Raw genomic sequence first — 57,671 nt, forward strand, 5'->3', positions numbered from 1 at the left:
AAATACTTAAAAGAAATTTTATAAATCATGAGAAGAGGAGAATGAAAAATGGGACAAAATTCAGAAAAAATTTTAAAAGTAGGTATTGTAGGTTGCGGAGGTATTGCAAACGGAAAGCATATTCCGAATCTTTCTGCTCAGAAAAACGTAGAGATCGTGGCACTTTGCGATATCATTGAAGAACGCGCTGTAGAATCAGCCAAAAAGATTGGTAATGATGACATTAAAATCTACACGGATTACAAAGAAATGCTGCAGGATGATAGTATTGATGTCGTTCATGTATGTACGCCAAATAAATCCCATTCCTTTATTACCATTGATGCGCTTGAATCAGGAAAGCATGTCATGTGTGAGAAACCGATGGCAAAAACAGCAAAAGAAGCAAGAGCGATGCTGGATGCCTCCAAGCGTACAGGAAAGAAACTTACGATCGGCTACGACAACCGCTATCGTCCTGATTCCTTGACACTCAAAAAAGTTTGCGAAAGAGGAGATCTAGGCGACATTTATTTTGCTAAAGCGCATGCGATTCGCAGACGTGCGGTTCCAACTTGGGGCGTGTTTCTTAACGAAGAAGAGCAAGGCGGCGGACCACTAATCGATATCGGTACACACGCACTCGATCTTACACTTTGGCTCATGGATAATTATAAAGTCAGCAGCGTTAAAGGGAACGTCTATCACAAACTGGGTAACAAAGAAAATGCAGCGAACGCTTTTGGTCCATGGGATCCGAAAGAGTTTACTGTAGAAGACTCTGCGTTCGGATTCATTACGATGGAGAATGGCGCAACGGTTACGCTGGAAGCTAGCTGGGCTCTGAATACATTAGATGTTGGTGAAGCTCAGGCTACTCTTTGCGGTACAGAAGGCGGAGCAGATATGAAGGATGGTCTTCGTATTAATGGAGAGGATCTTGGAAATCTGTATACGAAAACACCTGATCTGAAAACGGGCGGCGTAGCTTATTTCTCTGGTAATTCCGAAAGTCAGGCTGGCAGAGAATGCCGTATGTGGATTGAAAGTATTTTGAATGATACCGATCCTATGGTAAAACCAGAGCAAGCCCTTGTGGTGACTGAAATTCTTGAGGCGATTTACGAATCTGCACGTACAGGGAAAACCGTATATTTTGATGATAAACTTGTAGCTTCCCAAGTCTAATTTTTTTGAGCCAGGGGCAGTAATCAAGGAAAGTAGTTATATATCGAAGAAGCCAAGAATTCACAAACGTAAGTTTGTGGTTCTTGGCTTTTTTTACTATTACAGGTAGTTAGTAACGGAGGTCTAACACCACAAGGGAAAATAAAAATCTTGACTTTTAGATGAGATCATACAGGGGCTTGACAGCCGTGTGATATATTAAAAAAGATAGATTCACGGGAGTAAGAAGAAAAGTAATTAAAAACGGGAGGCTTCTAATGTTTCAGCATAATAATCAAATTTATACAGAAGTAAACTTTAGTACTCAAGATTTAAGATATGGTGAGCTAATAAGTTGTACATTTCATCGTTGTTCGTTTTCTAACGGGTCATTAGAGGAGATCACATCCAGCAACTGCCGTTTCATCGAGTGTGATTTTAGAGGCGCTTTGTTAAATGGTTCCATTCATAAAGAATCAGCCTTTGAAAATTGCAATTTTAATGGAGCAACTCTTTTTGTTTCGAAATTTGAAAATTGTAAAATGACAGGTTCGGATTTTAGTGGCTCCGATATGGATGGGATCACTATAATTGAAGGGGACTGGTCGTATACCAATTTGAGACAAACCCGTTTAGCGAAGCAAGGTTTACGAGGGGTTAAGTTTCATGAAGCAGATTTGTCAGGTGCTAATTTAGAAAAAGCGGATTTAAGAGATTGTGATCTGACGATGGCGGTGCTTTCCAAAGCGAAGATGCAGGGGGCTGATGTAAGAGGGGCAAAAATGGAAGGTGTAGATTTTAAAATGATCAACATTACGGGGATGAGAATGGATACGGATCAAGCTGTGTTGTTTTCGATTTCTCATGGAGCAAAGATAGGTTGATGAAAAAGCATATCGTCAAAAGTGGCCGCGTAAACCGTGGTCTTTTTATTTAGGATATAAGTTACCATGAATACAATACTCGCTTTCATCGTAAAAGTAACCGCCTTCAGTTGAAGGCGGTTGTTCAGCAGTTGTAATCCGGCATTTTACTATTTTTTAGCTAGCAGGTATCGAAATCCCCTTGTCTTTAACAAATCGAACAAATAAAAATCGAACAACCGGTCCCACAATAATGAGTTGCAGAGGTAAAGCAAAAATAAAGTTTTTGAAAACAAGAGAAAAGTACTGTTGGAATATGGATTCCCCAGTAAACCCATTATAGAAAAGGCTTGTTAATAGTCCATAAATCGACATAAAGAATACCATTCCAATTACTATAAAAAGAGCAAGTGAGACAATAACAATTCCTTTCTTCGATTTATCGAATGGTAATGTGAAAACAATTTTTTTTGCCACTGGACCGACAATAAAGTATTCCAATAAAAAAGCAGTGCAGTAACATAAAACAAACTGAGCTAGCAATGTTGGTATCGATATTGTACCAATCATGTCATTTGTATATAGATTATACAATGTCATGAATATGACCATCCCCAAACACATCATCAAGCCAAAAAATATTTCTTCTTTTTTCGTTGTTGGCATTTTCCATCATCCTTTCTGTTTACCTTTGCAATTATATAAATTGAGGAAGCCTCTTCATAAGTGAACATTGTGTGAACAATTAGAAATTGATTCTCCTATGTGATATCTTCCTTTCAACTCTACTGTTCGTTCATTCAACAAACCGGATAGAATTCCGTGGTATAATGAACAACTCGTATAATAAAGCTATGAAGTAAAATAATGTCGTACATATATTCGTTTGTAGGATAACAAAACATTGGTACATTATTGGTTGAGGAAAGGAATGTAATTATGAAGAAAGTCATCGTAATTGGATCGGGAATTCTAGGGGCATCGACGGCATACCAATTAACAAAAATGGGGGCTGAGGTGCTTCTTATAGATCGTAAAGATAGAGGACAGGCTACGGATGCAGCTGCTGGTATGATCTGTCCGTGGTTATCACAAAGGAGAAATCAAGCGTGGTATCGGTTGGCAAAGGCAGGTGCACGTTTTTATCCGGGACTCATTGATGAACTTATAAATGAAGGGGAAACGGAAACAGGTTATGCTAAAGTAGGTGCTCTTAGCATTCATCAAGATTTGGAGAAAGTCACGAAGATGGAGGAAAGGGCAAAGGTACGAAAAAAGGATGCGCCCGAGATCGGTGAAATTAGGCAGCTAGATGAAGAAGAAACGAATAGGTTATTTCCTCTACTGGTCGAAGGTTATCATTCTGTTCATATTAGCGGTGCTGCACGTATTGATGGTCGTGCGCTGCGTGATGCACTTATCCGATCAGCACAGAGAAATGGGGCTATTCTCATAAATGGCGATGCTGTCCTTCAATTTCAGTCGAACCGTGTAACAGGAGTAACGGTTGGTGCAGATCACTTTTCAGCTGACAAGGTCATCGTTTGTGCAGGTGCATGGGCTAATCAGTTGCTGCAGCCTTTAGGAATTCATTTTAAAGTGAGTTATCAAAAAGCACAGATTATGCATTTACAGGTTCATGATCGAGAAGATACGGGCTCCTGGCCCGTCATTATGCCACCTACCGATCAATATTTACTCTCTTTTGATAATCAGAAGATTGTTATAGGAGCGACCCATGAGAATGAGATCAAAGATTACGATACGAGAGTAACTCCAGGGGGAATGCAAGAGATCCTGAATAAAGGCTTAGAATTGTCACCTGGTCTAGCTGACAGCACTTTTCAAGAGGTAAGAGTGGGGTTCCGTCCCTTCACCCCCGGATTTCTTCCGGTGATCGGAGCTGTTCCTGAGTGGGATGGCCTGATCACAGCAAATGGTCTTGGTGCCTCCGGGTTAACGATGGGGCCATTTATAGGAAGCCAGCTGGCAAAGCTTGCACTTGATATGGAATTGGATATCGATATAAATGATTATGATATTCGAAAAGCAATGGATGAAAGCTGATCCATCCTATCCTGAGTCATCACAAAAAAGGTGAATGATATAAAGAAGACCCTCATCAACGAGGGTCTTTGTTTTTGTTGAGTAAAGTTACTGTACGTGATCCCATAATTTTCGGATAAGTTGCTGTAGATGGAGGGATTGTTTAAGCCGATCTCCTACTTCGATGATGCTTCCGTTCGGTTCAGCGTAGGTAATGGCGTAAGGTGGTGGTCCAAGCTCAATAACGACGGGGAATATCCCACTATCATAGGGTACTATTTCTGACCTTGAGATGGCATGTTTCATTGCTATCTCCCACCATTTTAAAAAATGAGGCAACATGGGATGTTGACCCTCTTCTCCAGGATCAATCTGAATCTGCTCTCCATTGGAGATGCGTGTATGAATACTGTAAATATTCGGAAGCAGCTGTTTAAGCCAGTTTTCAGCTTCTTCCGAGATCGTATGCAGCTCACCAGCAACAACATAATGAGAATAATCCATAGTAAGCGGGAGCGATGGCAGAGACTTGAGGAAGCTTGCGGTTCGCATCAAATCCTGTGTAATCGTTCCCCGGTGAGTCTCGACGTAAATCGGGATACCAGCCATAAGCGAAATATCATATATACCACTTAGGAGCTCAATAGCTGAATCTCCAACCAAAAAGGGACACATCACTTGAGCATTAATGTAGGATATACCTCCATATTGTGTAGCCTGGTTCACAAAAGCGCGCATCTCTTCAAGTGAAGACGGATAAGCATTCACACTTAAGGAGAGATCGTAATGTGCAAGGAGTTCCTGCCAAATCATCTTATCTTCTGGCCCGGGGACAAAGGCATTAATTCCGTCAAAGCCTTGTTCCGCAATCCATCTAAACTTTTGTTCTGTTGTTTTTATATACGAATTTGAATCCCCGGTGAGGTTGCCCATTCCCCACCAGGACATCTCCACGTTTAGTTTCTTCATCAAGAATTAATGCGGATAAACATTATCAAATTCAATACCGCAAGGGCCGCCATCCGGGTTTACCTCAAGGTCAATAGCAGTACCATCTGCGCGGAATAAAGGGCGATAATGTTGGCTGATATGAGTAGCAGATGCATTGGCATAATGGCATATGAATGCACGTCTAAATTGATCTTTTGTTTTGTTTCGGTACGAACCATGAATGAGATTGCCGTTAAAAAACAATACATCACCGCGATCCATGATGGCAGGTATGGCGGCTTCATCTTTAGGGGGCTTCACATAGTGTGTAGTAAAGGATTCATTCGAATCAGCAAGCTCAGGACACACGATCTCATATTCACTTGTTTTTGGAACTACGAGCAGTCCTCCGTTCTCCAGCGTAGCAGGGTCAATGGCAGTCCAAGCAGCTATGCAATTTCCAGGTTCGACTTGCAAGTAAAAATTATCTTGATGCAGTGCCTGACCACGGGAACCAGGTGGTTTGTAATAGTACATACTTTGCGCTGCCAATGCTTCTTCTCCATAAAGATCCTCAAGCACGTCAAGCACAGGTTTGTGTAGCATGTAAGCTTTGGCAGTATCATTGAAGCGGTGCGGATGCATGACCCGCGGGTAACGTTTTAAAGGATCGTCCGTAGATGCACTCATATCTGGTTCAAAATAACCGGGGACGACGCTTTTACTGATTTCATTAAAGGTATCGTCAATTCGTTGCAGGTCTTCTTCAGAATATAGGCCTTTTACGATGATATATCCTTCGGTTTGAAATTGGTTCAACTGTTCAAGGGTTAATGTTCTTAATGTTTCATTCATGTGTGATTCATCTCCTTTTAGGATGTAATTAATGGGTTGACATCAGTGTAAAGGAATACATAATGAAGAAGAAGTAGGATTTATGCTATAAACTACACGGATGCTGCTATAGTGTTTAAAATCGGAGGGTGGAGACATGGCGCCTCACATACGAACTGAAGATTATACCGCAACGAATTACGGCAATATTTTAAGTGGACATTTTATCGTGGACGATACCTATGGTCACAGCAGACCACAGGGAATGGGCGATTGGCTTATGGTGTATACACTGGAAGGACAGGGTTATTTCCGTACGCCAAGTGGTCTAAAAGAAATAAATCCAGGTGAGCTGGGGCTTTTGCGTGCTGGTGTGCCCCATGAGTATGGAACTATGCGTGGCCAGCACTGGAGCTTTGTATGGGTACATTTTCATAAACTCATGGAATTGAGCTATCTACCTCATCAAGAGGTGCTCATTGCTGGTGTTCCTGAAGGCTACTCTCAGCACCGGGTTGTGACGGCGTTTGAACATATCCTCTATCATGCAAGAGAGAGATCGGCGTATTGGTACGCGCTATGTGAGAACGCAATTCGTGAAATTATTTTACTGATGGCTCAGCAATTACAAACGAAGCGGGATCCCCGAATAGCCTCGATCCTTCAACAAATATCTCAGTCGATGAACAAAGAAATTCGAATCCAAGATTTGGCTCATAACGTTGGGTTATCTCCTTCTAGACTATCTCATCTTTTCAAGGGAGAAATGGGGGAAGGGATTATCGAGCATGTGAATCGAATGAGAATAAAGCAGGCTGCCTTACTTATGGAACATATGGGGAGAACGGCGACAGAAGCTGCACACGATGTTGGATTTAATAATTACAATCATTTTGCGGACCTGTTTCGTAAGCAACTGGGAGTAAGCCCGAGGTCATATAGAAAAGAGAAAGAAAAAGTGAAATATTTCAGTGATGAGTTCGCCATTAATAAGGAGGATGAAACGTGAACATCATTATGTTTGGAGCTACAGGAAGAGTGGGAACTCAGTTCATCGATACAGCACTGAGAGAGGGTCATTCGGTTAATGCTCTTGTAAGATCACCTGAAAAGCTTGGCGAATGGGCCGGACATCCCTTTGTGACTGTAATTCAGGGAGATGCGACTTCTCAGCTAGACATTCAGCGAGCCCTTTCTTCCGGAGGGGACGTAGTTGTCAGTACACTCGGAACAGGTGGCGGGAATGTGTTATCAACAGCTTTTCCTCTTCTGATTAATGCAATGGGGAAGTTTGGAATGAAACGACTCGTAACTGTAGGTACTGCAGGTATTCTAAATAGCAGGACAAAACCAGGATACCTGCGCTATCAATCGAGTGAGTCAAAGCGCAAGTTAACAAGAGCTGCCGAAGAGCATCATAGGGTGTTTGATCTACTCCAGCAATCGAACCTTGACTGGACACTGGTCTGTCCAACCTATTTGCCAGAAGGAAGTGCGAAGGGGAATTATCGAATTGAGAAAGATTTCTTGCCTGCGGATGGGAGCGAGATATCAACAGGGGATACTGCTTTATTTTTGTATGAACAAATCTTTAGTGACGCTTATATTCACGCTCGTGTAGGTATTACATATTAACATTAACGGTTTCAGAGATGGAAAGACATAAGGTATTAATTCTTAATCAAAAGATGACTAGTGCTTTAAAATTCACGTCCACTAATCGTCTCTTGATTAAAAAATGGCTACAAGTATTTGGGCGTAATTCTATATGACTTCAGTTAAATAAGTTGCAACTATTTTCTCATTTAACGCTGCCCATTCTGAGGAATTAGCTAGAAATGTGTTGATAGGTGGTTCGTGAAAGGCAACTTTTTTAACGATATCAGGATGGTCTTGTAAAGTTTCCATAGCAACGATTGCACCAGAACTACTGCCCAAGATGAATACTGGTTCATCACTAAGATGTTTAGCTAGAGCCGCCACATCACTCGCGTCAGTTTCAAGACGGTAAGAACTATGTGATTTATCTGCATCACTCGGTAATGGCTCTGTTAATACACTGTGTGAATAACCCCGGCGATCATAGGTTACTACCGTATATTTATCTTGCAATAATTTGGCAAGGCCTGCAAAAATGTCTGCAGTTTATTAAAAAGCGCGAATAATGGAATTGCCCCAGAATAAGTGGATTTTTAACATAACTTTGAGGAGAATATCGAACGACTAATTTCCCAATTTCTAATTCAAAGGTATAACCCAAATTCGCAGGTAACCGATGATTTCGTTTGCATAATAGAGAAAAGAAGCCATTCCCTACATTCAGTGGATGGCTTCTTTTTCTTTTGGGTCAGATGAAAATAGTTACATTCCGATTTGCCTTGCTACTCGATCTGCTAGTTCCGGGGATGCATTATACAAATAGCTTAACACGATACTTTGCGTTTCACGGGATATGGCTGAAAGATCCGTAGCTAGATTTTCAACTAGGTGTTCTTTCTGTTTTTGGGAAAGGGAAGCATAAAATTGCCCTGCTTGTGTAAAATCATCCTGCTTGGATAGATCGGATCTCTCCAAATGCCCCTCTACAAACCTTCCGTTTCCACTGGTTACAAGGGAAGCGGGAGTCCAGTTTTGCTGATGGTTAATAGGGATTTTACGAAAATCAGGCCCTATTCGCCTACGTTGTGAATCTGTATAAATATTAGCGCGTCCTTGCAGCATTTTATCATCCGACAATTCGGCACCTTCTAACAGGTTGGAAGGGGAGAATGCTATTTTTTCAACCTGTTCCATATAATCATCAGGATTTCGATTCAATACCATTCGCCCGACCGGCACCAGAGGGTATTGCTTTTCATTCCAAACTTTTGTATCATCCAGCGGATCGAAAGGAAGCTTTTTTTCATCACTAGGTTCCATCAGCTGCACATATAGTCCATATTCAACGGTTTTTCCCATTGCTAGGGTATCATACAGATCCTTACCAGCAATATCAGGATTCTCTCCGGCGAGCTTAGCCGCTTCATTCCGATCGATATATTGATCCCCGGCAAATGGAATCCAGTGGTATTTAATATAGTGACGGACACCCTGGGCATTTCTCCAAACATAGGTGTTCACACTATGACCCCGTATATGGCGCAGGCTTTTTACCGTGCCGATGTCCGAGTAAAGCCAAACAAGAAAATTGGTGGACTCAGGGGCCCTTGCAACAAAGCTCCAGAATCGTTCGGGATCAATCAGGTTATTTTTTGGAGAGGGTAGAAAGGCTTTAATGGATTCCGGAAAACGTATCGCGTCCCGCACCGAAAACACAGGAATATGATTACAAACCAGATCAAATACCCCATTTTCCGTATAAAATTTTGTGGCAAACCCACGCACATTTCGAGAAGTATCCGGAGTGCCTTTTGTGCTTACCGCAAGCGAAAATCTAACAGTGACGGGAACCTGATGCCCAGGAGTTTGTAAAAAGCTTAGTTTCGTATACTCAGACATGGAATGAACGGTCTCAAAGTAACCGAAGGCACCAAAGCCTTTTACGTGCACAGGTCTTTCAATAATTTTAGTATGTACAAATGTCTCCAGTGTTTCGTGCAACATATTATCCTGCTCAAGTAAAGGCCCTCTTTCACCAACGGTTTGCGAATGTAATTCGGCAGGTAGAACACTCGCCCATTTTTGGCTACCAGGGATTGGGTTTCTCTTATTCTGTGCAGAAGATCTTTGCAGCGTCACTCCTTTCGCTTTTATCTCTGACTCAAGTGTAGGATCATTGTTGTTTTTCAGTTCGACATTTTTCTGCAGTTGTTGCTCATTAATCGGAAGATTATTATCTTTCATCATTACCTCCTACATTATAGAAATCAATACCATTAGTTATATATTGTTTATGCGAGTTCGGCGCTGAATATGTCTATACCTCACGAACATGAAGAATCAAAATAGTTTTGCTTACATCAAACTAACAGGATAATAAAAACGTAATTTGACATATAAACCGTCCAGACGGTATAGTAAATCGAGAGGTGATGATAGTGAATCGTAATTCTAAACGTAATCTAATTTTATCGGCAGCTTCCTTAATCGTTAACAAACAAGGGGTAGAGAAGCTTACCCTTGAGGCAGTAGCCAAAGAAGCAGGTATAAGTAAGGGGGGATTACTCCACCATTTTCCGAATAAGGAAGCTTTGCTAAAAGCGATGGTGGAAGAGTTAACCAATGGCTTTGTTGCTGATGTTCAAAATAGGGCGAACGCTGACACGATCGAAAAAGGGAAGTGGAGCCGGGCCTATTTACAATCTACGCTTGGAGATTTAAAGGAAGAGACAAGTACAGCTCTCACTACATCCTTTTTTACAAACAAAGATTTACTTGGAGAACTTCAAAACCAGTATTCCATCTGGCAAAAAAACCTAGAAAATGATGGGATCGATCCGGTAGATGCTTCTATCATCAGATTAGTTGCTGATGGCTTATGGTTTTCTGAATTGTTTGGAATAGGAAAGATAGATGATGAATTACGAGAAAAAATAATCCATAAATTGCAGCTGATGACCAAATAGGAGGTTCCTAAATTTGAATCCATTTTTATTATTGGCGATTGCCATACTAAGTGAAGTATTTGGTAGCTCGATGCTTAAGGTATCCCAAGGATTTAAAAAGTTGTTTCCCTCTATAGGTGTAATCCTTGGAATGAGTGTAGCTTTCTATTGCTTATCTTTGGCTCTTACATCTATACCACTCGGAACGGCTTATGCCATATGGGCGGGCGCAGGTACTGCTTTAACCGCTTTAGTGGGTGTCGTTGTATATAAAGAAAATTTTAACGTCAAAAAAGGATTAGCTTTAGCCCTAATCATTGGCGGCGTAGTGATTTTAAAGCTCTCAACGGATGGTTCTCACTAGCCCTTAAAGTAATGGAGGAATGTTTTGTGAAAAGTTACATTGCTTTAGCAGTTGCGATTATTAGCGAGATATTTGGTACAACCATGCTTAAAATGTCTGAAGGATTTACCAATCTATTTCCTTCCCTCGGTGTCATTATTGGAATGGGATTGGCTTTCTACTGTCTGTCTTTATCTCTTAAATCGATACCACTTGGCATGGCTTATGCAATATGGTCAGGCGTAGGTACAGCATTAACCGCAGTCATTGGTATACTGCTCTGGGATGACCCTTTTAATTGGATTACTATTTTTAGTATAGCCATGATCATTGGAGGGGTCGTTTTGTTAAACTCTTCGAATCGCACTGAAAAAGTAGAGGGAACAGTGCTAACGATCCAAAATTCTAACATCGAATAAGAATACACAAATAAATGAATATATTGGTCTAAAATCTCAGGATGACCCCTACTTAGCAGACAGATTGTTCAGCTGTTTGTTAAGTAGGGGTTTTCCTCAGTTAAAACCACTTATTTAGGCAGGTGCAACTTACTATATATCGAAAAAAACCAGTGTCATTCTGGCCTTTTCTTCCAAATAAAGGGCGTATTGGTCATTAAGAAGTGAAAATAAAAAATTATGGAATATCAGGAATAGAACACAAGGATAGAACGGAAAAATACGATAGAACATCCCTTTACTCAAAAATTTATGGACAACAAGTTGAAATTTATTCAGCCCTCGGGAAACAACACTTCCTATCAAATTGAGTATCATCGCGAAGAAGATCTTGTTTCAAGTTCTTTATTAAGTGGAATGAAGCTTTCTCTATTTCAGCGAATTGCTGTAAAAGTCTTGAAATTAAATCCTACGTATGTACGTTGTATAGGGACCGTTACATTGACAGTCATTGAGAATGGAAAGCAACAGGTATATGAGCAGGAAGGTCTCTGGGAACAGATGTTTTTTGGGAAAAATAAGAGCGCAATAATTCAAGAAAGAACATTGTAGAAATCCTAAGTCTGAGTTCGAGCGAGAATAGAAACTTCTTTCTTTTTTGAGCGAACATTCAGCAACTGATCAAAACTCTCTTTATTTAAAATGTATTAAATAAATTATGGAGTGATTAATATGAAAGTACTTATTGTATTTGACCATCCGTACACAGCGACGGCTTTCGAAAATATTCCTCATCAGAGGAGCTTCTCAGCAGCATTACTGAATTCAGTTACCAAGGGTCTTCTTTCAGCGGGACACGAACTAGACCTTATTGACCTGCACGCAGACGGATTTAATCCTGTGATGTCAGCGGAAGAACTTGCAGCATGGAGACATAAAGAGACACTCGATCCTCTTACAAAAGATTATCAAAGAAGGATGTTCGAAGCGGATCATCTCATTTTTATATTCCCAATTTGGTGGGAATCGATGCCTGCATTAACGAAAGGATTTATAGATAAAGTGTTCGCTAAAGGGATCGTATATGAAGAGCCTAAAACAGGTAGACCTTTTGTAAGCAAGTTAAAGAAGCTTAAGGGTGTTTCGGTATTAACAGTAATGGCTACCCCAGGATTCGTGTATAGATGGATTTTTGGTAACCCAGTTACGAAAATGCTCTTTCGTGGAACATTCCGAAAAATGGGCTTCCATAAGTTGAAGTGGTATAACTACACTAGAATGGCTGATCGTTCGCTGGATGAAAGAACAAAGTATTTAGAAAAAACAGAGAAACGATTTGCGGCCCTTTAGTGTAAGTGGTCTACAACTTGGATGCATGATTTGACGAAGTAAAGATTCGCTTGATACAATGGCCCCATCAAATTGGAAAAGGATGAGGACGATGGTTCGTCGTTTGAAACGGTTTAAGAATGTTGCTACTGTATCAAGCTTCTAAGTAGAAAATGATTGATATTACTTAGAAGCGAGGGAAAAGCATGAAACAACATCGGTTTAATCACTGGTCTGAAATTAAGTACCTTAAGGATATTGTCACTAACCCCATGATTGAGGTAGGTGATTACTCCTACTACTCTGGTTATTACGATAATCATGATTTTGAAGATGGGTGTGTTAGATATCTTTGGGGAGATGACAAATCAAGAAAGTTATTTAACCCTATTAAAGATTATGGTTGGCATGTAGATAAATTGATTATAGGAAATTACGTATGCATTGCAAGTGGTGTAATTATATTAATGGGTGGAAATCACAATCATCATCCTGAATGGATTACTGTGTATCCGTTTGTGGACCAGATTGAAACCTCTTACGAGCCAAAAGGGGATACAATCATTGAAAGTGTTGCCTGGATTGGTATGAATGCAATGATTATGCCTGGTGTGAAAATAGGTGAAGGTGCCATTGTTGCGGCAGGATCGGTTGTCGTTAAAGATGTTCCACCCTATACGATCGTAGGCGGAAATCCTGCTAAAGAGATAAAGAAACGCTTTTCAGACAAAGAAATCGAAAAGTTAAAGGAAATGCGTTGGTTTGATTGGGAACGTGAGAAAATTGAACATGCTAGTCACATCCTATCAAGTTCTTCTATTCATCAATTATATGACTATTATCAAAAGGAAATAAAACCTTAAGATCACCTCATTTAATATATACGATTCAAGTTATTGAACTATAGGAAAACGTTTGTTTAATAAAGATGTGAAGGGCAGCCGTTCATGGAGAGCGGCTGCCTTTTGTTTATCTAATAGGCAGGATTGTTCCATAGTTTCAGTTGAATAAGAAGTGTATACTTAGTCGATTAGGTATTTGTCTGATGAAGTGCTGTGAAGAACAAAGAGATCATTTGAAGCACATTGACAGCGCGTATACAAATGCATACAATCAACAAAAAAAGAAAGTATGTATACAACTGAGACTGAAGATGGGGGACTACTAATGAAAAATGAAGAATTTAAGGAAATGAATAGAGAAGGACATCATCGTGATGAGCGCCACAAAGGAAGAGATGGTTCACAAGAACGGGGCGCAAAAACGTTCCGCAGGGGTAGAGCCATCGCTTTTTTAGATAGAATGAATGTTAAACGCTCAACCATTAAGGATCAGCTAGATAAACCTGAGTTTCAATCGATTCAACCGATTTTAGTTGGTGAATTAAAAGCGTTGGATATGGTAATTGACGAATTTATTCAACTGTTTGAAATACATGAGAATGAAACAACAGATCTACCCAAAACCTAAGATATTGCTACAGACTTGCGAGGTGAAATTTACATGCTGATATCAGAAGTAAGTAAAAAATTCGAGTTATCACAAGATACTCTCCGCTATTACGAACGCATCGGACTTATTCCTCGTGTGAATCGTAATAAAAGTGGAATTAGAGATTATACAGAAGAAGATTGCAGATGGGTTGAACATATCAAATGTATGCGAGGTGTAGGTCTTCCTGTTGAAACGTTAACGGAGTATGTTCAGCTTTACCAACAGGGTGATGAAACAATCGATGCTAGAAAGCAGCTGTTAATTAAACAACGTGAGGAACTCTCAAAGAGAATGAAAGAGATGGAGTCTGTGTTAGGACGCATGGATGACAAAATAGCAAGGTACGATCAGACAATAGTAAAATAACAATAAAAAAACAAACCACAGTGGACTTCATTATCCTTACTGCGGTTTGTTTTTTATTAGTATCTCTCTAGAACAAGATTCGTCTTGATGATTTATTCTTGGTCAGCACAGAGAGGCTCATGGGAGTTTTGTTGATAGTCCTCTAGGAAATCGATGAAACGCCTGCTCGTTGCAGATAGATAACGGTCCTGATTGGTCAGGACATATACCTGCCTTACAGGAATAGATTCTGGAATCGGCCACATTCGCAGCAAGCCTCGATCTACTTCAGATTGAACGGCCATTCGCGAGATAAAAGAAACATGTTCGCCCAGCATGACCGCCTGTTTGATAGCTTCCAGAGAATCTAACTCTAGTTTTGGGGAAGGATGAATACCTTGCTGTTCAAGCCACTGATCGGTTATGCGCCGAGTACTTGATGACTCACCATGTAAGACAAAGGTTGAAGAAGCAATCCATTCCGGGGACCATTCCGCTTGATTGGCACAAGGATGTGAAGGTGAACATATCAGTACGAGTTCGTCAGGGCAGATCGCTTTCGCTTTCAAAGGAGCCTGGTGAAAGGAACCGGTCGAAATGATACCGATATCAATCTCATGCGATTGCAGCATCCCAGTAATGACCGGGGCTGTTTTAACGGACAACGAAATGTGGATACGAGGATAGGCTTTGGTAAAAGCATCAATAACTGCAGGCAGGATATACGTAGCTGGTACATAACTCGCCCCGATGGATAATGTTCCTTGTCTCAGTGTATCGAACTCATTTACCACCCGCTGTGCTTCGGACGCCAGTGCATTTATTTTGGAAGCATAATGAAGCAAGGCAAACCCCGCATCGGTGAGAATAATTTTACCCATACGTGCATCGAACAATTTCACTCCAAAATCGCGTTCAAGATTTTTCATGTGAAAAGTGACTGTGGGCTGTTTTAGCCCAAGCAGATCAGCAACTGTAGTGATTTTATTATGCTTGTCCAGCAGTTCCACAATCTTAAGTTTTAATAAATTGAGATTCATCATCATAAATCCTCCCGCTTCTTTATTTCACTCGTCCTCTATATAGATTAAATCTATGAAGGTTAACGCTGTTCATTGAAAAAATTAATTTTCATTTTACAAAAGCATAATACTGGCTTTCATTCCCACAGGTAGACTGTTCTATGTAAGGACGTGCATGCAACATGACGTACGAATCAAATGCTGAAAAAGGAAGGGAATACATCGGATGGATTTGAACATTCGCGGCCTAGGGAAAAGCTTTGGTGAAAGTATTGCACTCCACAAGACCGATCTGAGTATAAGACAGGGGAAATTTACAACATTGCTTGGACCATCAGGTTGCGGCAAGACAACACTGCTACGCATGATCGCAGGTTTGGAGCGGCCGGATACAGGAGAAATTAGCTTTGGAGAAGATATCCTGTTCAGCCAGAAGAAAGAAGTTCCACCTCACAAGCGCGGATTCGGCATGGTGTTTCAAGACTTTGCGCTATGGCCGCATATGACTGTATTTGAGAATGTGGCATTTGGGATCAGAGCTGCTGGACGAAAGGATGGGATTCGAGAAAAGGTCATGGAGGCACTGGACAAGGTTAAGCTATCGGGTATGGAAGAACGTTATCCACACCAGTTATCTGGGGGGCAACAGCAGCGCGTTGCATTCGCAAGAGCGGTGGCTATAAGACCTCGACTCGTGCTGTTTGATGAACCTCTCAGTGCACTCGATGCTGTACTGCGTGATGAAATGCGCCTCGAGATGATGTATCTAGTGCGAGAAATGGGATTAACCGCTCTTTATGTAACACACGATCAGATCGAAGCCATGTCCATGTCGGACGAAGTGATTGTTATGCATAGCGGTAAGGTACTCCAGATCGGAACACCGGAGAACATTTACAATCTACCCAATCACCCATTCGTGGCTCGTTTTATTGGAAAATCTAACTGGTTAGCTGGCGGAGTATCAATGTTCAGACCCGAACATATCGTGTTCAGTCCGGGAGGGCAGGAGTCCCAGGAGTCTTATTCCTACAGTGCCATAGTTACACAAGTCAGCTATGTTGGAGATCGCTATGAGGTGAGGTTACATACGGACGAGGTTCGTGAGCATTGGCTCGCTTATTATCCTGAGCGATTACGCGAAGGTACGAAAGTAACCGTCTACGTACCGAAACAACACCTTCATCAGGTTGGAGAGAGCTTGAAAGACTAATTTACAAACAAACCAAGGGGGATTTGAAGATGATCATTACGAAACACAATTCATGGAAAAAGGGAGCTTCTCTTGTTCTGACATTGACACTTGGAGTTGCTCTAGCTGGATGTGGAAGCGGCCAAGGGAAGGTCGATACCGCTGCAGCAGGTGGGGGGAATCAAACGGTTGCGACTTCGGACAATACACTTACCGTGTATACAGCAGGTCCAGAAGGGCTCGCAAACAAGCTCATCGAGGAATTCCAATCTCAATCCGGCATTAAAATAGAAATGTTCCAGGGAACTACGGGTAAGATTCTGGCCCGTATGGAAGCAGAAAAGTCCAATCCGGTAGCGGATGTCGTTATTTTAGCCTCGCTTCCTTCAGCCCAAGGTCTAAAGAACGAAGGGTTAACACTCCCTTATCCGGAAGCTCAAAATGCAGACAAACTGAATAAGGATTGGTCTGATCCAGAAGGTAACTACTTTAGCACCAGTGCATCGGCACTTGGTATTGCCTATAATACAAATTTGGTGACCACACCACCAACATCATGGAGCGACCTCATGAAACCAGAATATAAAGACCAAATCAACATTCCCGATCCAACACTGTCCGGTTCAGCACTTGACTTTATTACAGGTTACCTTAGTGATAAAGGCGAAGGCGGTTGGTCTTTATTCGAACAATATAAGGACAATGGTGTAGCCATGGCGGGAGCTAATCAGGAAGCACTTGATCCTGTCATTACTGGCGCTAAGAGCATGGTTGCTGGAGCAGTAGATTACATGACTTACAAAGCGAAGGAGAAAGGTGAACCGATCGATATTATCTACCCTGAAGAAGGTACAGTTATCAGTCCAAGGCCAGCAGCAATTCTTAAATCTACTAAGCATGAAGAGAACGCAAAGGCGTTCATCGATTACCTGCTTTCGGACTCGGCACAGAAATTAGTTTCTGATGCTGCACTGCTTCCAGGACGTACGGATATTAAAGCAGAAAATCGTGCTAATCTGGATGAGATCCCGCTGCTCAAGACGGACTGGAATTGGATGGGCGAGCAAGGGGCAGACGTAGCCGATCAATTTACGAAGCTGTTTAAATAAGATGAATCATTTCTTTTCTCAGCGTCAATTCAAAATCTGGTCAATGGCACTCGCCCTTCTGGTCCTAATTCTTCTCATTGTGGTGCCATTGGCTGAAATCTTCATCCAAAGCGTTTATCGAGAGGGTCAGTTGCAGTGGTCTGCCCCCTTTAAAACGCTGGCAGATTCCGGCATCGTGAGAGTACTTTCATCCTCTATGTTGCTGGGGGTATGTGTAGTTCTGGGAACAACTGTGTTAGCATTGCCCCTTGCTTGGGTGATGGTGAGATCACGACTTGGACGCTGGCAGTGGCTAGAAATTGTGTTCCTTATCCCTTTCATGACACCACCTTACATCGGTTCGATGGGCTGGATTCTGTTCATGCAAAAAAACGGTTATCTGCAGCAGTTAGCACCTAGTCTCTCTGGAGTGGGTGAAGCATTTTTTTCCTTTGGCGGGATGGTTGCGATCATGAGTCTGCATCTTTATCCGTTCTTGTATTTGCTGCTACGAGGAGCGTTAGAACGAATTGGTGGAAACTTGGAAGAAGCGGGTGCAGTTATGGGGGCATCCTTTACCTACCGTTTTCGCCGGATTGTTGCTCCACTTTTACTGTCAGCCTTTGGTATGGGAGCGATGCTCGTATTTGTCAAAACGATAGCAGAATTCGGAACACCGGTCACGTTCGGAAAACGCATCGGTTATGAAGTGATGACGTCAGAAATTCATAAGTACATCTCCAGTTGGCCAATTGATTTTGGTAAAGCAACAACGTTATCTTCCGTACTTCTAACTGCCTGTCTATTGGTATGGTACGCCCAGTCTCTGTTGAATCGTAAATATACATATGGACTGGTCGGCGGGAAGGGAGTGCGTCGTTCTACGATAAGTAGCAACAGGTGGTTACACTGGATAGGGGGGATTTATGTTATCCTTCTTCTCATCTTATCGATAGGCATTCCTTACTTCTCCATTGTGGCAGCCTCTACGATGAAGCTGCGCGGAGTTGGACTCGCATGGAATAATTTTACGCTTGATTACTACAAGGAGCTGCTGAGCTTACATTCACCCAGCATGAAGGCGCTGATGAATAGCTTATGGCTGTCTTTAACTGCTTCCACCATTGCTGTACTGCTCGGCACCTGGTTTGCGCTAGTTATCCAGAAGTCCCGAACCCGATTGCAGCGAATGACCGACTTATTTAGTCTTTTGCCGAACACTGTACCTGGGATTGTACTGGTTGTAGGTCTTATCCTATTATGGAATTCTCCATGGATGCCGATCCCGCTCTATAACACTTATGGGATGGTCATACTCACCTACGTAGTATTGTTCATTCCTTATACGGTACAGTATGTCAAAAGCGCTTTTACCCAAATTGACCCTTCCCTGTTTCAAGCTGGACAAGTGTTTGGCGGGAAACCGGTATACATTTTTATCCGAGTACTTCTTCCGCTTATCATGCCGGGAATGTTGGCCGGATGGATGATGACATTTACGATTTCCTCTCGTGAACTTGTCGGTTCCCTGCTGATCTTGCCACCATCTGTCAAAACTTCAGCCACATATATTTATGCCCAATTTGAACAGGGACAAGTTTCACTCGGCATGGCAATGGCTGTTGTTTCCGTTGGGCTGACAACTCTTCTACTCATATTACTGGAAGTTGTGGGATCAAGAAGGAAGTGGGACTCACAATGATCAATTTAAATGTATGGGGCGGGGCAGGAGAGCATGGACGTTCCTGCTACGTACTTACAGGAGAAAAGCATCAAATCATGCTTGACTGTGGAATCAAAAAGGAGGGTACGGGTCAGTATCCATTGTTTGATCCTAATATCATTCCGGGGCTAACGGCGGTATTCCTATCGCATGCGCATGAAGATCATTCCATGGCGCTACCCTTGCTATACAAACATGGTTATTCAGGAGAGATCTGGACAACAAAACCTACCGCTTCTCAGCTCAGTCTATATTTCTCCAATTGGAAGAGGTATGTAGCAAGTAAAGGCGGGGATCTTCCCTATGATGAAATCCACATTTCAGCCATGCGTTTCCGTTTCCTGGAGGACGAAATAAAAGCAGGGGATTGGCTCGAACTTGAAAAAGGACTTCAAATTCAATGGGGGCGAAGCGGTCATATGATCGGTTCTGTATGGATGAAATTCCAGATGGAAGACCGCCACCTTTTTTTCTCAGGAGACTTCAGTCGCGAATCCCTTCTTTTAGATATAGATCCTCCCAGAGAGACTTTACCTGTTGAAATAGCTGAGAATGGCAGGCATAGACGAAAGACATCTTTATCCATCATAGATAACGCGTATGGCATGAATGGGGAATCGCAGGATCAAAAATTGATCCTACTTCGCGAGTTTGTGTTAAATGTCCTGGGCAGAGGTGGCCATGTATTGTTGCCGGTTCCCGCATTTGGCCGTGGTCAGGAACTTTTGATCTGGGCATTACGTGTATTTCCAGAACAAAAAATACTGGCCGAACAAGAAATTTGGGATGGTCTCCTTCAGATGACAGCGTGGCAAGATTGGCTCAGGCCAAAAGCAATTCGTCAGATTGCATCGGCCCTTCATTCCTCGCAAGTTTATGTCCCGGGAAATGAGGAAGACAGACGTTCCCTATTGAGGGAGAAGGAAGCATTGATCATTTTTACGACGGATGGAATGATGGAGTCGCCTCGTGCAAGGTGGTATGCTAGACGTCTTGCAGAGTCGAGAAACCACGCAATTATTGTTACGGGTCATGCTAGTGAAGGAACTTATGCCCAGAGGCTACTTAAAGGAGAGACTGAGGATTCGGGGTCCGAAGTGGTACAAATGGGATTCAAAATTCATCAGGGGCTTCACGACGTAAGGCAAATGATGAATGAGGTTCCAAGCTGCAAAACGGTTCTGGTTCATGCACCAAAATCTGAAACGGACCGTGTGATTGCTAACTTGGCTCTTGATGGGTATGAAGGAGTGTATTCGCTTGAACCAGGAGCAGTCTTTCGTATATAAAATACATGAAGTAAATCAACCCCACTTTATCAAGTCAACAGCATAGTATCATAAGAAGTCGCCCTATTGGCGACTTTTTTTGTACTGTCGCACGGTGCTTGGTTCGTTTGATTATTTTTTTCGTACACAAATGTTCACTTTATCCAATACTTCATAGCTATATGGAGCTATATCAAATCAATAGAGTGAAAACGTATAATGAATTCAAAAAAAAGGAAATGGACTGGGGTTAAATATAAGTCGAATTCAAAAATAGGGAGGTAACATGAAGACACGATTTCAAATGAAGAACGAGTACCGCATGTATGGGGCTTGGATTGTATCTATGGCAGCTACGTTAGGAAGTCTTTATTTTAGTGAGATTAAAGGATACGATCCATGCGATTTATGCTGGTTTCAACGTATCTTTATGTATCCTTTAACGATTGTACTTGCGATAGCTTGCTACCACAAAGACTATACTGTTACTCGATATGTGCTTCCGCTTTCTATCATTGGGGGATCTATTTCACTATTTCATATTTTATATCAACAATTTCATTCGTGGTTTGCTGATCAGTCTATCGTTGCTTGCGGACCAACTCCATGTACAACAAACTATTTTGCATGGTTTGGCTTTATTACGATACCTGTGTTGGCACTTACAGCTTTTACACTGATCACTGTTCTTTTATTGAAACTTCCTAAAGATAAGGTTACTAGTGAAAATTAATTTTTGAAATACCGACGGAATTCAAAAAAATCTGCCTTCTCTTTTATAGTATAATGATTACTTCAATATGCAATGTGAAAAGGGAAAGAGGGAACGGATTGCCTACTATACTGGTTGCAGACGACGATGCGAACATTCGCGAACTCGTCTGTTTATTTCTTCGCAACGACGGATTTGTAACAGCCGAAGCCGCAGACGGTAAGGAAGCACTTGCCGTCTACGCTTCACAGCATGTCGATCTTGTCGTGCTCGATATTATGATGCCGATTATGGACGGTTGGACATTGTGCAAAGAACTCCGACGAGCCAATCCTGATCTTCCGCTACTTCTGCTGACTGCAAGGGGTGAAACATGGGAGAAGGTGAAAGGATTCGAACTTGGAACAGATGATTATTTAACGAAGCCATTCGATCCATTGGAGTTAACCGTTCGAGTTAGGGCACTATTGAAACGATATCGGATTGGCTCCACACAGACGGTCCGGTTTGGCAACGTCATTCTTGATCGGCAAACGTATAAGGTGACGAGAGGGGCAGATTCGCTAACGTTGCCGCTCAAGGAGTTTGAATTACTATATAAGCTCGCAAGTACACCTGGGCAAGTCTATACGCGCGAGCAATTGATTGATCAAATTTGGGGGATCGATTACGCAGGTGATGAGCGAACGATAGATGTTCATATTAAGCGCCTGCGTGAACGCTTTGCGGATACTCCTGATTTTCGTATCGAAACCGTTCGTGGTCTTGGCTACCGGCTAGAGGTACAGTAATGATCAGATCCTTATACATACGAGTTGTACTGACCTTTCTGGTCTCCGTAATTGGGGGCACGATCATTGCTTTTTTTGTGGCAACTTGGATATATGAAGATCAATTGAATGAAAACTTGCAAGTTACTTTACTGGATTTTGGACAGGATATTGTTCAGATTTACGAGACCTTTCCTTTCGCTGAAGCGGAATCGTACGTAAGGGAGATGAAACAGCTCAATTCCTATCATATTCGAATTTACGAAGAGACGGGTCAGTTCCGTTCTTATGGATCACTTAAAGGAAAGGATCCCTCCGTTGTGACGATGGAACAAGTGAAGAAAGTACTGGGCGGGGAAATTTCTCAAACGAGAACGAATGGTATTGATCCAATCGTCTTAGGTCTCCCAATGCAAACGGAAAAGGGAGCGAAAGCGATGTTTGTAGAGGCGGTCGCGCCTTCTTCCTCCACATTTTTAATCAAGTGGATTATTAATTTTTTGACCTATTCGTTGATAGCGGGAAGTTTACTAATTCTCGTTGCTGCCATGTTTCTAATAAGACCGATCAAAAAGCTGACACAAGCGACCAGGCGAATAGCAGCTGGAGATTTTAACGTTAAACTGAATATTAAACAAAAGGGTGAACTCGGTACTTTGGCTCGCAGCTTCGAAGACATGATGTACGATCTCCAGCAACTTGAGCAGATGCGAAGAGACTTTGTAACCAATGTGTCGCACGAAGTTCAGTCGCCACTCACCTCGATATCCGGTTATGCAATGGCGCTCAAGCAAGTTAACCTCTCAGATCACGACCGAAGCCGCTATCTTGATATTATCATCGCCGAAGCGAAACGGATGTCCAAAATGAGCGATAGCCTGCTACAGCTGAGTTTGCTTGAATCGCAATCACAGCATCTACGAATCGTCACTTTCAGCCTTGATGAACAGATCAGAAGGGTTATCGTGGCGCTCCAGCCGCTATGGTCGCCTCGCAACATCCATTTCGACCTTAATTTGAGAGCAGTTATGCTATCGGCTGATCCTGACCAGCTGAATCAAGTATGGACCAATATCATTAGCAATAGCATTAAATTTTCCGAGGATGGCGGCTCTATTAACATTAGCATCAAACAAGATATTAACAACGTGACTATCCAGATATCGGATACGGGGATTGGTATTTCACTTGAGGATCAAAAGCGTATATTTGAGCGTTTTTTTAAGGTAGATCGTTCCCATAGTCGTAAGTATGACGGTAGCGGGATGGGACTCGCCATTGTGAAACAGATTGTATCGCTTCATCAAGGTGAGATCCGGGTGGAAAGTGAACTGGGCCGAGGGACAAGCATTATTGTTACCTTGCCGAATGTAATGGATATAGCGTAATTCGATTCCTACAGTATCAGTCCGAATTCCGATTACGAAGAACGGTTCTGATATTCTTTAGGCTACGACATCATCTGCAAGCTATTTTGCATGTGAAGTCGTAGCATTTTTTGTTAGTTCATGCTCCGTTCATATTAACGTCATAGGGAGTACATCTTTATCCTATAAGCTCTTTATAGCGGTCCATATGGCCCAACATACAGATGACGACAGGAGAAGATACGAGTGAAACTAAACGAAGAGGTACAGAAAATGAGGATAGGTAAACCGTTTATCTTTATACTTAAAGCAATAGGGGTATTCGTTGCCGCCGTAGCGGTTTTTCTAGTGATTGTTTTTATTGTTCATATGATCAGCAACAAATTAGAACAACAAAAAATACAATCCTATGGTCAGTTCGTACAGGTGGATGGAAAAAACATGAATGTTCTGATTGAAGGATCAGGCGAAGAAACCGTCGTACTACTGCCAGGTTACGGAACAGCAGCACCAGCACTTGATTTTAAGCCATTAATACAAGAGCTATCCCCATATTACAAAGTAGTTGTAGTAGAGCCTTTTGGTTATGGATTAAGTGATGTTACCGATAAAGAACGAAGCACAGCAAATATCGTTAGTGAAATTCATGAAGCTCTGCAGAGCCTTAACATTGATCGATATATTCTCATGGGTCACTCCATTGCGGGCATTTACGGACTAGATTATGTGAATAAATATGAAAACGAAGTGAGTGCATTTGTCGGGATCGATACCAGTGTTCCTACACAAGGCAATATGGATGTGGAGTTTCCGATAAAAACGCTCAAACTTCTCAAAAATTCAGGTATAGCCAGATTGGTAGTAAAACTAAGTGGTGATCCCTATGCTGGATTACCATATGATGATGACACAAAAGAACAAATGAGAATGCTTTCTCTCAAAAATATGTATAATTCCAGCACAGCAAATGAAATGGAAAATTTTTATACGAATTTTAAAGCAGCCGAAAATTTAACATTCCCTAAAAATCTTCCGCTTATATTGTTTATAGAAGCGAATAATACAGATGTTGAAGGATGGATCCCCCTGCATGAAGAACAAGTGAAAAATTCTTTACATGGTAAAGTGATAAGACTTGATGGGGAACATTATTTACATCATACCAAGTCAAAAGAAATCGTGGAGAACGTTAGGGGGGTTATGGAAGAAATAAAATAAGGAAAAAACCGCCCTTAGGGACGGTTTTTTCCTTATTTTATGGTGACAATGCATAAAACAGGTGGACCTTGGAACCAATCGCATTACAATTCGTATGAATGTCTAGATTAATAGGAGGCGATTATTAATGAATGAAAAAGGTTGTATTAAATGTGGAAGTAGAGACGCGGAGACCAAAGAAGTAGCGATGACGGGTACAGGGCTATCAAAAATGTTTGATATTCAGAATAATCAATTCGTTGTCGTATACTGCAAAAATTGCGGGTATTCCGAATTTTACAATAAAAATGCTTCAAGAGCTTCCAATATTATTGACTTCTTTTTCGGTGGGTAAAGTAGATCCTATTTAGGATGGCGGATTGCTCATCTATGTACGAATGAAATCGGTACCCATAGACTGGACACTTTGAAAAGGTGTTTAGGATGTGGGTGCTTTTTATTAGATATAAGATCATCTGAAGGAAAAACATCAAGAGTTACAAGGCAATCATGAAACATTATTTAAGAGTAGAAAAGGGGAGAATTGCGGTATCTTGGCTTGACAATCTGTTCATAGATAAGTAATTATTAAAAATTAAAGTATCCCTGTTTATTTAAGACTTCCATGAGATACATACAATAATGAACTGGCTGGTGTGAAAAATGAAAATAATAGCGCTTGAAGAACACTTTACAAATCCTGCACTCAATGCAGATATTCAAAAACAGGTTCAAAAATTGTCTCCTCATTTCTATGAGGCTTTTGGCAACAATGGACTTGTTGGCTCTCCCAACCCAGAAGAATTGATGGACTTGGGAGACATTCGCATCGCAAATATGGATGCAAATAAGATTGACATTCAGTGCCTGTCTTATTCTGCTCCCGGTGCCCAAATCCTTCCTCCAGCAGAGGCAATCTCGTTTGCAAGAGAGGCAAACGATTATTTAGCAGATTCCATTAAAGCACATCCTGATCGTTTTGTTGGATTTGCTATGTTACCGACTTCTGCACCTGAACAGGCAGCAATTGAATTAGAGCGTGCCGTTCAGCAGCTGAATTTCAAAGGATTTATGATTAATGGACGTACAGATGATCTGTTTCTCGATCACGTGAAATTCCGTCCTATACTGGAGGCAGCATCTGCTTTAGATGTCCCTCTCTTTTTGCATCCATCATTAATATCTAAGGGAATACAAGAATCTTATTACGGTGGTTTTGATCCGGTTCTCAGTACTCGTTTTGCAACGGCTGGTTTTGGGTGGCATGCAGAAACAGGCATTCATGCAATGCGTATGATTCTAGGAGGTATTTTCGATGAATACCCTAATTTACAAATTATTCTTGGTCATTGGGGAGAAATGATTCCTCCCTTCTTAGAACGACTAGACTTAACTATGTCTGGAGCGGCTAAGCATTTACAGCGTAGTGTATCAGAGTATTTTACGAATCATATGTATGTGACACCTAGCGGGATGTGGAGTCTTCCACAGCTGAAGATGAACATGGATATTATGGGAGCAGACCGAATCATGTATTCGGTAGACTACCCGTTCATTAAAAATGAAGAAGCAAGGGCCTTTTTAGAAAATGCCCCAATAAGTGATTTGGATAAAGAGAAGATAGCTTATTCCAATGCGAAACAATTGTTGAAACTGTAAGAATCATTGAGTTGCAATCATCCCCTCGTGGTAGACAACGTAAAACAGACATCTGAGAAGATGCACTAGAACGTTGTTGATCGGAGGGGGTATTTTTTATGAAAAATGAAGTCTAGCTTTTTAAATTTAAAATTTATTTTTTACTATGGGAGGCAGCAAAAACCCTGATTTAGGCATCGTTTTGCGCTTTCCGAAGGCCTTGTGTATGAACTTCACTCTTGTTTACCTGTTTAAAAAGTTTATTATTATCAGATAATAGTAGATATTTTATTCTATTAATATTTATAATAGACTTTGTATGGTTATAATTGACACTGAAAAGTTGTGTTCCTGCGTGGCGCCTTGCTTTTAGTGACATCAAAGCAAGAGTGCATACTCTTTTTTTGCAAATATAGAGGAAAAGGAAGGTTATAATGAGCAACATACAGAAAAAAACAGACGTTTTATTAATTGGTGCCGGAGTTATGAGCGCCACATTGGGATCAATACTGAAAGAGTTAGCACCTGATTGGGAAATTAAAGTGTTTGAGAAACTTTCGAAACCCGGAGAAGAAAGCTCTAATGAATGGAATAATGCCGGTACGGGCCATGCTGCGCTGTGCGAGCTTAACTATACCTCCGAGAAATCAGACGGATCTATAGATATTAGCAAAGCTACGACGATTAATGAACATTTTCAGCTGTCACGACAGTTTTGGTCTTATCTTGTAAAAAGCAATTTGATTCGTAATCCGCAGGACTTTATCATGCCAATACCACATATGAGTTTGGTACAAGGGGAAAAAAATGTAACGTTTTTGAAAAAGCGATTTGAAGCGCTGTCAAAAAACCCTCTTTTTCAAGGGATGGAATATTCTGATCGTCCTGAAAAACTAAAGGAATGGATTCCACTTATTATGGAAGGGCGTACATCCAAAGAACCGATTGCAGCTACAAAAATTGACTCTGGAACGGACGTTAACTTTGGTGCTTTAACGCGCATGCTGTTTGATCATTTGAAGAGTCAAAACGTCGAGATCAATTACAATCATAGTGTTAAGAACTTGAAACGTACTAGTGATGGCTCGTGGGAAGTGAAAGTGCACAATATGAATAGCGGTAAGGTCGAAAACCATACTGCAAAATTCGTCTTTATCGGCGGCGGGGGAGGAAGTCTTCCTTTACTACAAAAAACCGGTATTCCTGAGTCAAAACATATCGGAGGTTTCCCAGTAAGCGGTTTGTTTATGGTATGTAACAATCCGGAAGTGGTAGCGCAGCATCACGCAAAAGTATATGGAAAAGCGAAGGTGGGGGCTCCTCCGATGTCTGTTCCGCATCTGGATACAAGGTATATCGATAACAAAAAAACACTATTGTTTGGACCATTTGCGGGCTTCTCACCAAAGTTCCTCAAAACGGGCTCGAATTTTGATCTGTTAGGTTCCGTTAAACCTAATAATCTCTTTACGATGCTTGCAGCAGGTGTAAAAGAAATGTCTCTTACAAAATACCTGATTCAGCAAGTGATGTTATCCAATGAAAAACGCTTGGAAGAATTACGCGAGTTTATTCCAAACGCGAAAAGCGGGGATTGGGACATTGTCGTAGCTGGACAACGTGTGCAAGTGATCAAAGACACGGATGCGGGTAAAGGAACACTTCAGTTTGGTACGGAAGTGGTTACTGCGGCTGATGGATCGATCGCTGCATTGCTAGGTGCTTCTCCAGGTGCTTCTACTGCGGTTCACGTAATGCTTGAGATTTTAGAAAAATGTTATCCACAACATATGGAAGAGTGGAAACCGAAAATAAAAGAAATGATTCCTTCTTATGGTGTGTCACTTATGGAAAACGCAGAGCTTTTCGAAGAAATTCACAATTCTACAGCGCAGACACTTGGACTGAATCAAAGGGACCGATCCACCATAAATTCTTGGGATGCAAAAACGAAGCATGGGTAGAGAGTGAAAAGGAAAGATAGAATAAAACAGAACCTTTGGTCTATCTTAGGATTAAAGGTTCTTTTCCTTTCATTTAACATTTGCAGTAAGATCCTTCCTTACATATTGCGAATCTATGGAATCATAGAAAAACAAGATAGCCACCGATTGGTGACTATCTTGTTTTTTTAAAGATTATCTGCTTGTTATTATTAATGTTGTTAACTATAGACACGTACTGGCAGAGTAGATAACATTTGACCTGCTGCAGATGGCATTAAGCTATCTTCAAGACGAAAACCTGGAACGGGTTCAATTCGAGAAAATTTATCCATAAATAAGCCGATACCGATATTTGCTTCCAGCCTAGCAAGCGGAGCCCCTAAGCAAAAATGAGGTCCATTCCCAAATGTTAAATGCTGTTTATTGTTGGGACGGTGAATATCGAGTGTGAATGGATTTTCAAATACGGCTTCATCCATATTCGCAGCACTCATCCACGTGACAACGACATCGCCTTTCTTTAAGTCAACGCCTAATAATTGATTATCCTGTTTGACGGTCCGATCCATTTTAGCAATATGAAACCGATAACGAAGCATTTCTTCTACCGTATTCGGTAGTAGTTTACGATTAGCTTGTACTTCCCCGTAAATTTGATCGTTATCATATAGGAAAGAATAGAACGTATTCGCTAACAGATGACTCGTCGTTTCAATACCGGCGCCCAAGATAAACATCGTGGTTCTCACGATCTCATCATCGGATAAGCGATCACCATCTACTTCAGCTTGAATCAAGTCAGAAATGATATCATCTGATAGATTGGCTCTTTTTTGCAAAATATGAGGGTAGAGATAGTTATAGTATTCTTTCGCAGCATTACGTTTCAAAGCTTGTACATTTTCTATATTTTCTTTGGGAAGCGGAAGGAACAGATCATATACCCATTGTTGAAATAATTGTCTATCTTCTGAAGGAACCCCAAGCAAGTCAGCTATCACAATCGTGGGTAATGCACTGGTAAAATCTTTAACGACATCGATGACCTCCGCTTCTTCAATCTCATCCAAAAGCTTAGTAACGATCTCATGAATTCGTGGTTCCCATAATTTCAAACTGCGAGGAGTAAAAGCAGCAGAGAGCAAGGAGCGGCTTTTTCTGTGATCAGGAGGATCGGACATCAAATTTATTTTGCCCATATGTTGTCCCTCATCGTTATCAGCACCTACGCTGATGGTCGTACGCATTCTAACACTGGAGAAATGTTCATAGTCACTGAGGACTCTTTTTACATCGTTATAGCGGAATACATTCCAGGTGTTCGTTGCCTTATTATAGCTTACAGGTTCATCTTGAAGTTTCTGTTTGTACCACGCATAGGGATTAAATTCGTCGGACGGTGATTGAAACTGAGTAATTTCCTCTAAAGAGATAATTTCATTATTCATTTCTTTCCTCCCAACTGCTAAGATGAATTAGTGTTAACTTAACACGTGTTATTTTAACATATATAAATAGTGAGATAATACATCCATATGTCCTAAGTCGAAAGGACCCTGACAAGCATTTTTTGTCGATCGATGATTGAAGTAATTCGAAGTCGTGGTAAGCTTACAATACATTTGCTAAAAGGAAATATGAATATAAACGAGAGGTAAGAATGCATGTACATAGAACTGCTTATCTTGATACAAATCGAAATGTCACCTAAATATGGATATGAAATCAAGAAAGAAATACAAAAAGATTTAGGTTACTTAACCGATGTAAATCACAATATGTTATACCCCACTTTACGGAGATTCACAGAACATGGATTGATTACGAAAAAAATAAATGCACAAGATGGCAAGCCTAATCAGTATGTTTATGAAATAACAGAAGTAGGAAAAAGAAAAATTGCGGATCTCATTAACGATTTTTCAGAGAAAGACGCAAAGCATCAAATTGACTTCTTGATCAGAGTGTCTCTGTTTGGGCGTATCTCTCAAGAAAATCAACTTCGAATATTAAATATGAGAAAAAAAGACTTAGAAGCGCTTTTGAAAGATCTGAAAATACGGGAAGATGAGAGCGTAGACGATTTGTATAGGAACGAAGTTCTTCGAATCTCAATATCTCAGGTAAATGGAGAAATCTTGTGGATCAATGAATTGATTCAAAAAGTAGTTTTGTAGGAAAATTAACGTAAGATTGCGTAAATTGGTCCTAAGAATAGATAACATAGGGCCGAAAAATGGGGCTATAGGTTATAAAGGATGAAAAGGAACATAAAAGTTGTATGCTTCTTATTGAAATATTTACTTTCTCATGCTTATAATAGATCGATAAAATTAGAAAAAGGTGTCTATAAATGAGCATATTAAATGTTGAAAAATTAAGTCATGGTTTTGGCGATCGTGCCATCTTTAAGGATGTTTCGTTTCGACTTCTAAAAGGGGAACATATCGGATTAATCGGGGCCAACGGTGAAGGTAAATCTACGTTCATGAACATTGTGACGAATAAGCTACAACCCGATGAAGGAAAAGTTGAATGGTCCAAAAGGGTACGTGTAGGTTATCTGGACCAGCATGCTGTTTTGACCAAAGGAATGACGATCCAAGATGTACTTCGGAGCGCGTTTCAATATTTATTTGACCTCGAGAATGAAATGAATGAAATGTATAACAAAATGGGAGAAGTATCTCCCGAAGAGCTGGAGAAGCTGCTTGAAGAAGTAGGTACGATTCAAGATACGCTGACAAACCAAGATTTTTACATGATTGATGCAAAAGTCCAGGAGACAGCTCGTGGTCTGGGTATTACAGACATTGGACTTGACCGTGACGTTAATGACCTTAGCGGTGGACAACGTACGAAAATTTTGCTGGCCAAGTTGTTATTGGAAAAACCGGACATTCTCCTGCTTGATGAACCTACCAACTATTTGGATGAACAGCATATTGAATGGCTTAAGCGTTACCTTCAAGAATATGAAAATGCGTTTATACTGATCTCTCACGATATTCCGTTCCTGAACAGTGTAATCAATCTGATTTATCATATGGAAAATCAAAAGCTGACCCGGTATGTCGGTGATTATGACCAGTTCCAGCAGGTTTATGAGATGAGGAAGCAGCAACTGGAATCTGCATATAACAGGCAGCAGCAGGAAATCGCAGACTTGAAGGATTTTGTTGCCCGTAACAAAGCTAGCGTGGCTACTCGAAATATGGCCATGTCCAGACAAAAGAAACTCGATAAGATGGACGTTATTGAGCTATCGAAAGAAAAACCGAAGCCACAGTTTAGTTTTAAGGATGCCAAAACTTCTGGGAAATTAATTTTCGAAACGAAGGATTTGGTTATCGGATATGACAGCCCGTTATCAAGACCCCTTGACCTGAAGATGGAACGAGGACAAAAGGTTGCCCTTGTTGGTGCGAACGGAATTGGTAAAACGACGTTACTGCGCAGTATTTTAGGCGAGATTCCGGCTTTATCTGGATCTGTGGAACTTGGATACAACTTAGAGATTGGTTATTTCGAGCAAGAAATGAAAGAAGGCAATTACAATACGTGTATTGAGGAAATATGGCAAACCTTCCCTTCCTTGAGTCAGTTTGAGGTTCGTGCTGCATTGGCTAAATGCGGACTTACTACGAAGCACATCGAGAGCAAAATTGCTGTACTGAGTGGGGGAGAAAAAGCGAAAGTTCGTTTGTGTAAACTTATTAACAGCGAAACCAATCTACTCGTGCTGGACGAGCCGACGAACCATTTGGATGTAGATGCAAAAGATGAACTGAAGCGTGCCCTAAAAGCGTACAAAGGCAGCATTCTTATGATTTCTCACGAACCTGAGTTTTACAACGATATTGCAACAGATATTTGGAATTGCGAATCTTGGACGACAAAAGTATTTTAATTGAGACCGCCGCTTGGCGGAACTATAAGATATCAAGCGTTTATTTCTTTAGAATATGAAAATGAAATTACCTAGAAAAGTCGCAGTTTTTGCGGCTTTTTTTCTTTTTGAACAAGGATATTACTTTAATTAGTAATGGAATCTGTTTCAATGATTATTGACATCACAATGTATTATAGTTATTATAGATAATCAAAGTCTACAATTGTAAAACACGAATAATAATAAAATGGTAGAGGAATCAAAAGGAGACAGACCAATGAGTAATGAACTTTCGGCAAACCCTTTAAATAATGAAGTAGCTACCAACCCGCTTGATTATTTCAATAATCCAAAAGACGAGGTATTTTCTTTACTGCAGCCCCAGCCAGATGAGCAAATTCTCGATGTAGGTTGCGGGAATGGTGGATTCATGGCCCGGATTGCAGCAGCTAAAGCGATCCCCACAGGTATCGATCTGTCGGAAGACATGGTAAGAAGAGCTAAAGAGAAGTACCCTGAACTGAACATTCAGGTGGAAGACATTTGTCATTACCGCACAGAGATCCGTTATGATGCCGTGTTTTCCCATGCAGTTCTGCATTGGATTAAAGATGCTCCGGCTGTAGCAGAATCGATCTGGCTTGCACTTCGTAATGGAGGACGATTCGTTGCTGAATTCGCCGGAAGTGGCAACGTTGCCTCATTGACTACTGCTATTGAGGAGGAACTGGAAGCACGTGGTTATGCTTCTGCGGGACGGAGTCCATGGTATTTACCTACCATCGGCGAATATGCAAGCCTGCTGGAGAAGACGGGTTTTCGGGTCATATTGACTCAACATTTTGATAGACCCTCTCCATTAAAACGAGATGTCGGTATACGGGTTTGGTTGGAGAGTTTCGCCGATTATTTCTTCTTCGACGTGACCACTGCAGAGAAAGAGTCGATTTATCAAGCCATCGAGGCAAAACTGAAGCCTAAGCTTTATCATGATGGTCAGTGGTTCATCGATACTAGCCGATTGAGGGTAGTTGCCATCAAAGAACCCGTGAAAGGATAGTTATTTCTGGTTTATAAACAAAACCCCTTCCTAAGCTAGGAGGGGGTTTTGTTTGTTTTCAGCTCAATCATTTCTTTTAAATATGCATCTAATGTAACGGATCAGTCCGGGCGCTCGTTACTCATCCAGCTATCTACATGCAATTCACCAGTATAGGACTCTCGTTCTGAAATTTCTTTGAATTTACTCTCTGCTTCTTCAATCGTATTATATCCACCAATGACACCAATGAACTTGCCGTTAGCTGTTTTAATAAAGGAAAGATCATCTTCAAGATAAATCTCTTCGAGGATAGCGAGAGACTCTCCCTGCTCCATTTCTTCCGAACGAATATAGAAGACCTCCCGTGGTGTAACAGCTTGGCCATCTGAAGTAAGTTTTAATTCAATATATCCAGGGTCTTTAAATTCAGTTACGGAATGTTTCGCGCCTTCCTTCAGTTCAACGACGAAACGCATGGCCGAGTCATCCAGAATTATATTTTGATAAACATCCTTCACAAGAGGTAAGGCAAGCAAATCTTTTTCCATCTTGTCATAATTAAAATTGCGGATCCCATTGAATGTAAAGATTAGGCGGTTTGGTGCATCCCTGTGGTCCACGGTATAAGCAGGTACAGTAGCAACGGACTCACCTTCTTGGCCAAAATGAATATTAAGTTTATTTTCTACAGCCTCGGTTTCAACACGAATTCCGTCAGTACGCTCTCCGCCTTCGCCGAATTGAAAAACCTGAACAATGCTCCCCACAATCGGTAATTTTGACAGGGCGACCGCGACGCTAGGAATGTTCACTGCGATGAGAAAAGCAATGCATGCCGCAATCATCGAAGTGTAGCGTTTCATTCGAAGGGAGCTCTTATGAGCAGCGGCTCTTTTCTGTGATTGTTTGATAACTTCTTCAAGTTGGTTTGGGATTTCAATGTTATCGTAGCGATCTTTACCCATCATACGTTTTCAACCTCTCCCTCTATCAAATACGATTTCAATTTTTTGATAATACGGTAAAACCTTGTCTTTACTGTATTCTCAGATAAAGAAAGCACATCGGCCATTTCCCTAAAGGGTAGATTCACAAAATATTTCAAGATGATATAGGTTTTTTCTTCAGGTACCAATCGGTCCAGCGCATCATATAGATCCATTTTATCTTCCAGCGTCACTGCTTTCTCAGCAGCCACAAAATCTTGAGACTGATCCTCTAGATAGGTAATCCGTTTGTTGCGCCGAATATGATCAATAGAAGAATTAATGACGATTCGTGACATCCAGGTATCAAAATATTGAATCGACTGCATCTTTCCATAAGCAAGATAACCTTTGTAGACTGCTTCGGATACGATATCTAATGCTTCCTGTTCGTTTTTTACATAGCAGTAGGCGACCCGATATAATTTCTCTCTAATGATTTCTATCTTTTCACTAAACTGCTGTTCTTTCGAGTTTACATTTTTCAGTCTAATCACCCCTTGCGAAAGCTAATATCAATGTCATGCTCGTATTCCAAGTCTGGATCCAGTTAAGTACTTGTGTTCGCTTGACTAATAGTTAGACTGATGAAGCCAAGAAATAGTTTTACGATATTAAAAATCTATTTTCATTTTGTTCAATTCGTAATGCTATTATATCTGAGGGGGAAGTCGATTTTTTTGGGATACTTTTTTTCGTGTTGAAGTTTTCGAATAGATTAATTGTAAAGTGTTCTACGGGATCTACAGCAGTATGCTATATGGGCAGGATAATCCAAGTGACATCTAGAATAAATACCAAAATAATCCATTCATGGAGGGTTGTTGCTTATATGTTTAATCGAGAATGGTTAACGAGGGAGGGCAGTGATAATCGTCCAATCATATTATCATTTTAGGAGGGAACCATATGTATCAATATCAAGCGCTCAGCAGTACGAAAGGGTACTTAAAAATACTCATTTCTGTTTTTCTTGCCATTGTTATATTGGGGATATCGGCAGTGCCAGTATTTGCAGCAACTCCTGAGAAAACATTGAACGCTTCAGCTACCCTCGCCTATAATCTTAAAGATCTTAATCACAACGTGGCTGTTCAGAAGGCTTACATTGCAGATAAGTATGTTTACGTAACTCAGCGGTCTGGAGGAACCTGTTATCTTTCAAGATTGCTCATAAACGGAAGTGATGCGACGTACGTTGATGAAATGACCATCACTAATACGGGACACTGCCAAACACTAGATATGTATACTTACAATGGTATAAATTATTTTTATTTTAGCTCAAAAGCAGATCCTTCAACCTCTTATTATTGGTCGCTTCAAGTTGCTAGACTACAGTATTCAGCTGGGACAACGGTTGACTATACGGATCTTCATCGGTTTACCTATATGAATTATGCCAATAAGACCGGTACAAGATTAGGTGAAACCTACCGTGTTGATGCCGGCGGCAACAGTACTCATACTGTTTTCAGGGTACAGACTGCAGAAGGAACGGTAACTTGGTCTATTTATGACACAGTTAAATTAAATAAGTTACTTGATAACAACGAACAAGTGCGAATGGACGATGCGGCAGCAGTAAGCGCGTGCGTTAGCAGCTTTACGCAGTCGGGCAATGCTATCGTCCGTCCAAACGGATCCTTTCAGGGAGCAGATATGCTGGCTAATACAGAAATATATACATCAGGCGGTGCCGATGGTGAAACTCCCCAGATTGCAATGATGTCAAATACAGGAGCGTTCAAAACTTTAGTGAAAATTACGAATGTAGGGAACCGTGAAATTGAAGGAGTACAGACAAAAAACGGTAACGTTTATTTCACTATAGTTACGGACCCAGTAAATAAAAAAAATACACAAAAAATTTATTATGTTCCTGATCATATCTTTTAACGGATAAACAAATAGGACAACCAAGTGGCGTAAAAGAGTCGCAAGTATAGCGACTCTTTTGTTTTAATAGCTGAAATGCTTCATCATCAAAACGAACTAGATACTCTACTCATATGTCAATAAAAAAATGTAAGCGCTATAATATGGTTGATCGATGATAGGAGCAGTTTGATTTTTGCTTAAGGAGCGGAGTCATGAGAAAGAGTAAAACGTTTTATAACATATTCATTCCAATTCTCATCTTAAGTATTGGACTCGTTATGGGCCTCGGAAGTTATATCTATTTCTCTACGATTCGCTCTGTAGCCGATCGCGTTGGAGAGAGTCATCAAAGCTTGATAACACAAATACGAAACACCTTGGAACAGAAAATTCAAACCATTGAATATGCGTTCAATACTTACAGCACAACGAAGTCTTTTCAAGAAATCATTAACAACCCACTAACAGAACGCGATTTTGAAATTTATCGGGAGCTAAATACTCAACTGAATTATATAGCCACAATGGGGCTGGATGGCGTAGAGTATTCCCTGATTAGCCTGAATCAGAATTGGAAAATTTCCAAAGGTTCACTGACGCGTGTTTCAGAAGAAGAAAGTAACGAACTTTATGAACAATATATCGAAAAAGCAAGCAAGGGCTTGTACTGGATAAAGACGGATGACGGTATCCGGTTTGTGCATACGCTCCCCGTGTCTTCAAAAGACAAAAAAGCAATCGCTCTGTCGGATATTTCCCTCCATACATTAAACCAAACATTGCAGACGAAGCCTGATCTACCCGTCTATATTTTGAACAAAGAGGGTGAAGTACTCTATACAGCCGAAACGGAAAAAGCGAAGTTAACTGAACAGCAGATCCAAAAAATTAGCGAGCAGGCCATGCATGAACCGTTGAAGGGTAAAATCAAACTTGAAGGTGATGTGGGAGGGTCTGTTCTCGCTTTATTTGCAAAGTCTGACTATAACAACTGGACCTATGTCACGTTGCTGGACGAGGAGGAAGTAAGCGAAGCCTTAACGACTACACGGGTGGGTCTGATCATCATGGGGATTGTTATTATGGTTCTGATGATCGTCTTGGCATATGTACTTTCTATCTATTTGACCCGTCCATTTCGAAAAATACAAAGCAGTCTTTCTAAGAATCCCGTACTGATCCCCAAAGATGAAGTGGACTTTATCATTAGTTCGATTGATTCGATCGTATCTGAGAAAGAAAGTTTACAGCATCTGATCGAGATTGAGAAGCCGAAGCTAGAAACCCAATTTGTGCTCAATTTGCTCCAAAACCGTGTGACCCAGGAAGAGGCAGAAAAGAGCTTGTCTCAGTTCGGATATCCAATTACGCATAACACAGTCTTCGTTACAATGCTGATCCAGTTGGACATCTATGGTAACGTGCAGTTGTCTGACAAGGATGTGTTACTGTTTGCTGTGAATAACATGGTCCAGGAAATCGTCCCCGAGTCTGGACGGATGCTTCCTGTTGTGCTCAATGAACGGACTCAGGCAACCGTGCTTCTTTTTGAGAAGGAGACCGACCCTGGCATGCGAGACAAGATTCTGAATTATGCGAAGACGATTATCAAATCTACTAGAGAATTTTTGAAATTCTCCGTAAGCATAGGCATCAGTATGTCCTACAATGATGTGCTGAACAGCAGAGAGGCCTGTGAGATGAGTCTGGAAGCGTTGTATCAGCGATTAAATTTAGGTAAGGAATCCATCATTTTTTATGACGACATTTCACGTGGTGTAACTGGACCCATGTTGTTGCATTACCCGACAGAGCTTGAGTCGCGGCTGTTTGATGCCATTCGTCTGGGTGATGAAGAAGGAGTTTCGAATTCGCTGTATCCACTACTAGCAGATATGATGAAGCATAGCAAAAATCCAATGAACCTCGAAGTGACGCTGATTCGATTTGTTAACAATCTGATCCAACTTCAGCAACTCATAGGAACCGAAGTATTGTTAACTCAAGAAAATGCTAACTTGTATCATCGTCTCCTTGATATACGGAATCCCGAAGAGATTGAACGTATCCTTGTTTATGATGTCATCTATCCGATGGTCAAAAGCATGAAAGAGAAGACGAATCAACAATTTCGTTCGATAGCTCATAAAATCGCAACCATCGTCCGAACTGAATATGACCAGGATTTGTCGCTCGAGTTGATCAGTGAACGGCTGCATTACTCTCCAAATTACTTGAGCAGTATTTTCAGGAAGGAGTACGGAACTACTTTCAGCGAGTATGTGATGAACTACCGATTGGAAGTTGCCAGAAATTGGCTGGTGGATACTGATATGACGATTAAGGACATCGCTGAGCGCCTGCGTTATCAAAATTCCCAAAACTTCATTCGCTCGTTTCGAAAGAAGGAACATATTACGCCTGGAGCGTATCGTAAGATGAAATTGGAACAATAAAAAAGTTCTAGCCGCGCATTCAAATGCGCAGAGCTAGAACTTTTTTGCTATCCGCATCTCTCTTCAGCGATCTTTATCGCTTGTTACCCTTTTACGGCCCCTAACAGGGCGCCCTTAGTAAAATATTTCTGTACGAAAGGGTAAGCGATCAGCATCGGAACCGTCGCTACCACAATTACTGCCATTTTAATCGTCTGTGCAGGCGGGATAATATCAACGGAAGAGTTATCGCCTTCCATTCCGCTTGAAACGATGACGATTTGGCGAAGCAATACTTGAAGCGGCCATTTTTCGGAATCATTAAGGTAAAGAACGGCATTCATATAGGTGTTCCAGTAATGGACCCCGTAGAACAAGGAGAGTGTGGCAATGGAAGGAAGGGCAAGTGGAAGCATGATTTTCCACAGAATGAGGAAATCGTTGGCTCCATCGATCTTGGCTGATTCTTCAAGACTTTCCGGGAGAGCTTGAAAAAAGTTTCTCATAATAATTAGATTAAAAGCGTTGATCACTGTCGGTATGATTAAGGACCAATAGGAATCGATCAATCCGACCATTTTTACGACGAGGAAGGTTGGAATCATCCCACCGCTGAACAGCATCGAGAACACAACAAGGAAATTAATGATATTTCGTCCGAACAAATATTTACGAGATAAACCATAAGCCATTAAAGCTGTCAGTACCATACTCACGAAGGTTCCTACTAGTGTAGTACCAATAGATACACCGAGTCCTTTGAAGATGGTGGGTGTCGAGAAGATATAGCGGTAAGCATCAAGTGAAAAGGTGGTTGGAAACAGAACGAATTTTTTAGAAACAATTTCCGCAGTGGAAGCGAAGGAGCTGGCAACGACATTAACGAATGGTAGAAGGCACGCAAGCGAAAACAATAATAGAATCATGTAATTTACAATATTAAATATTTTGCTACCTAGTGATTGATGGACGAGACTCGATTTTGACATATTAGGTATGATCCTCCTCGTATAATAGGTTTCTCTTCAACTTTATCAAGTGACGAAAATTCCGTATATAATCATGTCCTACGGTATGGTTCAGGAAGGAGATCACCAGAGTGTGGGTTGGTGAAAAGGAGATAATCCTGATCTCAAAAAATAATCATTAGCTACAGTTAGCCGTATTTACGAAAGGTTACGGACCTGATGATAACTAATGATTATATACGTCATATGGATTTATCGATATGCTTGGCTTCGAACACAATGCTAACTGATCGAGGAGGTCAACAGCCAGTGAAGGAAACGAATTCTTCAGCTATTCAGGTACAAAGCAGAACGCAGAAGAGACATGAAATATTTCATCAATTAAAAAGCGTAAGCAAAAACAAACTATTATATTTGATGATACTCCCCGGGTTTGTTTACTTCGTTATTTTTAAGTATTTTCCAATGGGCGGTTTGATTATTTCCTTTCAGGAATATCAGCCTTATCTCGGCATCCAAGGGAGCCCCTGGGTTGGGTTCAAACATTTTGCCCGCATGTTCACCGAACCCACGTTTGCGATGCTTCTAAGTAATACGCTCATTCTATTTGCACTCGAGATCGTTCTTTTTTTTCCAATCCCGATCATTCTCGCGCTGATGCTGAACGAAGTAAGGCATAAATTGTTCAAAAATTCGATTCAAACGATGATTTACATCCCTCACTTCATGTCTTGGGTTATTATTGTTTCGATCACATACGTTTTCCTAAACGTGGATGGTGGCGTAATTAATGAAATTATCGCTGCCCTAGGAGGCCAAAAAATCAGCTTCTTAACTTCAACAGAGTGGCTTCGCACGATGTACATCCTGCAAATTATTTGGAAAGAAGCTGGCTGGTCGACCATTATTTATTTGGCAGCGATAACCGTTGTGGATACACAGCTTTATGAGGCATCTGAGATGGATGGAGCTAGCCGATTTCGGAAAATTTGGCACGTGACATTGCCTGCGATTCGCCCCGTGATCATTACTTTGCTGATTCTCAAAATCGGAAATACACTCGAACTTGGCTTTGAACATATGTACTTACTACTGAACTCTCTCAACCGAGAGGTCGGTGAAATTTTCGATACTTACATCTATACGGCTGGGTTAAAGAACGGACAGCTCAGTTTCAGTACCACGGTGGGTCTGTTTAAGGGGCTAGTCGGATTAATCTTGGTCATGATAGCCAATAGGCTCGCCAAGAAATTCGGTGAAGACGGAGTCTATTAAACAATAGGATTACAGTATTACTTTTCGAATTCTAACTTCCGCTATAGCGGATGAGGAAGATAAAAAAGCTTGATGAAAATTCATTGATAAAGGGGAAGTATACATGAAACGTGAATTCGTAAAATTGATAGCGCTTACGATCTGCGGTAGCCTGCTGCTCAGTGCATGCGGCGGAATAAAATCAAGCTCAGAAGAATCAGGTACTTCCGGAAGACCTTCGATCAGCTGGTTGAACATTCTTCATACCGCTTCGCCTCCGACGGAGACCGTACTGAAAAAGATTGAGGATGCGACGGATGTGAACCTCAAGTTCTCCTGGATTCCAGATGCGTCGAAAGAAGAACGCTTGAATACTTCCCTTGCCTCAGACACCCTTGCAGACATCGTATCCATTACCATAATGGACAACTCTACAGTTCGTAACGCTTTGAAAGGTGGAGTGTTCTGGGACGTAGCTCCTTACCTAGATGAATTTCCAAATCTAGCAGCCATTAATCAGGATATGCGGAACTCAGCATCCATCGAAGGCAAGTTATATGGCGTACCCCTACAGAAGCAAGTTGCAAGAAACGGGGCCGTTATCCGCAAAGATTGGCTTGATAAATTGGGGCTTTCTGTACCAAAAACGACGGATGAATTAATGGCTGTAGCTAAAGCGTTTACAGATGAAGATCCCGACGGGAACGGTGTAAAAGATACGACTGGATTTGTGGATCGAAGTGACCTTGTATACGGTGCATTTAAGACGCTAAGCTCCTATTTCGGAACGCCGAATGTCTGGAGTGTCAGCGAAGATGGTCATGTTTCGCCTGAATTCGAGTCAGAAGGTTACATCAAAACGATGGACTTTATGAAGGAACTCTATAATAAAGGTTATATCAATCAGGAATTTGCCGTTACGGCAAAGACAGACCAGCAGCAAAATTTTGCACAAGGTAAAGCGGGCATTTACATTGGGGCTCTTTTCGATAGTAAGAATCTATTGAATTTGGCCAAAGGTATTCAGGACGACATGGACCTTGTCATGGTCAATGACATTACGTCTACAGGGAATGAAAGCGACAGAGCCATATGGTCAGCATCCAATGGTATCGGAGGATTACTCGCCTTCCCGAAATCAGAGGTGAAGGATGAAGCGGAACTAAAGCAAGTGCTGAAATTTGTAAATGACTTGATGTCCGAAGAAGTATATACACTGCTGACCTTTGGAATTGAAGGAGTTCATTATGAGGTTGATCAGAACAAAGCGGTAACGATAATGAATACAGATCTATGGAAGCAGGAAGTACAGCCGTTTGCCTCATCCCGTCCGAAAGAGTTTGGATATGATATCCATGATGCAGACCCTCTTAAAAAGGAATCTGATCGACTGATCCAAGAAAACGAGAAATACGCTGTGCTCAATCCAATGTACTCACTGGAATCGCCTACGTTTTCATCTCAAGGTTCTGAACTCCAGAAAACGATTACGGACGCAACGTACAAGTATATTCTCGGCAAAATCGATTTAAACGGTTTCCAGCAAGCTGTTCAGAGCTGGAGAAAAGCAGGTGGCGACAAAATCATTGCCGAGTACCAAGCCGCTTACAACGAGGTCCATAGTAAGTGAGGTGAAATCATTGTGTCATAGAGTCTGTCACCGTTTCGTCAGAAGCTTATCTGCTAGCGGAACGGTTTAAGACAAAACAGGGAGGTTGAAGATCAAGATGATATGCACGACATGGGCGGAACGAGTTGCATCATCCATAATGGAGCGTACGCCGAAACTATATGAAGTCAATGGCTATAATGGGAAATGGTCTTATGATTATGGCGTAGTATTGAAAGGGTTCGAGTGTTTATGGAAGAACACGAAAGACGAACGATATCTTCAGTACATACGCCAAAATATGGATCACTTTATTCGGGAGGATGGCTCGATCTTGGGCTACAGCCAAGAAGAGTATAATATCGATCATATAAATAACGGCAAATTACTATTTGTCCTGCACAAGGAAACCAGCAAAGAGAAGTATAGGAAGGCTGCTACCTTACTTCGAGAACAGCTGAGTTCTCATCCGCGTACATCGGAAGGGGCATTTTGGCACAAACAAATTTATCCTTTTCAGATTTGGCTGGATGGACTTTATATGGGAGCTCCTTTTTATTTGGAGTATTTACTTACTTTTGAGCAGGAGAATGACTTGGATGACGTTACGAAGCAATTCATCCTGTGTGAACGACATACGAAGGACGAAAAGACGGGGCTACTCTACCATGCATGGGATGAAAAGCGCGTGCAGCCGTGGTGTGATCGAAAAACGGGGCAATCGCCGAACTTCTGGGGCAGATCGATCGGCTGGTTCGTGATGGCGCTCGTGGATGTTCTAGAAATCCTGCCAGAAGATCACCCTGATTTCAGAGAGTTAACGCGCATTCTATACGACACATTGGCCGCACTGCGTAACTTTCAGGATGCGGATAGCGGTGCATGGTACCAGGTCGTTAATAGGGGAGATCAAAAAGGAAATTATTTAGAATCATCCGCCTCCAGCATGATCGTATATGCTATTGCAAAGGGCATCCGACTTGGCCTGCTAAGCTCTAACTGGATAGGCACGCTGGACCGTGCCTACGCCGGCTTAATCTCGGAATTCGTGCTAGAGACGAAGAACGGGTGGGTGAATCTGAATAAAACTTGTCAGGTGGCAGGTTTAGGCGGGCAAGAACAGCGCGATGGAACGTATGCCTATTATATCAGCGAGCCGATTATTACGAATGATCAGAAGGGACTTGGCGCTTTTTTGCTTGCTATCACGGAATATGAGTTTTTGGAGCGAGAGCTGCAATAATTACGCTGATTAAGGAGACGTGATCGCGATGTCGTTTTTTAATATTCTTGATTACGGAGCAAGAAAGAATGAGCCCATCCTTTCCACAGATGCAATTGCAGCCGCGATAACCGCAGCTTCAGAAGCTGGGGGAGGTACGGTATACGTACCTTCAGGTCGTTTTTTTTCTGGAGCTATTATATTGAAAAGTAATATTGAACTACATATCAGTCCTGGCGCCATTCTTTCTTTCAGTGATAAACCGGAGGATTATCCGATTGTCATTTCTCGCTGGGAAGGTGTCAAGCAAGAGGTGCACACCTCATGCATTTTCGGCATAGATCTGGAGAATGTCTCCTTAACTGGATCTGGAAAGCTGGAGGGGAACGGGCAGACATGGTGGGATAAGCAAAGAAATTGTCCTGAGGAACTTGCCTACCCCCGCCCTAAGCTTGTCAGTTTTGACAACTGCCGCAAGGTGACACTAAGAGACGTTACGATGAATAATTCTCCAAGCTGGACAGTACATCCGGTCCGTTGCCAAGACATTACAATCGATAATCTTTCTATTTTCAATCCCGCTGACTCCCCCAACACGGATGGGATAAATCCGGAATCCTGTACGAATGTTCGCATAAGCAATTGCCAAATTGACGTTGGCGATGATTGCATTGCCATTAAAGCAGGCACGGAAGATACGGAAGTACGAGTTCCTTGCGAAAATGTTACGATTACCAATTGCACGATGGTTCATGGACATGGAGGGGTTGTAATTGGCAGCGAGATGAGCGGAGGCGTCCGGAATATTGTCATTACGAACTGCGTGTTCAAGCAAACCGACCGTGGTATACGCTTTAAATCCAGACGTGGTCGTGGAGGGTTCGTTGAGGATATCCGAATCAGTAATATCGTCATGGAAGACGTCATTTGCCCGTTTATTTTGAACCTCTATTATTTCTGCGGGCCGAAAGGCAAAGACAGATACGTATGGGATAAGAATCCATACCCTGTAACAGAGGAAACACCATGCTTTCGCCGTATTCACTTTGCGAACATTACCGCCCGAAGAGTTCATGCGGCTGCTGGGTTCATATATGGACTGGCTGAGGAGTATGTTTCGGAAATCACTTTCGACCATATTGACATTTCCATGGCGGAAGATGCTACACCAGGTCAACCTGCCATGATGGCTGGGATACCGGATATGAATAATCGCGGCTTTTTCATCGGGAACGCAAGAGATATTCGATTCAGGAATGTAACGGTGGAGAACCATGAAGGTCCGGCTTTTCATGTTGAGAATGGAGAGAGGGTCACTCTGGAAAACTGCGAGTCTCGGAATACAAAACAACCGGAACAACTACTGGAACAGGTAACCGTTAAACCTGCGGAGGAAGGACCTTGACCTTAGAAGGAGAGTTGATTGGTGTAGGATAGAACACAGCCTCTATTATTAGGAGATGCCTGTAGTCTGAATCGTTAACCGCGAACATTGGAACTAGAATAGAGTCTGAAGGAGTTTAATTGTAATTCATAAAAGCAGCACCGTTTGGTGATCCCTTCAAGACAACGTAAAAAAGACATCACGTAAGATGTGCTTAAAACGTTGTTTATTGGAGGGATTTTTCTATGGGAAAAGGGCCACTCCCTATCTGTTTACCTGCGTATGAAAAAGCAGTAGCTGTAAGCTAGTAATTTAGGAGAATGAATGATTATATGGAAATTGCTTAACAAACAGGTTCGAAATGCTTATAATGGTCAAAGTCTTGTCTTTTATTCAATACATACATGCTTGAGCATACATCCAATTAATGGAACAAGCCATGGCTTGAGTGGAAGCTAAATTTTTAAGAAAAGGTGTTTGATACGCATGATGCATAATCCAACTGGAAAAGAGCGCCTTGGCTTAGCCCTTCTTCTAAGCTTGCTCGGTATTTTGGGACCGTTTAATATCGATATGTACCTTCCTAGCTTTCCCGACATCGCTGAAGATATGGGAGCTAGAGCTTCCCTCGTCCAGCTGAGTCTGACTTCCTGCTTGATCGGTCTCGCCTTGGGTCAGGTGATCGTTGGTCCGATCAGTGATGCGCGCGGCCGTAAAATTCCGCTCATCATCTCTCTCAGCCTGTTTGCGTTGTCGTCATTGCTCTGTGCGATTTCACCGAATATAACGATGCTTGTGGTCGCGAGATTTCTACAAGGTTTTACGGCTGCTGCCGGACTTGTTATTTCTCGCGCTGTTGTGCGAGATGTGTTCAGTGGAAGAGAGCTGACGAAGTTTTTTGCTTTATTATCGGTCATCAATGCGGTTGCTCCGATGGTTGCACCGATGTCAGGCGGTGCAATACTATTACTTCCGTCCGCTAACTGGCAATCTATCTTTTATTTTCTAAGTTTGTTCGGTTTAATAATTGTACTGATCATTGCTCTGCGGCTTAAGGAATCACTTCCTCCAGAGAAGCGGATGCCTAGTTCGCTAGGACATTCCGTCAAGACAATGGGCGCATTGTTCAAAGATCGGACTTTCATCGGATACGCCTTGACTGTTGGGTTCATTCATGGCGGAAGTTTTGCATATGTCTCTGGAACCCCTTTCGTTTATCAGGGGATTTATGGAGTATCTCCGCAAGTATTCAGCATATTATTCGGCATCAACGGAATCGCCATCATATTCGGAAGTTTTCTCATCGGCCGCTTTGGTGGAATCGTTCCTGAACGGACTCTACTGCGGATCGGAGTATGGATTGCTGTAATATCCACGTTCCTGCTCTTGATTATGACGGCGATCCGTGGACCCTTGTTCCTTGTTGTTATCTGTATCTTTATTTATATGATTACGATCGGTATCGTCGCTACGAGCACGTTCACCCTAGCAATGGAGCATCAGGGGCATCGTGCAGGGAGTGCAAGCGCAGTGCTTGGATTGGTGCCGCTGCTTCTAGGCTCAGCAGTATCGCCTCTCGTCAGCATTGACGAGACGACGGCAGTTCCGATGGGGGCTATCTTGTTCATCACATCCTGTCTAGGAGCAATCGTCTTCACGAAGCTGACGGGAACCAAAGAAACAGGAAACCTTCAGACGCCTAGTTAAAGCTAGGAATACGAAATATGCTTGTAAAAAGTCGCCGTTCGGCGGCTTTTTTTGCATTAATGAAGTAGTATCAAGCAGGTCAATGAAATAGTTCATAGAAAAATTACTTAACAATGAACACGATATTGTCGATATATACTTGTTAGTAGTAATATCACACACAGGAGGAACAATATGGGCTACTCAAATTTAGGAAAACAATTTATTGGTGGGGTATGGAGAGATGGCAAGAGCGAGAAGCAAATGCCTAACATCAATCCATATAATGATGAGGTTATCACTACGTTTCAAATCGCCAGCGTTGCTGACATAGATGATGCTTATCAGGCTGCCTACAAAGCAAAGCTCGAATGGGACAAGGTTAACCCCTACAAGAAACGCGATATCCTTGAGAAAGCTGTTACATATATTGAAGCAAATGAAGAAGAGATCACGTCCATAATTGTTCAAGAACTGGGTGGAACGCATCTTAAAGCAGCATTTGAGATCGGTCTTGTGAAAAATATGATCAAAGAAGCCGCTACGTTTCCTCTTAGAATGGAGGGTAAAATTTTACCTTCTACGGAGGATGGAAAAGAGAACCGGTTGTACCGGATTCCAGCAGGCGTAGTTGGGGTTATCAGTCCGTTTAACTTCCCCTTCTTCTTGTCAATGAAGTCAGTAGCTCCAGCACTGGGTGCTGGTAATGGTGTAGTACTGAAACCGCATGAGGATTCTCCCATTACAGGTGGAACGCTGATCGGTAAGATTTTCGAAGAAGCGGGTATCCCAAAGGGCTTACTGAATGTTGTAGTAACTGATATTAAAGAGATTGGTGATGCGTTCGTGGAGCATCCGATTCCAAGAATCATTTCCTTCACGGGTTCGACGAAGGTCGGAAGCTACATTGGCCAACTGGCGGTTAAGAACTATAAAAAACCGCTACTGGAACTTGGCGGTAATAGTGCGTTTATCGTTTTGGAAGATGCAGATATCGACTATGCGGTACAAGCTGCAACATTCAGCAGATTCACGCATCAAGGTCAAATTTGTATGTCAGCGAACCGAATTCTTGTACAAAAGACGATTTATCAGGAGTTTGTAGATAAATACAAAGAGAAGATTTCGACCCTTACAACAGGCGATCCAAGTGATCCTCAAACCATCATCGGACCAGTTATTAATGACCGTCAGGCAGAAACACTGAGAGAATTGATTGCAAAAGGGATTGAGCAAGGTGCAGTTCCCCTGGTGCATGGAAACATTAAAGGGAGAATGGTAGAACCGACCGTTCTCATTGATGTTAAGCCGGATATGGTTGTAGCACAAGAAGAGTTGTTTGGTCCGGTTGTGTGTATCATGCCGTTCGAAACAGAAGAGGAAGGAATCGATATCGCTAACGACACTCGTTTTGGACTTAGTGGTGCAATTCATACCTCCAATCTTGAGCGTGGTGTAGAAATGGCGAAGAAAGTCCAAACAGGTATGATCCATGTGAACGATGTTACGATTAATGATGAGCCAATCGTAGCTTTTGGAGGAGAAAAGCAGTCTGGGTTGGGGCGTTTGAATGGGGAATGGAGCCTGGATGAATTCACCACGATGAAGTGGATCTCGGTTAATTACGGACAACGGAAGTTCCCTTACTAAGGGCGTTAGGAGATCGTATGAATAATGTGACTGATGTTCAAACACAGCATGAGTTGATCAGAATGTTTGTGAAGGTAGCCCCTCTGCTGCAAAGTCTATCGAATGATGATATCACCATTGGTATTTATAATACGGAAAAGTTAATTGTCAACTTTCCGGGCAAAACGTTCTCGCTAAATGTTAGCCCGGGGGACCCGCTTATGGAGGGGGATATTGTGACAAATGCGATTCGGAACAATACAGCTTTATCCGCGGTGGTTCCGAAAGAGCTGTTCGGTTTTCCACTTGCTGCTCGTGCGATCCCGCTGCACGATGAGCAAGGCAACGTTATTGGCGGAGTGGGTATGGGCACTAGTCTCGAAAAAGCGAGCAGACTTTTTGAGATGGCCGAGAGCTTCTCTGCTATCGTAGAGCAGACAACGGCATCCATTGAAGACATCAGTCAATCAATTTCTTACCTTACCGAGCGAGTGACCGACGTAACAATCCAAATGAAGGATGTTAGCTCCAGTGCTCAGCAGATTGGGAAAATCTCCACGGTGGTTAAGGAGATTTCCGATCAAAGTAACATGTTAGGGCTAAATGCTGCGATCGAAGCGGCAAGAGCAGGGGAAGCAGGTAGAGGATTCTCCGTCGTTGCTGATGAGATTCGAAAGCTTGCGACGAGTTCTAAAGAGAATGTGGACCAAATCAATGGTATCACCAAAAACATTCAAGAATTATTGATGAAATTAAATGATGCTTTTTCTGATATCCACTCTCTAACCGATACTCAATCAGGGACGATTAAGGAATTCTCTGCAACGATTCAGGAGATCAGTATTAAAGCAGAAGAATTAGCTCAGGTTGCTGAAGAAACACTGTATTCAAAAGATAACGAGCATTAATAAACCAGAACGGAGAAGAAATACATTGAACATGTATTTCTTCTTTTTTTAGATTCATCATCTTTTATCTAGGATTCATTTGTTAGAATAGTAACAGGAATAACTTTAGTGCAATAACATTTTATACGAATGGTGTGATCAAAATTGATTTTTGAAGAAGTGACATTTAAAACTCATAAGTTAAATGAACTGAAATCTTTTTATGTTCAGACTCTAGGTTTAGCATTATTAAAAGAACAGGAAGGTTCGTTTACAGTAGCAGTTGGTGAAACGAACCTTACATTTATTCGAACAGAGGATAAGGATGACCGACCATCTTACCATTTTGCCTTCAACATTAATGAAAGTAAATTCAAATTAGCCAAAGAGTATGTATCAAAACGGGTAACCTTATTGCAAGAAGATTCCCAGGATGAGTTTGAATTTACAGATTGGAACGCACATGCATTTTATTTTTATGATCCGTCTGGAAACATAGTGGAGTATATTGCACGCCACAGTATAAAAAGTATTTCTTCAGATGAATTTACTAATAAAGACATTCTTTGTGTAAGTGAAGTTGGATTACCTGTGTTGGACGTTGCAAACGTAGCCTCGCTCTTACAATCAGAGGTGAATCTTCCTTTATGGAGGGGAGATGGCGCTTCATTTCAACCTATTGGTGACGAACATGGGCTATTTATTGTAGTAGAACTCGAGCGGAAATGGCTTCCTACAAATGATAAAGCTAGAATTTTCCCAATCACGGCGAAAATGAAAGATAACACGAAACCATTCTCAGTCCCGCATTTGCCTTATCAAATCTATATCTAATTTGACTTAGAGTTAACTCCAAGGAGTAATATAAATTTGAAGGTAAACAAACTGCTTTAGAAAGTGAGGACTCTTCAAATGGAATATGTGAAACTTGGAAATACCGGCTTAGATGTATCCCGGCTTTGTCTAGGGTGTATGGGTTTTGGTGTTGCAGAACGGTGGATTCATCCATGGGTACTTAATGAAGAACGCAGTCGTCCTATTATTAAAAAAGCGCTGGAGCTCGGTATTAATTTTTTTGATACGGCAAATGTATATTCAGACGGAACTAGTGAAGAAATTGTCGGAAGGGCTTTAAAAGATTACGCGAATCGTGATGAGATTGTCCTCGCGACGAAGGTACATTTCCGTATGCATCAAGGTCCAAATGGTGCTGGACTATCCAGAAAGGCAATTATGAGTGAAATTGATAAGAGTCTTATGAGACTAGGGACCGATTATGTGGATCTGTATCAAATTCATCGCTGGGATTATGAAACTCCTATTGAAGAAACGATGGAAGCATTGCATGATGTGGTGAAGGCTGGTAAGGCAAGGTACATTGGTGCTTCTGCTATGTATGCATGGCAATTTCAAAAAGCGTTACATACAGCGGAGAAAAATGGCTGGACCCGATTTATATCGATGCAGAATCATCTAAACCTTATATACCGTGAAGAAGAAAGGGAGATGCTTCCTCTTTGTAAAGAAGAAAAAATAGGTGTGATTCCCTATAGCCCGCTCGCATCAGGCAGATTGACGCGTGATTGGTCCGAAACGACAGAACGTTCCGAAACCGACCAAGTGCAGAAATCGAAATACGATGCAACTGCGAATGCGGATCGATTGGTTGTGGAGCAGGTTGCAGCCATTGCAGAAAAAAGAGGCGTCCCACGCGTTCAAGTCGCACTTGCCTGGTTACTACAGAAAGAACCAGTAACAGCTCCTATTATTGGTGCAACGAAGATTTCACATCTTGAAAATGCGGTAGATGCTCTATCAATTACGCTGACACCTGAAGAGATATTATTACTAGAAGAGCCTTATGTGCCTCATTCAATTGTCGGATATGAGTAAATTGCTATCGATGTAGACCACATCCATTAATATAGAAAAATGCATCGAATCCTTTGATCCGATGCATTTTTTTTACAATTTATGATACGTTTCGTTGTCAACTGGTTCTAGCCAATCCGTTTCACCTGGTGTCATTGCTAGGTGTACAAACCAACTGTCTTTTGTTGCGCCATGCCAATGTTTTACATGAGGTGGAATGTTCACAACATCTCCTGTTTTGAGTAATTGAGCAGTTTTTCCTTCTTCTTGATACCAGCCCTCACCGCCAGTGACTAATAAAACTTGTCCAGCTTTGTGAGAATGCCAATGATTGCGAGCTCCTGGAGCAAAAGTTACATTCCCGATGGGTGCATTCAGAGGTTTCGAATCTGTAAACACCATTTGTAAAAAAGCATCTCCGATAAAATTCGCTTCCACTTTTTGGCCTAATGGAAAGATAGTACTGTTGCTTAAATTTTCATTTGCCATCATTCAATACCTGCTTTCTTATTCATTTTTATAGATTTCTTTTGCGATGTTAAATGCTGACCAAGCTTTTGGCCAACCTACATAGAATGAAAGATGAGTGATGATTTCCGCAATTTCCTCTTGTGTTATTCCATTTCCCTTTGCTTTTTGAAGATGCGGAGTTAGTTGTTCAAAGTTCCCACCTGAGATGAGTGCAGATACAGTGATCATACTGCGATCGCGAGCAGATAACTCCTTCTCTCTTGACCAAATCTCACCGAATAAGACGTCATCGTTCAGTTCTGCAAATTTTGGAGCGAATTCTCCTAACAAGTTTCTTCCTGCTGTCTGTTTTTCTGCCATATGAGTTATTTCCTCCATCCTATATTGGTATGTTCATGAGTGAATATACTACTTAAAGTAAACTTTAAGTCAAGAAAGAAAACAAAAAATAATGATCTTATTCATGTGATATGATGGAGCACATTATTTACTTTATTAGATCAATAGCATTCGCTTAAACTAAACATTAAGTATATGATTTGTGTAGAAATAGATATGAAACGAGGGATAATTCATGACATATTCAATTGGAGAATTTGCAAACATCGTCGGTGTGACAACAAGTACACTCAGATACTATGAAATGGAAGGGCTACTTGCACCTCGTCGAAATGAAAATAATATACGTGAATATACTGACCAAGATATCGGCTGGATTCAATTTTTATTACATTTAAAAGCTTCAGGCATGTCGATCACAGAGCTAAAACAATATACCGATTGGCGTGCTATGGGTGATGATACGATGATAGAAAGGCTTGAATTACTTGAAGAGCGGAAGCGTCTCGTCGATCAAGAAATTCAAGCGTTACAACAAAGCCAGGAAATTTTGAATCGGAAGATTGTATTCTACAAAGATCAATTGAAGGGGGATCAATACGAATTTGTTCTATATCCAAACGAAAAGGAGAGTAATGCAGAGTAATAACAGGTTACGCTGTTAAAGTAACAACTGCTCTTTGCTAGACGAGGAGCGGTTGTTTTATTATTGTAGTTATACTTAGAGAGGAATCTACTTCATCTAAACTAAGGGCTTCTTCGCTGAGTATTGAAATCTATGCTATGATCGTAAATGAAAGGAGGGGGATTTTATGCGTAAAAAGAAAACTTGGATAATCCTTTTTTCTTGTTTAGTTGTGCTTTTCGTAGGAGGAAAATGGGTTTATAATACAGTGATTCATACGGCTGCAAATCAAATATCAGCTGAACTTGCTAAACCAGAAGTAGAACAAGCACTTAATCAACTAAAAGAACAATATGCATCAAGCGATTCCAATACAAAACCAGCGGAGTCCTCGAATAAAGAGGATAAAAACGATGCTGTGTTTAAGAGTCAAGATGATGCTTTAAAATTTGTCATCAGTCGGGTATCCGTTTCCGATATTAAAGATGTCAAGGAAATTACATCTGAAGGGCTGACCGAAGAAAACAAAGAGAAACTACAAAAAATGGCCCTTGAAAATTTTACAACTGAAGAAATTGAAGCATTACTTCAAGCGTTACAATAAGATGAGGTACTGATGTTATTGTTGTAGGTATAAAATAAAACAGCGGCAGATTGGACTAGTTCGTAACGTCCTAATTTGCCGCTGTTTCTATAAGAGGGTCTATAATTACTTTTTTCAGAAGGGAGAATAACTATATGAGAGTTACTAACAAAATGATTGATAAGCAATTAAGGATTAGAGGTAGACTTATTGATTTACTGATGAAATCTCCTAATGAAGACAAGTGGCTTCAATCCATGCAAAAAATGAAAAAGAGATCGGATAAATCAGCGGGAAAAAACATCGATGGGTTACAGTGCAGTGAAGTCTGGATACCACGCAAAAGTGATGGTTCAAAAATACGTATACGAATCTACAAACCGCTACGTCCCATAGAAAATGCACCTGCTGTACTCTGGATTCATGGTGGAGGATATGCGATGGGTAACCCAGAGCAATTTGGGGAAACGTATAAAAAATTAATTCAAGCAAGTAACTGCGTAGTCGTTGCTCCTGATTATCGGTTATCAATCGAAGCTCCTTATCCAGCAGCTTTAGATGATTGTTACGACTCACTCTTATGGATGAAAAGAGAAGCAGCACAACTGGGTGTCAGAGACGATCAACTCATGGTAGGTGGTGAAAGTGCTGGAGGAGGACTAGCTGCTGCACTTACTCTTTACGCAAGAGATAAAGGTGAGGTGAACATTGCATTTCAAATGCCACTGTACCCAATGATTGATGACAGGTCTATTACAGAGTCGGCAAAAGAAAATAACGCTCCGATTTGGAACGCTGATTATAATAAATGGGCATGGAAATTGTATCTAGGAAACCTTTATGGCAAAACGGTACCTTCCTATGCTGCCGCCGCCAGAGCTACCGACTATAGTAATCTTCCTCCTACTGTTACTTTTGTTGGTGATGTAGAACCTTTCAGAGATGAAACTATTCAGTATGTAGATAATTTAAGAAGAGCTGGAGTACATGTTGATTTCGAACTTTATAAAGGTTGTTTTCATGGTTTTGACATCATCAATCCTAACGCGGAAGTAAGTAAGAAGGCTGTATCCTTTTTTATAGATTCATTCAAATATGCAGTAGAACATTATTTTGCTGAGCAGAACAAGAAATCGTGAGAAGGAAAAAACACTTACTAATGTCTCATGTATGTAAAATGACAAGTATCTCAGTATACAAGTCGCTACTTTAAGCGGCTTTTTTATTTTGTTATTTTCAAGGACTTCTATTTAAAAATCTAATCACTAATTACTGAAAAAATGATTGTAGAAAGAACAATGGTTAGGATGGTTCCAGAAGCACTCAAATTGATAGAAATTCTTTTAAGGGAAATCATTTTCTTACTGAGAAAAAACATAGTTAAACCAACAATACATATAACCACTCCTATACAAAATAAAGTGGAAATTGGAATATGGACAAAGTACTTACATAAGCAATATATTGCTATAGCTACTACTACCCCTGCAATGACATCCAACATTCTATGTAGAATTTAATTAGACCTCCTTCAAAATAATAGAGAATGGATTAAAGACTTCTTTTACTACTCTGATAAATAACCCGCAGCCTGATACTCAAGTTATTCTAAGAAATGAGATGCAAGTATTGTCTGAAGATAATGGAAGGTATAGAGTATATCCTGCTTTTCCTTTCCATGAAGAGAGACGTTTTGAAATTTACACAGTTGAAATTGAAAAAGAAGGGAAGTTAAGTTCTCATTCCCATAGAGAGGGAACCGAGGAATTTATTTCTGTTTTTGATGGAGAACTAACGATTTGGATCAATGAATGTGAATATAAATTAAAAGAAGGGGATTCAATCAGATTTAAGGCGGATAAACCACACACCTATTATAATTCTGGGGAAACTTTAACACGTTTAAGTATGACCATATATTATCCAGTTTAGAGGTACGATCCGATGAAGTAACTCTCGTTTCGAATCCCTCTTTATCTGGAGATTTGAACTATGGTAATAACCGGTATCGTTGAGCTAATCTGCTTCATGCATTCGACGTAGAAAACTGAATCATCTGCTATAATAGAGAAAAACCTGATAGAAATGGTGTAGATGATGAAAATAGAACTAGGGGAACATCAAATAGAATTTCATGTACAGTATGGCCCACGCAAAAAGCTCTCGATCCATATTCATCCTTCGGGACTGGTTACAGTGAAGGCACCGAATTATACAAGTGATGATGTGGTGATGAATATAGTTAGGCAGCATGGGAGTACGATTTTGAAGCAATTACAAGCAATAGAGGCAGCTCGGACGGCTCCGAAGGTCAGAGAATACGTAAATGAAGGAAAGTTCCTTCATCTAGGAAAATATTATTCGCTGCATGAGTTAATTGAGACTAATGGTCTAACGGAAGAGGAGCTTCAACGCGATCTGAAAAAGTTTTATTTTGCAAGCTGTAAGAAAGTGATTGGTGAACGTATCAAAATCTATCAGAAGATGCTGAAAGTTACGCCGAAATCTTTCATAATTGAGGAGTCTCGAACCAAGTGGGGGAGCTGCAGCTCTGCCAAACATCTTACATTTAATTACCGTCTAGCGATGGCGCCTCTCGAGGTCATTGACTACGTGGTTATTCATGAACTTTGTCATCTCTTGCATATGAATCATGATCGATCCTTTTGGCGGCGTGTTGGAAGCGTAATGAAGGATTACAAAGAGAAAGAAGCGTACCTCGCGAGGTATGGGCAAGACATGACATTGTAAAAACGCTAAAAGAACTGAAATCTAAAGATCTTGGTTCTTTTTATTTTAAAGAAATTTATCGAGTACGAAAAACTTTGATAGGAATTGGAGATGAATAATATGACCTTATTCTACTATATTGCTGCAGCGCATGAGCTTCCGACAGGTTCATTTGGTCAAAATAAAACAGTTATGACACTTCAGGATTACATAACTAATGTGAATCCTTCTGCCAAGGATCAACATTTCATGCAAGTACTTCTGGAGAAATACCCAAATGGGGATAAGTTAATGGAGATTTATGAGACTGAAGAAGATGCTGCTGGCCTTTATATAACGGGTCCCATTACCAGCGAAGATTACTCTCATGTTTTCCGACATCCATTGGTATATCAAGTGAACTCTGAGGGCGGTGGCTTTGTGATCAATGACGAAATGAAACAGTCTCATCCCATCTCCTATTTGACCAGCAAAAAGTGTTTAGAGGAGCTATTCAAATACTTACATCAAAATATGGTGGATGGTGAAAGTATAGAGCTATACTCATGCTGGGCCACCGGTACAAAGCGGTTTAACGGTTCTCCTAAAAAAGAATTAAGTCTGACGATTAATCTATCCTCATTTAGATTGGAAAAAGGGTTTGAGTGGAAAGAAAACCAATATATAAGGGTGGATAAATTATTATGATGTTGAAAATTGGGGAGGAACTATGTCTATATATGATGTTATAGAAGATCGGATATATAACTGGGGATGTAAAAATGATGAAGTACTCGCCATCTATATAGTGGGGTCAAGAGCGAGAGAAAATAAACCATTTGACGAGTACTCTGATTTGGATGTTGTAGTTTTTTCAACCAATCCAGACTACTATCTTCAAGATAGTAAATGGTTACCAGAAATTGGTACAGTGTGGATAGACTTTACCTTTCAAACCGTGCATGGTGACCCTGAGAAACTCGTTCTTTTTGAACAAGGAGCACAAGTCGATTTTCTCTTTCAACATATTTCTTGCTTAGAACATTCAATGAACTCAGGACAAATTCCGTTAGGTTTTCAACGTGGTGTCAAAATTTTACTAGATAAAACAGAAAATGGACAAAGATTAGTACCCCAAACTAAAGTGGCTCCAGAGAACATGCCCATAACAGCAGAGAACTATTTGCAGACTAATAAAATGTATTGTTTTGCTTGTTTATACGTAGGAAAGCAAATTTTACGAGATGAATTTTGGGTAGCTAATCAGAGAGATAAAGATTGTAAACAGATGCTTTTACAAATGATAGAATGGCATGCAAAAGCTCTGAATGGAGAAACTCATGATACTTGGCATGCAGGCAGATTTATTAGAGAATGGGCAGAAAAATCTGCTATTGAAGAATTAAAGGATTCTTTTATAGGATTTGATCAGGAAAGTAACTGGAAAGCTTTAATCTCTTCGATTGAATTATTCAGTCGGTTATCCTATCAAGTCGCAAGTACATATCATTACGCTTTTCCAGCCGAGTTATTTTCTAAAATTCAAATGTGGTTGAATGAACATCAATTGATTAAGGATTAGGGACTTGAAAGTACTATGATGATTTTATAAAGGAGGATTAAAACCTCTTCTATAGAACCAAACTAGATGACGGCAGTTGATCAGAACGATCGGCTGCTTTTGGACGCATTCGTCTAACAAGGATGGCTGCTGTTTTGGAACAAAGAGCCGAACGAGTTGCGGACATATTTGATATGGTTCTGGATGCATTAAATGTAGGAAGGGTCGATGAATTATTTACAAAACTGAAGGATTTGAGGTGAAGTCATGAGCACATCTATATACTTAAATCATTATGGTGTAAGGCTGCTTGGCAAAAACCAGGATGTTCCATACGATGGAGCATACTTTTTCACAAATCGAAGAGGCGTGGCCAAAACTGCAATGATCATGCCGCCGGACCGTCCAATGAAGTGGATTTCAAAGTACGGCAGCGTGACA

The 57,671-nt window shown here is 41.1% G+C and carries 57 protein-coding genes and 1 pseudogene (2 of these 58 running past the window's edge); 46 read left to right on the forward strand and 12 right to left on the reverse strand.

What is annotated here, in order from left to right; genetic code table 11:
- The 3 genes from KFT32_RS05630 to KFT32_RS05640 form a co-directional block, all read left to right on the forward strand.
- Nucleotides 1-24 carry the end of a sugar phosphate isomerase/epimerase family protein gene (locus KFT32_RS05630; RefSeq protein WP_211746154.1) on the forward strand. 723 nt of this gene lie to the left of the window's left edge, so only the last 24 of its 747 coding nucleotides appear in the window; its start codon lies beyond the left edge, outside the window; its stop codon occupies nucleotides 22-24.
- 24 nt (nucleotides 25-48) lie between these two features.
- On the forward strand, nucleotides 49-1,167 hold the full coding sequence (locus KFT32_RS05635; RefSeq protein ID WP_211746155.1) for a Gfo/Idh/MocA family protein: 1,119 nt from the start codon (nucleotides 49-51) through the stop codon (nucleotides 1,165-1,167).
- 257 nt (nucleotides 1,168-1,424) lie between these two features.
- The gene (locus KFT32_RS05640; RefSeq protein WP_211746156.1) at nucleotides 1,425-2,030 is read left to right on the forward strand and encodes a pentapeptide repeat-containing protein; all 606 of its coding nucleotides are present in this window, start codon (nucleotides 1,425-1,427) and stop codon (nucleotides 2,028-2,030) included.
- Between the two features lie 156 nt (nucleotides 2,031-2,186).
- Here the strand turns inward: KFT32_RS05640 and KFT32_RS05645 are convergent, their stop codons facing one another.
- Nucleotides 2,187-2,675 (reverse strand): DUF2798 domain-containing protein, encoded by a 489-nt coding sequence (locus KFT32_RS05645; RefSeq protein ID WP_211746157.1) that lies wholly within the window; start codon nucleotides 2,673-2,675, stop codon nucleotides 2,187-2,189.
- Between the two features lie 273 nt (nucleotides 2,676-2,948).
- On the opposite strand from KFT32_RS05645, the gene KFT32_RS05650 reads away from it, so the two are divergent.
- The gene (locus tag KFT32_RS05650; protein WP_211746158.1) at nucleotides 2,949-4,076 is read left to right on the forward strand and encodes an NAD(P)/FAD-dependent oxidoreductase; all 1,128 of its coding nucleotides are present in this window, start codon (nucleotides 2,949-2,951) and stop codon (nucleotides 4,074-4,076) included.
- 87 nt (nucleotides 4,077-4,163) lie between these two features.
- On the opposite strand, the gene KFT32_RS05655 is transcribed toward KFT32_RS05650, so the two are convergent.
- Nucleotides 4,164-5,003 carry a sugar phosphate isomerase/epimerase family protein gene (locus KFT32_RS05655; RefSeq protein WP_211746284.1) on the reverse strand — a complete coding sequence of 280 codons (840 nt, stop codon included), beginning with the start codon at nucleotides 5,001-5,003 and terminating at the stop codon, nucleotides 4,164-4,166.
- A gap of 27 nt (nucleotides 5,004-5,030) precedes the next feature.
- Nucleotides 5,031-5,840 (reverse strand): phytanoyl-CoA dioxygenase family protein, encoded by an 810-nt coding sequence (locus KFT32_RS05660; RefSeq protein ID WP_211746159.1) that lies wholly within the window; start codon nucleotides 5,838-5,840, stop codon nucleotides 5,031-5,033.
- A gap of 136 nt (nucleotides 5,841-5,976) precedes the next feature.
- Here KFT32_RS05660 and KFT32_RS05665 point away from each other — a divergent pair, with 136 nt between their 5' ends.
- Nucleotides 5,977-6,828 (forward strand): helix-turn-helix domain-containing protein, encoded by an 852-nt coding sequence (locus KFT32_RS05665; protein WP_211746160.1) that lies wholly within the window; start codon nucleotides 5,977-5,979, stop codon nucleotides 6,826-6,828.
- The gene (locus KFT32_RS05670) at nucleotides 6,825-7,454 is read left to right on the forward strand and encodes an NAD(P)-dependent oxidoreductase (protein WP_211746161.1); all 630 of its coding nucleotides are present in this window, start codon (nucleotides 6,825-6,827) and stop codon (nucleotides 7,452-7,454) included. Before KFT32_RS05665 ends, KFT32_RS05670 begins: the two co-directional genes overlap by 4 nt.
- Before the next feature lie 129 nt (nucleotides 7,455-7,583).
- Here KFT32_RS05670 and KFT32_RS05675 read toward each other — a convergent pair whose 3' ends face one another.
- Nucleotides 7,584-7,955, reverse strand: a complete 372-nt coding sequence (locus KFT32_RS05675; RefSeq protein WP_211746285.1) for an alpha/beta fold hydrolase — start codon at nucleotides 7,953-7,955, stop codon at nucleotides 7,584-7,586.
- Between the two features lie 225 nt (nucleotides 7,956-8,180).
- Entirely contained in the window at nucleotides 8,181-9,665 is a 1,485-nt protein-coding gene (locus KFT32_RS05680) for a catalase (RefSeq protein WP_249435687.1), read from the reverse strand.
- Nucleotides 9,666-9,850: 185 nt separating this feature from the next.
- Here KFT32_RS05680 and KFT32_RS05685 point away from each other — a divergent pair, with 185 nt between their 5' ends.
- The 7 genes from KFT32_RS05685 to KFT32_RS05715 all read left to right on the forward strand — a co-directional run bounded on the left by KFT32_RS05685 (nucleotide 9,851) and on the right by KFT32_RS05715 (nucleotide 14,293).
- Nucleotides 9,851-10,384 (forward strand): TetR/AcrR family transcriptional regulator, encoded by a 534-nt coding sequence (locus KFT32_RS05685; protein WP_211746162.1) that lies wholly within the window; start codon nucleotides 9,851-9,853, stop codon nucleotides 10,382-10,384.
- A gap of 13 nt (nucleotides 10,385-10,397) precedes the next feature.
- Nucleotides 10,398-10,727 carry a DMT family transporter gene (locus tag KFT32_RS05690; RefSeq protein WP_211746163.1) on the forward strand — a complete coding sequence of 110 codons (330 nt, stop codon included), beginning with the start codon at nucleotides 10,398-10,400 and terminating at the stop codon, nucleotides 10,725-10,727.
- A gap of 26 nt (nucleotides 10,728-10,753) precedes the next feature.
- Entirely contained in the window at nucleotides 10,754-11,125 is a 372-nt protein-coding gene (locus KFT32_RS05695; RefSeq protein WP_349304864.1) for a DMT family transporter, read from the forward strand.
- Nucleotides 11,126-11,836: 711 nt separating this feature from the next.
- On the forward strand, nucleotides 11,837-12,454 hold the full coding sequence (locus KFT32_RS05700) for an NAD(P)H-dependent oxidoreductase (RefSeq protein WP_211746165.1): 618 nt from the start codon (nucleotides 11,837-11,839) through the stop codon (nucleotides 12,452-12,454).
- 185 nt (nucleotides 12,455-12,639) lie between these two features.
- Nucleotides 12,640-13,296, forward strand: coding sequence for a CatB-related O-acetyltransferase (locus KFT32_RS05705; protein WP_211746166.1), 657 nt, complete (start codon nucleotides 12,640-12,642; stop codon nucleotides 13,294-13,296).
- A gap of 328 nt (nucleotides 13,297-13,624) precedes the next feature.
- Nucleotides 13,625-13,903 carry a hypothetical protein gene (locus tag KFT32_RS05710; protein ID WP_481856309.1) on the forward strand — a complete coding sequence of 93 codons (279 nt, stop codon included), beginning with the start codon at nucleotides 13,625-13,627 and terminating at the stop codon, nucleotides 13,901-13,903.
- Between the two features lie 33 nt (nucleotides 13,904-13,936).
- The gene (locus KFT32_RS05715; RefSeq protein ID WP_211746168.1) at nucleotides 13,937-14,293 is read left to right on the forward strand and encodes a MerR family transcriptional regulator; all 357 of its coding nucleotides are present in this window, start codon (nucleotides 13,937-13,939) and stop codon (nucleotides 14,291-14,293) included.
- Between the two features lie 92 nt (nucleotides 14,294-14,385).
- Here KFT32_RS05715 and KFT32_RS05720 read toward each other — a convergent pair whose 3' ends face one another.
- Nucleotides 14,386-15,312 (reverse strand): LysR family transcriptional regulator, encoded by a 927-nt coding sequence (locus KFT32_RS05720; RefSeq protein WP_211746287.1) that lies wholly within the window; start codon nucleotides 15,310-15,312, stop codon nucleotides 14,386-14,388.
- Between the two features lie 208 nt (nucleotides 15,313-15,520).
- Here KFT32_RS05720 and KFT32_RS05725 point away from each other — a divergent pair, with 208 nt between their 5' ends.
- The 11 genes from KFT32_RS05725 (at nucleotide 15,521) to KFT32_RS05775 (ending at nucleotide 28,213) form a co-directional block, all read left to right on the forward strand.
- Nucleotides 15,521-16,507 (forward strand): ABC transporter ATP-binding protein, encoded by a 987-nt coding sequence (locus tag KFT32_RS05725; RefSeq protein WP_211746169.1) that lies wholly within the window; start codon nucleotides 15,521-15,523, stop codon nucleotides 16,505-16,507.
- A 29-nt stretch (nucleotides 16,508-16,536) separates the two neighbouring features.
- The gene (locus tag KFT32_RS05730) at nucleotides 16,537-17,595 is read left to right on the forward strand and encodes an ABC transporter substrate-binding protein (RefSeq protein ID WP_211746170.1); all 1,059 of its coding nucleotides are present in this window, start codon (nucleotides 16,537-16,539) and stop codon (nucleotides 17,593-17,595) included.
- Between the two features lies 1 nt (nucleotide 17,596).
- Nucleotides 17,597-19,276 carry an ABC transporter permease gene (locus tag KFT32_RS05735; RefSeq protein ID WP_211746171.1) on the forward strand — a complete coding sequence of 560 codons (1,680 nt, stop codon included), beginning with the start codon at nucleotides 17,597-17,599 and terminating at the stop codon, nucleotides 19,274-19,276.
- Nucleotides 19,273-20,586 (forward strand): MBL fold metallo-hydrolase, encoded by a 1,314-nt coding sequence (locus KFT32_RS05740; RefSeq protein ID WP_211746172.1) that lies wholly within the window; start codon nucleotides 19,273-19,275, stop codon nucleotides 20,584-20,586. The genes KFT32_RS05735 and KFT32_RS05740 overlap by 4 nt, the downstream gene beginning before the upstream one ends.
- A 265-nt stretch (nucleotides 20,587-20,851) precedes the next feature.
- On the forward strand, nucleotides 20,852-21,298 hold the full coding sequence (locus tag KFT32_RS05745; RefSeq protein WP_249435688.1) for a disulfide oxidoreductase: 447 nt from the start codon (nucleotides 20,852-20,854) through the stop codon (nucleotides 21,296-21,298).
- Between the two features lie 98 nt (nucleotides 21,299-21,396).
- Nucleotides 21,397-22,068, forward strand: a complete 672-nt coding sequence (locus tag KFT32_RS05750) for a response regulator transcription factor (RefSeq protein WP_211746173.1) — start codon at nucleotides 21,397-21,399, stop codon at nucleotides 22,066-22,068.
- Nucleotides 22,068-23,435 carry a sensor histidine kinase gene (locus KFT32_RS05755; RefSeq protein WP_211746174.1) on the forward strand — a complete coding sequence of 456 codons (1,368 nt, stop codon included), beginning with the start codon at nucleotides 22,068-22,070 and terminating at the stop codon, nucleotides 23,433-23,435. The genes KFT32_RS05750 and KFT32_RS05755 overlap by 1 nt, the downstream gene beginning before the upstream one ends.
- Before the next feature lie 252 nt (nucleotides 23,436-23,687).
- Complete coding sequence (locus tag KFT32_RS05760; RefSeq protein WP_211746289.1) at nucleotides 23,688-24,632, forward strand: alpha/beta fold hydrolase; 945 nt, start codon at nucleotides 23,688-23,690, stop codon at nucleotides 24,630-24,632.
- A 127-nt stretch (nucleotides 24,633-24,759) separates the two neighbouring features.
- Nucleotides 24,760-24,966, forward strand: a complete 207-nt coding sequence (locus KFT32_RS05765; RefSeq protein WP_211746175.1) for a zinc ribbon domain-containing protein — start codon at nucleotides 24,760-24,762, stop codon at nucleotides 24,964-24,966.
- Between the two features lie 308 nt (nucleotides 24,967-25,274).
- Nucleotides 25,275-26,270, forward strand: coding sequence for an amidohydrolase family protein (locus KFT32_RS05770; RefSeq protein WP_211746176.1), 996 nt, complete (start codon nucleotides 25,275-25,277; stop codon nucleotides 26,268-26,270).
- A 413-nt stretch (nucleotides 26,271-26,683) separates the two neighbouring features.
- A complete protein-coding gene (locus KFT32_RS05775; protein WP_211746177.1) occupies nucleotides 26,684-28,213 on the forward strand; it encodes a malate:quinone oxidoreductase in 1,530 nt (509 codons plus the stop codon).
- 200 nt (nucleotides 28,214-28,413) lie between these two features.
- Here KFT32_RS05775 and KFT32_RS05780 read toward each other — a convergent pair whose 3' ends face one another.
- Nucleotides 28,414-29,643 (reverse strand): cytochrome P450, encoded by a 1,230-nt coding sequence (locus tag KFT32_RS05780; RefSeq protein ID WP_211746178.1) that lies wholly within the window; start codon nucleotides 29,641-29,643, stop codon nucleotides 28,414-28,416.
- A gap of 216 nt (nucleotides 29,644-29,859) precedes the next feature.
- Here KFT32_RS05780 and KFT32_RS05785 point away from each other — a divergent pair, with 216 nt between their 5' ends.
- The 3 genes from KFT32_RS05785 (at nucleotide 29,860) to KFT32_RS05795 (ending at nucleotide 33,147) form a co-directional block, all read left to right on the forward strand.
- Nucleotides 29,860-30,372 carry a PadR family transcriptional regulator gene (locus tag KFT32_RS05785; protein WP_211746179.1) on the forward strand — a complete coding sequence of 171 codons (513 nt, stop codon included), beginning with the start codon at nucleotides 29,860-29,862 and terminating at the stop codon, nucleotides 30,370-30,372.
- A 176-nt stretch (nucleotides 30,373-30,548) separates the two neighbouring features.
- Nucleotides 30,549-32,105: an ABC-F family ATP-binding cassette domain-containing protein gene (locus tag KFT32_RS05790; protein WP_211746180.1), complete on the forward strand. Its 1,557-nt coding sequence runs from the start codon at nucleotides 30,549-30,551 to the stop codon at nucleotides 32,103-32,105.
- A 259-nt stretch (nucleotides 32,106-32,364) separates the two neighbouring features.
- On the forward strand, nucleotides 32,365-33,147 hold the full coding sequence (locus KFT32_RS05795) for a class I SAM-dependent methyltransferase (RefSeq protein WP_211746181.1): 783 nt from the start codon (nucleotides 32,365-32,367) through the stop codon (nucleotides 33,145-33,147).
- Nucleotides 33,148-33,248: 101 nt separating this feature from the next.
- Here the strand turns inward: KFT32_RS05795 and KFT32_RS05800 are convergent, their stop codons facing one another.
- Together KFT32_RS05800 and KFT32_RS05805 are read right to left on the reverse strand one after the other, a co-directional pair.
- Nucleotides 33,249-34,097: a hypothetical protein gene (locus tag KFT32_RS05800; RefSeq protein ID WP_211746182.1), complete on the reverse strand. Its 849-nt coding sequence runs from the start codon at nucleotides 34,095-34,097 to the stop codon at nucleotides 33,249-33,251.
- Nucleotides 34,094-34,612, reverse strand: coding sequence for a sigma-70 family RNA polymerase sigma factor (locus tag KFT32_RS05805; protein ID WP_211746183.1), 519 nt, complete (start codon nucleotides 34,610-34,612; stop codon nucleotides 34,094-34,096). Before KFT32_RS05805 ends, KFT32_RS05800 begins: the two co-directional genes overlap by 4 nt.
- Nucleotides 34,613-35,024: 412 nt before the next feature.
- On the opposite strand from KFT32_RS05805, the gene KFT32_RS05810 reads away from it, so the two are divergent.
- Together KFT32_RS05810 and KFT32_RS05815 are read left to right on the forward strand one after the other, a co-directional pair.
- Nucleotides 35,025-36,014, forward strand: a complete 990-nt coding sequence (locus KFT32_RS05810; protein ID WP_211746184.1) for a phage baseplate protein — start codon at nucleotides 35,025-35,027, stop codon at nucleotides 36,012-36,014.
- 194 nt (nucleotides 36,015-36,208) lie between these two features.
- A complete protein-coding gene (locus tag KFT32_RS05815; protein ID WP_211746185.1) occupies nucleotides 36,209-38,452 on the forward strand; it encodes an AraC family transcriptional regulator in 2,244 nt (747 codons plus the stop codon).
- 83 nt (nucleotides 38,453-38,535) lie between these two features.
- On the opposite strand, the gene KFT32_RS05820 is transcribed toward KFT32_RS05815, so the two are convergent.
- Complete coding sequence (locus KFT32_RS05820; RefSeq protein WP_211746186.1) at nucleotides 38,536-39,420, reverse strand: carbohydrate ABC transporter permease; 885 nt, start codon at nucleotides 39,418-39,420, stop codon at nucleotides 38,536-38,538.
- 396 nt (nucleotides 39,421-39,816) lie between these two features.
- Between KFT32_RS05820 and KFT32_RS05825 the strand changes: the two genes are divergently transcribed.
- The 9 genes from KFT32_RS05825 to KFT32_RS05865 all read left to right on the forward strand — a co-directional run bounded on the left by KFT32_RS05825 (nucleotide 39,817) and on the right by KFT32_RS05865 (nucleotide 50,963).
- Entirely contained in the window at nucleotides 39,817-40,674 is an 858-nt protein-coding gene (locus tag KFT32_RS05825) for an ABC transporter permease (protein ID WP_249435708.1), read from the forward strand.
- Between the two features lie 103 nt (nucleotides 40,675-40,777).
- Nucleotides 40,778-42,283, forward strand: coding sequence for an extracellular solute-binding protein (locus KFT32_RS05830; protein ID WP_211746187.1), 1,506 nt, complete (start codon nucleotides 40,778-40,780; stop codon nucleotides 42,281-42,283).
- A 97-nt stretch (nucleotides 42,284-42,380) separates the two neighbouring features.
- Nucleotides 42,381-43,505 (forward strand): glycoside hydrolase family 88/105 protein, encoded by a 1,125-nt coding sequence (locus KFT32_RS05835; RefSeq protein WP_211746188.1) that lies wholly within the window; start codon nucleotides 42,381-42,383, stop codon nucleotides 43,503-43,505.
- 28 nt (nucleotides 43,506-43,533) lie between these two features.
- The gene (locus KFT32_RS05840) at nucleotides 43,534-44,889 is read left to right on the forward strand and encodes a glycoside hydrolase family 28 protein (RefSeq protein ID WP_211746189.1); all 1,356 of its coding nucleotides are present in this window, start codon (nucleotides 43,534-43,536) and stop codon (nucleotides 44,887-44,889) included.
- Nucleotides 44,890-45,354: 465 nt separating this feature from the next.
- Nucleotides 45,355-46,575, forward strand: a complete 1,221-nt coding sequence (locus KFT32_RS05845) for a Bcr/CflA family efflux MFS transporter (RefSeq protein WP_211746190.1) — start codon at nucleotides 45,355-45,357, stop codon at nucleotides 46,573-46,575.
- 174 nt (nucleotides 46,576-46,749) lie between these two features.
- Nucleotides 46,750-48,204: a benzaldehyde dehydrogenase gene (gene yfmT, locus KFT32_RS05850; RefSeq protein WP_211746191.1), complete on the forward strand. Its 1,455-nt coding sequence runs from the start codon at nucleotides 46,750-46,752 to the stop codon at nucleotides 48,202-48,204.
- 17 nt (nucleotides 48,205-48,221) lie between these two features.
- Nucleotides 48,222-49,091, forward strand: a complete 870-nt coding sequence (locus tag KFT32_RS05855; protein WP_211746192.1) for a methyl-accepting chemotaxis protein — start codon at nucleotides 48,222-48,224, stop codon at nucleotides 49,089-49,091.
- Between the two features lie 144 nt (nucleotides 49,092-49,235).
- Nucleotides 49,236-49,904 (forward strand): VOC family protein, encoded by a 669-nt coding sequence (locus tag KFT32_RS05860; RefSeq protein WP_211746193.1) that lies wholly within the window; start codon nucleotides 49,236-49,238, stop codon nucleotides 49,902-49,904.
- 78 nt (nucleotides 49,905-49,982) lie between these two features.
- Complete coding sequence (locus KFT32_RS05865) at nucleotides 49,983-50,963, forward strand: aldo/keto reductase (protein WP_211746194.1); 981 nt, start codon at nucleotides 49,983-49,985, stop codon at nucleotides 50,961-50,963.
- A gap of 72 nt (nucleotides 50,964-51,035) precedes the next feature.
- Here the strand turns inward: KFT32_RS05865 and KFT32_RS27155 are convergent, their stop codons facing one another.
- Complete coding sequence (locus tag KFT32_RS27155) at nucleotides 51,036-51,431, reverse strand: cupin domain-containing protein (RefSeq protein ID WP_249435709.1); 396 nt, start codon at nucleotides 51,429-51,431, stop codon at nucleotides 51,036-51,038.
- An 18-nt stretch (nucleotides 51,432-51,449) separates the two neighbouring features.
- Entirely contained in the window at nucleotides 51,450-51,773 is a 324-nt protein-coding gene (locus KFT32_RS27160; RefSeq protein WP_249435689.1) for a carboxymuconolactone decarboxylase family protein, read from the reverse strand.
- A 214-nt stretch (nucleotides 51,774-51,987) separates the two neighbouring features.
- On the opposite strand from KFT32_RS27160, the gene KFT32_RS05875 reads away from it, so the two are divergent.
- The 8 genes and pseudogenes from KFT32_RS05875 to KFT32_RS05910 form a co-directional block, all read left to right on the forward strand.
- On the forward strand, nucleotides 51,988-52,398 hold the full coding sequence (locus KFT32_RS05875) for a MerR family transcriptional regulator (protein ID WP_211746195.1): 411 nt from the start codon (nucleotides 51,988-51,990) through the stop codon (nucleotides 52,396-52,398).
- Between the two features lie 166 nt (nucleotides 52,399-52,564).
- Complete coding sequence (locus tag KFT32_RS05880) at nucleotides 52,565-52,981, forward strand: hypothetical protein (RefSeq protein WP_211746196.1); 417 nt, start codon at nucleotides 52,565-52,567, stop codon at nucleotides 52,979-52,981.
- Between the two features lie 134 nt (nucleotides 52,982-53,115).
- Complete coding sequence (locus KFT32_RS05885; RefSeq protein ID WP_211746197.1) at nucleotides 53,116-54,099, forward strand: alpha/beta hydrolase; 984 nt, start codon at nucleotides 53,116-53,118, stop codon at nucleotides 54,097-54,099.
- 400 nt (nucleotides 54,100-54,499) lie between these two features.
- Nucleotides 54,500-54,892 (forward strand): annotated as a pseudogene (locus KFT32_RS05890) (cupin domain-containing protein); the annotation flags it as partial.
- Nucleotides 54,893-55,057: 165 nt separating this feature from the next.
- Nucleotides 55,058-55,711: a M48 family metallopeptidase gene (locus tag KFT32_RS05895; protein ID WP_211746292.1), complete on the forward strand. Its 654-nt coding sequence runs from the start codon at nucleotides 55,058-55,060 to the stop codon at nucleotides 55,709-55,711.
- 90 nt (nucleotides 55,712-55,801) lie between these two features.
- Nucleotides 55,802-56,377, forward strand: coding sequence for an SH2 domain-containing protein (locus tag KFT32_RS05900; RefSeq protein WP_211746198.1), 576 nt, complete (start codon nucleotides 55,802-55,804; stop codon nucleotides 56,375-56,377).
- A gap of 22 nt (nucleotides 56,378-56,399) precedes the next feature.
- Nucleotides 56,400-57,251, forward strand: a complete 852-nt coding sequence (locus KFT32_RS05905) for an aminoglycoside 6-adenylyltransferase (protein WP_211746199.1) — start codon at nucleotides 56,400-56,402, stop codon at nucleotides 57,249-57,251.
- 246 nt (nucleotides 57,252-57,497) lie between these two features.
- A protein-coding gene (locus KFT32_RS05910) for a linear amide C-N hydrolase (RefSeq protein WP_211746200.1) crosses the window boundary here: on the forward strand, nucleotides 57,498-57,671 show its 5' portion. It continues 810 nt past the right edge of the window; 174 of the gene's 984 nt are visible here — the first part of the coding sequence; it begins with the start codon at nucleotides 57,498-57,500; its stop codon lies beyond the right edge, outside the window.

It is taken from the genome of Paenibacillus sp. Marseille-Q4541 (assembly GCF_018310695.1).
In the GTDB taxonomy this organism is placed as follows: domain Bacteria; phylum Bacillota; class Bacilli; order Paenibacillales; family Paenibacillaceae; genus Paenibacillus.

What these genes read in the sequence shown, in the direction of transcription:
- KFT32_RS05635 (WP_211746155.1), top strand. Translation starts at nt 49, where the DNA reads ATGGGACAAAATTCAGAAAAAATTTTAAAAGTAGGTATTGTAGGTTGC.
- KFT32_RS05640 (WP_211746156.1), top strand. Translation starts at nt 1,425, where the DNA reads ATGTTTCAGCATAATAATCAAATTTATACAGAAGTAAACTTTAGTACT.
- KFT32_RS05645 (WP_211746157.1), bottom strand. Translation starts at nt 2,675, where the DNA reads ATGCCAACAACGAAAAAAGAAGAAATATTTTTTGGCTTGATGATGTGT.
- KFT32_RS05650 (WP_211746158.1), top strand. Translation starts at nt 2,949, where the DNA reads ATGAAGAAAGTCATCGTAATTGGATCGGGAATTCTAGGGGCATCGACG.
- KFT32_RS05655 (WP_211746284.1), bottom strand. Translation starts at nt 5,003, where the DNA reads ATGTCCTGGTGGGGAATGGGCAACCTCACCGGGGATTCAAATTCGTAT.
- KFT32_RS05660 (WP_211746159.1), bottom strand. Translation starts at nt 5,840, where the DNA reads ATGAATGAAACATTAAGAACATTAACCCTTGAACAGTTGAACCAATTT.
- KFT32_RS05665 (WP_211746160.1), top strand. Translation starts at nt 5,977, where the DNA reads ATGGCGCCTCACATACGAACTGAAGATTATACCGCAACGAATTACGGC.
- KFT32_RS05680 (WP_249435687.1), bottom strand. Translation starts at nt 9,665, where the DNA reads ATGATGAAAGATAATAATCTTCCGATTAATGAGCAACAACTGCAGAAA.
- KFT32_RS05685 (WP_211746162.1), top strand. Translation starts at nt 9,851, where the DNA reads ATGATAGTGAATCGTAATTCTAAACGTAATCTAATTTTATCGGCAGCT.
- KFT32_RS05700 (WP_211746165.1), top strand. Translation starts at nt 11,837, where the DNA reads ATGAAAGTACTTATTGTATTTGACCATCCGTACACAGCGACGGCTTTC.
- KFT32_RS05705 (WP_211746166.1), top strand. Translation starts at nt 12,640, where the DNA reads ATGAAACAACATCGGTTTAATCACTGGTCTGAAATTAAGTACCTTAAG.
- KFT32_RS05710 (WP_481856309.1), top strand. Translation starts at nt 13,625, where the DNA reads ATGAATAGAGAAGGACATCATCGTGATGAGCGCCACAAAGGAAGAGAT.
- KFT32_RS05715 (WP_211746168.1), top strand. Translation starts at nt 13,937, where the DNA reads ATGCTGATATCAGAAGTAAGTAAAAAATTCGAGTTATCACAAGATACT.
- KFT32_RS05720 (WP_211746287.1), bottom strand. Translation starts at nt 15,312, where the DNA reads ATGAATCTCAATTTATTAAAACTTAAGATTGTGGAACTGCTGGACAAG.
- KFT32_RS05725 (WP_211746169.1), top strand. Translation starts at nt 15,521, where the DNA reads ATGGATTTGAACATTCGCGGCCTAGGGAAAAGCTTTGGTGAAAGTATT.
- KFT32_RS05730 (WP_211746170.1), top strand. Translation starts at nt 16,537, where the DNA reads ATGATCATTACGAAACACAATTCATGGAAAAAGGGAGCTTCTCTTGTT.
- KFT32_RS05735 (WP_211746171.1), top strand. Translation starts at nt 17,597, where the DNA reads ATGAATCATTTCTTTTCTCAGCGTCAATTCAAAATCTGGTCAATGGCA.
- KFT32_RS05740 (WP_211746172.1), top strand. Translation starts at nt 19,273, where the DNA reads ATGATCAATTTAAATGTATGGGGCGGGGCAGGAGAGCATGGACGTTCC.
- KFT32_RS05745 (WP_249435688.1), top strand. Translation starts at nt 20,852, where the DNA reads ATGAAGACACGATTTCAAATGAAGAACGAGTACCGCATGTATGGGGCT.
- KFT32_RS05755 (WP_211746174.1), top strand. Translation starts at nt 22,068, where the DNA reads ATGATCAGATCCTTATACATACGAGTTGTACTGACCTTTCTGGTCTCC.
- KFT32_RS05760 (WP_211746289.1), top strand. Translation starts at nt 23,688, where the DNA reads ATGAGGATAGGTAAACCGTTTATCTTTATACTTAAAGCAATAGGGGTA.
- KFT32_RS05765 (WP_211746175.1), top strand. Translation starts at nt 24,760, where the DNA reads ATGAATGAAAAAGGTTGTATTAAATGTGGAAGTAGAGACGCGGAGACC.
- KFT32_RS05770 (WP_211746176.1), top strand. Translation starts at nt 25,275, where the DNA reads ATGAAAATAATAGCGCTTGAAGAACACTTTACAAATCCTGCACTCAAT.
- KFT32_RS05775 (WP_211746177.1), top strand. Translation starts at nt 26,684, where the DNA reads ATGAGCAACATACAGAAAAAAACAGACGTTTTATTAATTGGTGCCGGA.
- KFT32_RS05780 (WP_211746178.1), bottom strand. Translation starts at nt 29,643, where the DNA reads ATGAATAATGAAATTATCTCTTTAGAGGAAATTACTCAGTTTCAATCA.
- KFT32_RS05785 (WP_211746179.1), top strand. Translation starts at nt 29,860, where the DNA reads ATGTACATAGAACTGCTTATCTTGATACAAATCGAAATGTCACCTAAA.
- KFT32_RS05790 (WP_211746180.1), top strand. Translation starts at nt 30,549, where the DNA reads ATGAGCATATTAAATGTTGAAAAATTAAGTCATGGTTTTGGCGATCGT.
- KFT32_RS05795 (WP_211746181.1), top strand. Translation starts at nt 32,365, where the DNA reads ATGAGTAATGAACTTTCGGCAAACCCTTTAAATAATGAAGTAGCTACC.
- KFT32_RS05800 (WP_211746182.1), bottom strand. Translation starts at nt 34,097, where the DNA reads ATGATGGGTAAAGATCGCTACGATAACATTGAAATCCCAAACCAACTT.
- KFT32_RS05810 (WP_211746184.1), top strand. Translation starts at nt 35,025, where the DNA reads ATGTATCAATATCAAGCGCTCAGCAGTACGAAAGGGTACTTAAAAATA.
- KFT32_RS05815 (WP_211746185.1), top strand. Translation starts at nt 36,209, where the DNA reads ATGAGAAAGAGTAAAACGTTTTATAACATATTCATTCCAATTCTCATC.
- KFT32_RS05820 (WP_211746186.1), bottom strand. Translation starts at nt 39,420, where the DNA reads ATGTCAAAATCGAGTCTCGTCCATCAATCACTAGGTAGCAAAATATTT.
- KFT32_RS05825 (WP_249435708.1), top strand. Translation starts at nt 39,817, where the DNA reads ATGATACTCCCCGGGTTTGTTTACTTCGTTATTTTTAAGTATTTTCCA.
- KFT32_RS05830 (WP_211746187.1), top strand. Translation starts at nt 40,778, where the DNA reads ATGAAACGTGAATTCGTAAAATTGATAGCGCTTACGATCTGCGGTAGC.
- KFT32_RS05835 (WP_211746188.1), top strand. Translation starts at nt 42,381, where the DNA reads ATGATATGCACGACATGGGCGGAACGAGTTGCATCATCCATAATGGAG.
- KFT32_RS05840 (WP_211746189.1), top strand. Translation starts at nt 43,534, where the DNA reads ATGTCGTTTTTTAATATTCTTGATTACGGAGCAAGAAAGAATGAGCCC.
- KFT32_RS05845 (WP_211746190.1), top strand. Translation starts at nt 45,355, where the DNA reads ATGATGCATAATCCAACTGGAAAAGAGCGCCTTGGCTTAGCCCTTCTT.
- yfmT (WP_211746191.1), top strand. Translation starts at nt 46,750, where the DNA reads ATGGGCTACTCAAATTTAGGAAAACAATTTATTGGTGGGGTATGGAGA.
- KFT32_RS05855 (WP_211746192.1), top strand. Translation starts at nt 48,222, where the DNA reads ATGAATAATGTGACTGATGTTCAAACACAGCATGAGTTGATCAGAATG.
- KFT32_RS05865 (WP_211746194.1), top strand. Translation starts at nt 49,983, where the DNA reads ATGGAATATGTGAAACTTGGAAATACCGGCTTAGATGTATCCCGGCTT.
- KFT32_RS27155 (WP_249435709.1), bottom strand. Translation starts at nt 51,431, where the DNA reads ATGGCAAATGAAAATTTAAGCAACAGTACTATCTTTCCATTAGGCCAA.
- KFT32_RS27160 (WP_249435689.1), bottom strand. Translation starts at nt 51,773, where the DNA reads ATGGCAGAAAAACAGACAGCAGGAAGAAACTTGTTAGGAGAATTCGCT.
- KFT32_RS05875 (WP_211746195.1), top strand. Translation starts at nt 51,988, where the DNA reads ATGACATATTCAATTGGAGAATTTGCAAACATCGTCGGTGTGACAACA.
- KFT32_RS05880 (WP_211746196.1), top strand. Translation starts at nt 52,565, where the DNA reads ATGCGTAAAAAGAAAACTTGGATAATCCTTTTTTCTTGTTTAGTTGTG.
- KFT32_RS05885 (WP_211746197.1), top strand. Translation starts at nt 53,116, where the DNA reads ATGAGAGTTACTAACAAAATGATTGATAAGCAATTAAGGATTAGAGGT.
- KFT32_RS05895 (WP_211746292.1), top strand. Translation starts at nt 55,058, where the DNA reads ATGAAAATAGAACTAGGGGAACATCAAATAGAATTTCATGTACAGTAT.
- KFT32_RS05900 (WP_211746198.1), top strand. Translation starts at nt 55,802, where the DNA reads ATGAATAATATGACCTTATTCTACTATATTGCTGCAGCGCATGAGCTT.
- KFT32_RS05905 (WP_211746199.1), top strand. Translation starts at nt 56,400, where the DNA reads ATGTCTATATATGATGTTATAGAAGATCGGATATATAACTGGGGATGT.